Origin of the sequence: Sphingobium sp. HDIP04, from assembly GCF_000445085.1 — a bacterium.
GTDB classification, from domain to species: Bacteria; Pseudomonadota; Alphaproteobacteria; order Sphingomonadales; family Sphingomonadaceae; genus Sphingobium; species Sphingobium indicum.
The window spans coordinates 1-57,327 of record NZ_ATDO01000113.1; the positions used below are offsets into that span (position 1 = coordinate 1).

Annotated in this window: 43 protein-coding genes and 2 pseudogenes; 18 read left to right on the forward strand and 27 right to left on the reverse strand. The window is 62.0% G+C overall.

Going from position 1 to position 57,327, the window contains the following annotated elements:
- Positions 1-56: 56 nt before the first annotated feature.
- From L286_RS40405 to L286_RS40430, 6 genes and pseudogenes are all read right to left on the reverse strand, one after another.
- Positions 57-959, reverse strand: a complete 903-nt coding sequence (locus L286_RS40405) for an ArdC family protein (RefSeq protein ID WP_013039035.1) — start codon at positions 957-959, stop codon at positions 57-59.
- Positions 960-1,003: 44 nt separating this feature from the next.
- Positions 1,004-3,229: an integrase gene (locus tag L286_RS40410; protein WP_013039034.1), complete on the reverse strand. Its 2,226-nt coding sequence runs from the start codon at positions 3,227-3,229 to the stop codon at positions 1,004-1,006.
- A complete protein-coding gene (locus tag L286_RS40415; RefSeq protein WP_013039033.1) occupies positions 3,226-5,013 on the reverse strand; it encodes a hypothetical protein in 1,788 nt (595 codons plus the stop codon). The genes L286_RS40410 and L286_RS40415 overlap by 4 nt, the downstream gene beginning before the upstream one ends.
- Positions 5,010-6,401: a tyrosine-type recombinase/integrase gene (locus L286_RS40420; RefSeq protein WP_013039032.1), complete on the reverse strand. Its 1,392-nt coding sequence runs from the start codon at positions 6,399-6,401 to the stop codon at positions 5,010-5,012. Before L286_RS40420 ends, L286_RS40415 begins: the two co-directional genes overlap by 4 nt.
- 168 nt (positions 6,402-6,569) lie before the next feature.
- Positions 6,570-7,348 (reverse strand): annotated as a pseudogene (locus L286_RS40425) (ArdC family protein); the annotation flags it as partial.
- Positions 7,349-7,729: 381 nt separating this feature from the next.
- A complete protein-coding gene (locus L286_RS40430; protein WP_020817639.1) occupies positions 7,730-8,002 on the reverse strand; it encodes a hypothetical protein in 273 nt (90 codons plus the stop codon).
- Between the two features lie 100 nt (positions 8,003-8,102).
- Between L286_RS40430 and L286_RS40435 the strand changes: the two genes are divergently transcribed.
- On the forward strand, positions 8,103-8,309 hold the full coding sequence (locus tag L286_RS40435) for a helix-turn-helix domain-containing protein (RefSeq protein WP_025161197.1): 207 nt from the start codon (positions 8,103-8,105) through the stop codon (positions 8,307-8,309).
- Between the two features lie 19 nt (positions 8,310-8,328).
- Here L286_RS40435 and L286_RS0124880 read toward each other — a convergent pair whose 3' ends face one another.
- The 14 genes from L286_RS0124880 to L286_RS40490 all read right to left on the reverse strand — a co-directional run bounded on the left by L286_RS0124880 (position 8,329) and on the right by L286_RS40490 (position 25,710).
- Positions 8,329-9,132: a DNA -binding domain-containing protein gene (locus tag L286_RS0124880; protein WP_020817637.1), complete on the reverse strand. Its 804-nt coding sequence runs from the start codon at positions 9,130-9,132 to the stop codon at positions 8,329-8,331.
- Positions 9,133-9,156: 24 nt separating this feature from the next.
- The gene (locus L286_RS40440) at positions 9,157-10,023 is read right to left on the reverse strand and encodes a phytanoyl-CoA dioxygenase family protein (RefSeq protein ID WP_020817636.1); all 867 of its coding nucleotides are present in this window, start codon (positions 10,021-10,023) and stop codon (positions 9,157-9,159) included.
- Complete coding sequence (locus L286_RS40445) at positions 10,020-10,625, reverse strand: acyl-homoserine-lactone synthase (protein WP_020817635.1); 606 nt, start codon at positions 10,623-10,625, stop codon at positions 10,020-10,022. Before L286_RS40445 ends, L286_RS40440 begins: the two co-directional genes overlap by 4 nt.
- A 71-nt stretch (positions 10,626-10,696) precedes the next feature.
- Positions 10,697-11,467 carry a LuxR family transcriptional regulator gene (locus tag L286_RS0124885; protein ID WP_268745328.1) on the reverse strand — a complete coding sequence of 257 codons (771 nt, stop codon included), beginning with the start codon at positions 11,465-11,467 and terminating at the stop codon, positions 10,697-10,699.
- Between the two features lie 176 nt (positions 11,468-11,643).
- Positions 11,644-14,187 carry a TonB-dependent receptor gene (locus tag L286_RS40450; RefSeq protein WP_235181747.1) on the reverse strand — a complete coding sequence of 848 codons (2,544 nt, stop codon included), beginning with the start codon at positions 14,185-14,187 and terminating at the stop codon, positions 11,644-11,646.
- Positions 14,188-14,502: 315 nt separating this feature from the next.
- Entirely contained in the window at positions 14,503-15,114 is a 612-nt protein-coding gene (eda, locus tag L286_RS40455; RefSeq protein ID WP_007682991.1) for a bifunctional 4-hydroxy-2-oxoglutarate aldolase/2-dehydro-3-deoxy-phosphogluconate aldolase, read from the reverse strand.
- Entirely contained in the window at positions 15,114-16,121 is a 1,008-nt protein-coding gene (locus L286_RS40460; RefSeq protein ID WP_007682993.1) for a glucokinase, read from the reverse strand. The genes eda and L286_RS40460 overlap by 1 nt, the downstream gene beginning before the upstream one ends.
- Entirely contained in the window at positions 16,118-17,938 is a 1,821-nt protein-coding gene (gene edd, locus L286_RS40465) for a phosphogluconate dehydratase (RefSeq protein WP_025161198.1), read from the reverse strand. The genes L286_RS40460 and edd overlap by 4 nt, the downstream gene beginning before the upstream one ends.
- Complete coding sequence (locus L286_RS40470; RefSeq protein WP_007682996.1) at positions 17,935-18,606, reverse strand: 6-phosphogluconolactonase; 672 nt, start codon at positions 18,604-18,606, stop codon at positions 17,935-17,937. Before L286_RS40470 ends, edd begins: the two co-directional genes overlap by 4 nt.
- On the reverse strand, positions 18,599-20,044 hold the full coding sequence (gene zwf, locus L286_RS40475; RefSeq protein ID WP_007682998.1) for a glucose-6-phosphate dehydrogenase: 1,446 nt from the start codon (positions 20,042-20,044) through the stop codon (positions 18,599-18,601). The genes L286_RS40470 and zwf overlap by 8 nt, the downstream gene beginning before the upstream one ends.
- 69 nt (positions 20,045-20,113) lie before the next feature.
- Entirely contained in the window at positions 20,114-21,409 is a 1,296-nt protein-coding gene (locus L286_RS40480) for a sugar MFS transporter (protein ID WP_007682999.1), read from the reverse strand.
- Between the two features lie 22 nt (positions 21,410-21,431).
- Positions 21,432-22,307 (reverse strand): acid phosphatase, encoded by an 876-nt coding sequence (locus tag L286_RS48035; protein ID WP_235181746.1) that lies wholly within the window; start codon positions 22,305-22,307, stop codon positions 21,432-21,434.
- Positions 22,308-22,311: 4 nt separating this feature from the next.
- A complete protein-coding gene (locus L286_RS40485; RefSeq protein ID WP_007683002.1) occupies positions 22,312-23,145 on the reverse strand; it encodes a DUF1868 domain-containing protein in 834 nt (277 codons plus the stop codon).
- A gap of 306 nt (positions 23,146-23,451) precedes the next feature.
- Complete coding sequence (locus L286_RS40490) at positions 23,452-25,710, reverse strand: TonB-dependent receptor (RefSeq protein WP_007683004.1); 2,259 nt, start codon at positions 25,708-25,710, stop codon at positions 23,452-23,454.
- Positions 25,711-25,904: 194 nt separating this feature from the next.
- Between L286_RS40490 and L286_RS40495 the strand changes: the two genes are divergently transcribed.
- Positions 25,905-27,074, forward strand: a complete 1,170-nt coding sequence (locus L286_RS40495; protein WP_020817628.1) for an ROK family transcriptional regulator — start codon at positions 25,905-25,907, stop codon at positions 27,072-27,074.
- Here L286_RS40495 and L286_RS40500 read toward each other — a convergent pair.
- From L286_RS40500 to L286_RS40530, 7 genes are all read right to left on the reverse strand, one after another.
- On the reverse strand, positions 27,013-28,329 hold the full coding sequence (locus tag L286_RS40500; RefSeq protein WP_020817627.1) for an MFS transporter: 1,317 nt from the start codon (positions 28,327-28,329) through the stop codon (positions 27,013-27,015). The two genes, L286_RS40495 and L286_RS40500, sit on opposite strands and share 62 nt — an antisense overlap.
- A 137-nt stretch (positions 28,330-28,466) precedes the next feature.
- Positions 28,467-29,822, reverse strand: coding sequence for a hypothetical protein (locus L286_RS40505; protein WP_007686881.1), 1,356 nt, complete (start codon positions 29,820-29,822; stop codon positions 28,467-28,469).
- Between the two features lie 31 nt (positions 29,823-29,853).
- Entirely contained in the window at positions 29,854-31,551 is a 1,698-nt protein-coding gene (gene treF / locus L286_RS40510; RefSeq protein WP_007686882.1) for an alpha,alpha-trehalase TreF, read from the reverse strand.
- A 113-nt stretch (positions 31,552-31,664) separates the two neighbouring features.
- The gene (locus tag L286_RS40515) at positions 31,665-34,166 is read right to left on the reverse strand and encodes a TonB-dependent receptor (RefSeq protein WP_020817625.1); all 2,502 of its coding nucleotides are present in this window, start codon (positions 34,164-34,166) and stop codon (positions 31,665-31,667) included.
- Positions 34,167-34,357: 191 nt separating this feature from the next.
- Positions 34,358-37,030, reverse strand: coding sequence for a TonB-dependent receptor domain-containing protein (locus tag L286_RS40520; RefSeq protein ID WP_235181745.1), 2,673 nt, complete (start codon positions 37,028-37,030; stop codon positions 34,358-34,360).
- 125 nt (positions 37,031-37,155) lie between these two features.
- Complete coding sequence (locus tag L286_RS40525; protein WP_025161200.1) at positions 37,156-38,175, reverse strand: FecR family protein; 1,020 nt, start codon at positions 38,173-38,175, stop codon at positions 37,156-37,158.
- Positions 38,144-38,758, reverse strand: a complete 615-nt coding sequence (locus tag L286_RS40530) for an RNA polymerase sigma factor (protein ID WP_025161201.1) — start codon at positions 38,756-38,758, stop codon at positions 38,144-38,146. The genes L286_RS40525 and L286_RS40530 overlap by 32 nt, the downstream gene beginning before the upstream one ends.
- Positions 38,759-39,046: 288 nt before the next feature.
- On the opposite strand from L286_RS40530, the gene L286_RS40535 reads away from it, so the two are divergent.
- From L286_RS40535 to L286_RS40610, 16 genes and pseudogenes are all read left to right on the forward strand, one after another.
- Positions 39,047-41,080 carry a conjugal transfer protein TraG gene (locus L286_RS40535; protein ID WP_025161202.1) on the forward strand — a complete coding sequence of 678 codons (2,034 nt, stop codon included), beginning with the start codon at positions 39,047-39,049 and terminating at the stop codon, positions 41,078-41,080.
- Positions 41,081-41,083: 3 nt separating this feature from the next.
- Positions 41,084-41,497 (forward strand): hypothetical protein, encoded by a 414-nt coding sequence (locus L286_RS40540; RefSeq protein WP_020817620.1) that lies wholly within the window; start codon positions 41,084-41,086, stop codon positions 41,495-41,497.
- Positions 41,494-42,480 carry a P-type conjugative transfer ATPase TrbB gene (gene trbB, locus L286_RS40545; protein ID WP_020817619.1) on the forward strand — a complete coding sequence of 329 codons (987 nt, stop codon included), beginning with the start codon at positions 41,494-41,496 and terminating at the stop codon, positions 42,478-42,480. Before L286_RS40540 ends, trbB begins: the two co-directional genes overlap by 4 nt.
- Positions 42,481-42,483: 3 nt before the next feature.
- On the forward strand, positions 42,484-42,819 hold the full coding sequence (locus tag L286_RS40550) for a TrbC/VirB2 family protein (RefSeq protein ID WP_020817618.1): 336 nt from the start codon (positions 42,484-42,486) through the stop codon (positions 42,817-42,819).
- A complete protein-coding gene (locus L286_RS40555) occupies positions 42,816-43,088 on the forward strand; it encodes a VirB3 family type IV secretion system protein (RefSeq protein ID WP_020817617.1) in 273 nt (90 codons plus the stop codon). Before L286_RS40550 ends, L286_RS40555 begins: the two co-directional genes overlap by 4 nt.
- Positions 43,082-45,532 carry a conjugal transfer protein TrbE gene (gene trbE / locus L286_RS40560; protein ID WP_020817616.1) on the forward strand — a complete coding sequence of 817 codons (2,451 nt, stop codon included), beginning with the start codon at positions 43,082-43,084 and terminating at the stop codon, positions 45,530-45,532. The genes L286_RS40555 and trbE overlap by 7 nt, the downstream gene beginning before the upstream one ends.
- Positions 45,532-46,284 (forward strand): P-type conjugative transfer protein TrbJ, encoded by a 753-nt coding sequence (gene trbJ, locus L286_RS40565; protein ID WP_025161203.1) that lies wholly within the window; start codon positions 45,532-45,534, stop codon positions 46,282-46,284. The genes trbE and trbJ overlap by 1 nt, the downstream gene beginning before the upstream one ends.
- 140 nt (positions 46,285-46,424) lie before the next feature.
- A complete protein-coding gene (gene trbL, locus L286_RS40570; RefSeq protein WP_020817614.1) occupies positions 46,425-47,738 on the forward strand; it encodes a P-type conjugative transfer protein TrbL in 1,314 nt (437 codons plus the stop codon).
- Positions 47,739-47,741: 3 nt separating this feature from the next.
- Complete coding sequence (gene trbF, locus L286_RS40575) at positions 47,742-48,563, forward strand: conjugal transfer protein TrbF (RefSeq protein WP_020817613.1); 822 nt, start codon at positions 47,742-47,744, stop codon at positions 48,561-48,563.
- Positions 48,560-49,396: a P-type conjugative transfer protein TrbG gene (gene trbG, locus L286_RS40580; protein WP_020817612.1), complete on the forward strand. Its 837-nt coding sequence runs from the start codon at positions 48,560-48,562 to the stop codon at positions 49,394-49,396. Before trbF ends, trbG begins: the two co-directional genes overlap by 4 nt.
- Complete coding sequence (locus tag L286_RS40585) at positions 49,393-50,592, forward strand: TrbI/VirB10 family protein (RefSeq protein ID WP_020817611.1); 1,200 nt, start codon at positions 49,393-49,395, stop codon at positions 50,590-50,592. The genes trbG and L286_RS40585 overlap by 4 nt, the downstream gene beginning before the upstream one ends.
- A gap of 1 nt (position 50,593) precedes the next feature.
- Positions 50,594-50,734 (forward strand): annotated as a pseudogene (locus tag L286_RS40590) (DUF2274 domain-containing protein); the annotation flags it as partial.
- 192 nt (positions 50,735-50,926) lie between these two features.
- Positions 50,927-52,318, forward strand: coding sequence for a tyrosine-type recombinase/integrase (locus L286_RS40595; protein WP_013039032.1), 1,392 nt, complete (start codon positions 50,927-50,929; stop codon positions 52,316-52,318).
- Positions 52,315-54,102, forward strand: coding sequence for a hypothetical protein (locus L286_RS40600; RefSeq protein WP_013039033.1), 1,788 nt, complete (start codon positions 52,315-52,317; stop codon positions 54,100-54,102). Before L286_RS40595 ends, L286_RS40600 begins: the two co-directional genes overlap by 4 nt.
- On the forward strand, positions 54,099-56,324 hold the full coding sequence (locus tag L286_RS40605) for an integrase (protein WP_013039034.1): 2,226 nt from the start codon (positions 54,099-54,101) through the stop codon (positions 56,322-56,324). Before L286_RS40600 ends, L286_RS40605 begins: the two co-directional genes overlap by 4 nt.
- A 44-nt stretch (positions 56,325-56,368) precedes the next feature.
- Entirely contained in the window at positions 56,369-57,271 is a 903-nt protein-coding gene (locus L286_RS40610; RefSeq protein ID WP_013039035.1) for an ArdC family protein, read from the forward strand.
- Positions 57,272-57,327 lie beyond the last annotated feature (56 nt).

Genomic DNA, 57,327 nt, shown 5'->3' on the forward strand with positions numbered 1-57,327 from the left:
ATATCCTGACAGTCCAGCCCTAATGTGACTTCTACCGCAAATTTTCGGGGCGCTTATCATGCGGCGATCTCCTCAGGCTGGGGCTGCTGGGCGTGCATCCAATCGGCGGCCGCCTGCGCCTTGCTGGCGGCGGTGAAGATGGCGCGAGGGTCGTCTTTGAGTGCGCGCAACCACGATGCTACGTAGGCGGCATGATCGGCCCGCGGATGGTGAGCGATCCTGAGGTCGGCGAGTACGAACGATGCGGTCAGTTCAGCGCAAATTTCCTCGATCGCCAAGCTGTCGCGCTTGAAACGTTCGGCAAAGTTGCGGTCGAGCCGGTGCTTTGCCCCTGTGGCGTGGGCCGCCTCATGCAAAAGCGTGCCCATCTGTGCTGATGCATCCCGAAACGAGGCAAAGGTCGGCATGAAGATGTGATCGAGGTCGATCCGGTAGTGCGCATCGTAGGCGCCCTCGGTGATCGGGATCTTGAGGGCCGCGACGAAAGCTTCGGCGTGCCCGAACCGCTCGCCCTCGGGTAGAACTGCGACAGGTGGGGGTTCATAGCCCTCGACCTGGGCGAGGTTGAACACGGTGAAGGCCCGCGCGAACATGCGGCCGGGTCCGGCTTCGCCATCGTCATGATCATCATCGGCGCGCGATGCGGCCTGTTTCCAGAACACAACCGTCGTTCCGCGTTCACCTTTGCGGACCTGTGCGCCAAGCGATGCCCACTGGCGATAGGTCCCCCAAAGACCGCTGGAATAGGCAGCCGCTTCGGCTGCGATCCAGAGCGCGAGCACGTTGACGCCGCGATAGCGGCGGCGAGAGGTGACGTTCTGCGGCCTGGTGGTGGCAGCGCCATCATGGTGCCAGGGCATGCGCCAATCGCCGGCCCCGGCTTCGATGGCAGATACAATCTCGGTGGTGATGCGCGAATAAACGTCGGCTCGCGGCGTCGCAGGGTAGGATCGGGACATGGCAGGTCTCCACGACGGGCGGAGGGAAACTGTCTTCCGCTCCTTCAATCCGTCACCCGCAAACCCGCCTCCTCTTCCTCTCCCGCCATACCGTTATGCGGTGTGGCGGTACCCGGTGCGATCTGTTCAAGAACACGCTGGATTCTGGCCACCTCGGCCTGAAGCGTCACCCGCTGCGGCTCTGGAAGCCGCTTCTCGCGCAACAACAACCGTGCCTCATCAGCACCGCGCTGCCATGCCGGGCGATGCCGTTCGGCGATGCAGGCATTGGGGCAGCGGACCGGTTCGCACATGGAGATCATTGGCCCGCTTGCGCCTGGCTCCGAACTCCGGTTCAGGCACAGGGCGGTTGCCGGATCAAAGAAGCAATCGGCCAGCGGGCCGACATGCAATGTCCGCGCGAGACTGCCCAGCATGGTGCGCAGACGTGGACGGTCGGCAATCATGGCAGGTAGCGGCGCCAACTCGTGGGCGGCAGTATCAAGCACAACTCCGACCCTGTTCGCGGCAGGTCCGCCAAGGCGTGCGCCACTTTGCCGCTCGTCGAAGTAGACAAGGATATCGTCAATCTGGCCAAGCGCACGCTGGGCTTCGATCTCTCCCCGAAATCCGGACCGGCTGCTGCCAGCATAGCCTTCGAAAGCCGCAACGCTCGCATGCTTGTACTGGATCATGCCGGCAATTGTTCCGAAGGGCCGGTTGGCGATGTGCCAGGCGATTGTGCGGCGAAACTGACGCGTTGTCAGACGCCATGGTCGGCCGTCGGGTCCGGCAGGAATGACGGGTGCCTGCGCGGATCCGAAGTGGTCATTGAGGTGATCGCGGAACCGGTTGAGTTGCCGGACTATCTCTGCAGAGACGTGCGTCTTGGTATTGGCCCGAAGCGTGAGGACTGGCCACAGGGTCGTTGTTCCGCGCGCTTGTCCCGCCCGCGCGGAAAGGCGTTCGAGGACATCGATGGCTTCAGCGACCGGCGCGATGGTAACCCACTCGGTCTCCTCGCCGCCGCCGCGCTTGCCCTTGTAAGCAGTGGACTTGATACGATGCCGCAAGATCGTACCGTCTTCGGCTTTGGTAATAGACAGGCATCCCCGCCTCATGGCTTGGATCTCGCTGTCCCGCATGCCTGAGAGAAAGGCACATACGATATAGGCTGCGGACTGCAGCATGACTTCCTCGAGGGGCAAAACCTTGGCATCGAAGCGGGTGCGCCAAGGCATGCCCGTATCGGGATCGGCAGAATTGGGCGTATCCATGCCGCCAATCTCGGTGCCGAGTTCTGCGATGGCAGCGGCGATGAGGTCTGGTGCACCCGTGGCCAGGCCAAGGTGCATGGCAGGTTCGGCCTGCGCGTTGATACCGGCATGGAGGTGGATCAGGTGGTAGTTGATCGGCGGCGTGACGGCGCCGGTTTGCGGATCTGTTCGCGTTGCGCCGTTATGTGCCGTGGTCCAGATCGGAATGCCGCGCCCATGCTGCCGCAAGGATGCAACATAGTCGAGGAGGCGTTGGCGTTGCCGTAACCGACGAACAGCGGGATCCAGACCTTCCTCAGCGGCAATCAGACGGTTGCGCGTTGCTTCAAGGCAATCGAGTTCTGCCCGTGCGGCAAGGATATCGCCTGCGTAGCAGGTCACGTAGCGCAACGACCAGGAGAGCAGCGGCGTCATGATCGCTTCAGGAATGCGCGGCGTCCGGTTCTCCCCTGCAATATGCTTTGCGCCCGCCACGGAAAACGGACTTCGTCCCGGCCACGGTTCGAAGGACAGGCGCGCAGTCGGCAGATGATGCTGCAACTCGTGCAGGTCAAAGACGATCCGCAGCAGCGCTGCCGCTGCAACTGGGCGCAGCCCGGCTAGGCGCAAGGCTCCGGCGTAGCGATCGACCAGAGCCTGATCGACCCGGGCGAGATCGAAACGCCCCAGCTGAGCCTTGACGAAGTCGAAAAAGCGCAAGGTCCGGTTGGCCTCGCCGCGCACCCCGGCCGGCTCAAGCCGCGAACGGTGACCGGGGAGATCGACATTGAGCCGCGCATGGAGAATCTGGCGCAGGGCATCAGCAATGGATGGGTCTTTGATACCGCCGAAATGTACCGTGACATGGCAGCGCCGCGCGTTGTCGCGAAATACGCCGGGAGCCAGATCCCACACTGGATCGCCGTATCGTGAAATATGCGCGCGATCGCAGCCGGGGCGCAAAGGCGCGGACATAAGCACAGGGAGGGCATCGCGCTCATCGTCGCTCTCCGCCAGAAGCTGGACAACGGTCATGCCCGTGCCTCTGGCGGCAGATAGACCGTGGGAGGGTCGTTCGCGACTTGCGCACGGGCCCTTGTCACGACGTCTTCGGCGAAGGCAGGCAGAATCTGCTGAACGATGCGATCATGGGCATGACCAAACTTGGCGGTCCAATCAGCAGCACTCAGGCCGATCCGCTGAGCGTCGACGAAGGAGAGAAAGGTGAGAATGGCAGGCAGCTTGCGCGCGGTAATGACCGCGTTGCGGCAATCGAGGCAGGCCCAGAACGGTGTAGGGCATGGCGTGCCGGCGGATGCGAAGGGACTGGAATAGAAGTTGCCACAGCTTGCAAGCCAGACGTCTTGTTCGCCATTGAGCAGTGCGGTTGAAATGCCCCCATCATCGGGATCAGGGCTTGCCAACTCGCCGCGCAGCCGGTCCTCGTCTTGAGGAGGCAGGATCATTGGACCAGCGAGCACCTCTTCGAGGGCATCTGCCACGGTTTGCTCGTGCAGCGGTCTGAGGGAGGGAATATCGGCGTAGTGCCGTGCCGCGATATCGACGGTATGACCTACGGCGAAGCGGGCCATGTGGCCTTCGGTCTTGAGATACCACAAGGCCTTGTGCGTCTTGCGCAGATACGAAAGACACAGGTGGAGCGGTTTACCCTGATCATCGGTAATACAATGGCGCTGCGTCCAGGCACTGACCTTCAAGCGCAGTTGACGAATACCTGCGGTGATCTCGCCCGGCTGAAAATAGACCCAAAGGTTATCGCTGGAGTTATGGACCCTGGCCTTGGACGATAGGGCGATGATGCGTCGGATCAGACCGCCAGCGGTGGATGAGCCGCGATCACGCACCCGGATTGTCTTGTGCTCGGCACCGTGTGCCCGCAGCTTGGTGTAGGCGATATCGACGGTACCCCCTGCGGCATTGCGCAGACAATCGAGGGTGAGCGACTTGCAGCACTCCAGCTCAAGCCCTGTCTCGATTAAGAGCAGAACAAGAAGCGGGACGATATCGTCGGCAGTAAGATAGTGGGCTGCGTGGAGGCTCAGGTTAAGCCTGTCACTGGTGAGATCGCGCTTTTTGCGCAGCTTGTACAGGCTCTGAAACGTGGGATCACGGTAGCCCAGAACACCGTATGTCTCGATGGCAGCATGGGCTTTGCAATATGCGCCATCGATCTGCGGCACCTCATCGAACTGCGGCCCCGACCGCAAGCGCGCCTCGATCGCAGCGATATCCGCGCGTGCCGCATCGCGCAGCTGGCGGGCTACATACGGACTGTAGGCATCGCGTGGACGGGAACGAACGTGTGCGTGTGAGCTGACGTAGCGCAGTCGTTCCCGCAAGCCGCAATCGACAAGCTCGGGGCTGTCGTCCGCGATGCGACGAAGGACGGAAACGACCTTGGCGACATAGGTTGGTCCATGCACGCAAGACTTGCCCTGCGCGCTGAGCCATGTCTCAAATCCATCAATGTGATGGGCACGAAGGTCAGCAGGGCCGTTGATCCCGTCGCCTGTCCCGGCCAGGTAGGAAAAGAAGCTTGGCAGCTGGTTGGCGTATGTCTTGAGCGACGAACGTACCATGATGGGGCCGCGCGGAGCAGCCAGCATGAACAGGCTCCGGGCAAATGCGAGCGCCAGGCCGCGTGGCCGCAAGCCCGTGAAATCGACGAGCAGCTCGCCGCCATATAAGGGATGAATCATGAAGCGCAGCGTGCTGATCTGCGACCATGGATCGGCTTGGGGCGCAGCCGTATCTGCCGCGAAGCTGACCTTGCGTCCTTTGCGTGGAGCAGCGGTCATGATCGAAGATAGCCTGGTACGAGTGCCAGCAGTTCTTCGACTGCCGCATCAACGGTATCGGCACGCGTGGCGAGGTGATCGAGATAAATAGAGGTCGTCGCGAGGCTCGAATGGCCAAGCAATCGCTGGACCTGTTGAAGCGGATCGCCGACCAGCTGGCGATAACCTTCCATGGCGCCCACTGGTGCCGCTGCGTCGGCGAGGCGGCGCTGGATCAGCATGGCAAGCATGTGGACTGCAAAGGAATGCCGGAGTTGATGGGGGCTAAGCCGGACCGGGATGCCGGCGTCCGTGCAGCGGCGGCTCGCCCGTGCGAAGATCGCTTCCCACGAGTTGGGCAACACAGGATGGCCCACCTCGGTCAGCCAGAGGACCGCGGCTTCGCGCGGCGTTCCATCGTCAGCGCAAATAACAAGCCTTGCGCGTTCATCCGGTGTGACGACCTCTATGTCCATCGTGCCACCGCCAACGAGATGCAATGCACGCTGCCCGAATGAGGGGCTGTGGATGAAGATCGGGCGGTCGATGGCTTCCCAGCCACGGCGCTGTGCGAACTTGGCGACGGCTGCGGCTCGCTCAACGGCGATGTAGGCGTCAAACACCGGCAACAAGCGGCGCGGCAGCAGCATGCTTCGCCCCCTGTCACCCTTGGTGAGTGCCGCCGGAAGCTCGACCCGCCGCTGACGTTCCGAGCGGGCGTCGCAAACCGGAATCTCAGCTGCGAGCAAGTGGGATGCCTCTTCCAGGCGCAGGCCGGTGGTGACCAGCAGATCGGCGAACAGCGCGTTGCGCGCGCCATTGCGGTCACGCGCTCCAGGACGCTCGGTCCCTTCAACGGTCAGGCCGCGCAAACCAACTTCCCGGAAGGCGCGGTAATCGGTGAGATCGATGAAACGGACGTCGGAACGACGGGCTGCGCGCTCATAGGCGTTATTGCGGCCCGTGACCGCCGCACGGCGCCCATCGTGCGATCGTCGCCAGACCTGACGATGCGTAAAAGGTGTACGCTCGATCAGCCCCTCCCGTTCGGCCCATCGATAAAGCTTGTCGAGCGAGGCAATCGCCCGGTTCCACGTCGATGCAGAAATCCGGAACTCAGCATCGCTGCGCCGCCGGGCACGATGATAGGCACCGACATCATCGGCATCGGCTTGCCAGACAGACTTGCCGCGGGCCGAAGCGAGAAAGCGAACCCAGACCAGAACATCATAACCATGGGCGCGCAACGAGTGTCGCGAACGCGAACCGTTCAGCGGCAAATCGAGGAAGTAGCGCTCAAGGTGGAGATCATAGATCGCACCATCACGCAGAATTACCGGGATGTAGGAGTCCAGGCCATCCGCCGTCCGGCGCTCCTGAATGACGATCGACGCACCTGAATTATCCACAGCTTGTCAGTCCCTCCCCCGGACCCCCTCCCGACTCCAGATCGCACACGTTGCGCGCCTGCGGGACGGTGGTCATCAGGCCGGATTACGCCAGCTTATGGATAGCGCTTCATCCGGCCTGATGCCCCCCTGCGTCGCGCCAAAGCATACCGTTCAATGGTGCGTCAGGCACGGTGCAGACTGTCCAGATAAGGCGACCAGTTCCTCCCGCGCATAATCCTTGCTGCCGAAGGCGTTCTTGAGGTCACGGCCCAGCCGCTTGGGGTGGCCGGTGGCGTGGGTCAGCTCGTGAAGACAGGTCCGATAATAATTGATCTGCTCGAAGAAGGCGGGCTGCGGCGGCACCTGCACGAAGTCGGGGTCCGGCGCGTAGAAGGCACGGTCGCCGCCGATGCGGAAATCCACGCCCGACGCGGCAATGACATCCTCGGCGACCGGCACGATCTCGCGGTCGGGCAGCGGCGCGGGATCGCTCGCGAGGCCAGCGCGCAGCCCTTCGCACTGCGCGACATTGAAGACGGTAAAGCGTTTGAGGAACGGCACGGCGCGCGCCTCGTCACCGTCGCGGCGGGCGCGTTCCTTCTCGGTTTCGGGGTGAAGCGGTCGGCATAGACGACAGTCACGCCGTGCTCGCCCTTCATCACGCAACCGCCCGCCTCCTGCGCCTGCCGGAAGGTAAGCCACGATTGTGTCGGGAAACCCTGTTCGATGACCGCGCCCCATAGGATCAGGACATTTACACCGGAGTAGTTGCGCCCTGTCAGGGCATTGCGCGGCAGGCCGGGGCCGGTGGTGTCGACGCGGCCCCACGGCTGAACCCAAGGCAGGCGGCCCGCCACCAGTTCGGTGATGATCCGGGCGGTCACCTCGTCATAAAGGTTAGCGCGATCCTGCGGCTTCTCTTCGCTACCCTTGCGGCGGGCGCTACGGCTGGGATGTTTCGGCACGGCTCGTCTCCATGCCACCCCAAAAAGGCACAAAGCCTCCCCGCGAAGGCGGGGGTGGGCGGCGAGACGCGACCAAGAGGCCCGGCTCGAGCGGGCGACGACACCGCCAGGGCGGAACGATAGTGGAGCACCCCGAAGGGGTTGGCGTCGGCCGCGACGGGCCTAGCCGGGAGCGCCGCCCACTCCCGCCGCAACGGGAGAGGCTACAAACCAACGCCGCCGCGCGGTCACGCGCGGCGACCGTCAGGTCGGGCGCAGCCCGGCCCCAAGCCAGCGATCGTTACCGGATGGCCGAGACCCGGCACGGGGCTCGGGGACGCACGCCGGCGCAGCGGCGGGCGGCGTAGAGCGCGATCGAGCCATCGGCGCAAGGCACATGCCCTAATGGTTCTCGGGCAGCTTCCGCTTACCAAACGCGACCAATGCGGCCGCCATGCCGTCGCCTACGATCCACTGCGCCCGCTCCAGATGCGAGCGCCAACAATTTTCCGCCTCGGGATTCGACGGATCGAGACCCATCAGGTCTGCGGCAGCGATCCGCCAGTCGATGCCTGCATCGTGCGCATCGATCAGGGCCGCATACAGCGCGAGATTGCGCTGATCGTAATCGACCACGGCCTCGCCCGCCGGCGCGAGTTCGTCCACCACAGCCATCTCGTCCTTTGCCCCCAAATGACGCCAATCCGGAGCCACTCTAACGAATAGGAACTATCGTTCCTAGAACTTTCGTTCCTGCTCCGTGATCCGTTTTTTCATGGATCTAAAGCATGTTCTTGCCACGAATCTGCGGCGGCTTCGGCACGACCGCGATTTGACGCAAGAAGATGTGGCCGAACTGACGGGGCTCAGCAGTCGCTATATCGGATCGATCGAGCGAGCCAGAGTGTCGGCGACCGTCACGACATTGGGCAAACTGGCGACAGCGCTCAAAGTCCACCCGACAAAGCTGATCGAGAGCTGATCCGGTCTTTCCCCAGCGTTCAGGATCGATCGCAGGCCCGATCGAGAAGTAATTTGTATCCGCCATCACTCATACGCCGGGCCAATGCAATCAGTCGCCGACATGCCGATTTCATCGCCTCGCTGGGATCGAGCCATTCCGCCCGGACGCGAGACTCGCCGAACAGGGTGATCGCGACATCCCGGATGCTGGCCCCATCGATCAGGGCGTCGAAAGTACGCAGCGCCGCGACCTGACGAAAATGCGCGCGACTGCGCCTTGGTGGGGTGCGGTCTGCGGGATCATGCGACAGTGCTTTCCGAAAGCAAGTGAGACGAGCCGCCGACATGGCTGCGGTATCGTCGATGGTCGCATCGACGAAGAGCCGCACCGGTCCCTGCAATATCGTCCCACTGCACACGTCGAACCGCAATTGACCCCGGCCCGGCCGAAGGAGGACATGCTCGGCGAACGAACCTTGGACGATCGTCAGGCGGTCGCCCCAGTCAGCCAGGTCGAGGGTTGTCCCGGCGGGTGTGGTGGCGGGAAGTGCTGCCACGGCTAGCACCGAAGGATCCACCGCTGCAGACCACAGCAAATGGTTGGCATCGATGTCGCGATCGGCCGTAGCCACATTGAGGCATCCCCAGCGCCGTTGCACGTCCGTCGTCGCAAGCGGGAACAGTTGGCAACCGAACGGACCGCCGCGCGGTGATGAAGGAACGAGCTGGCGGTAGCCAGCATCGCGGCGAAGCCATTCCCACGCCAGGTCGGCGGAGTCGGCACGATCAAGATAGGCGTAATCGAACCCTTCGCGGGAGCCCCGATGCCGGACATCCGGCATCGGGGTTCCCCGGCTCAGTTGCCCTCAGCCCAGTTCGCCGAGCTGAGAGCGCACGAATAGATCGGCCGCCTCGGTCTGGTCGGGTCGGAGGGCGTCGATCGCCGGCAGGAAGTCCGGCACCGTGTCGCCGAGCAGGATCGACGGACATTGGCCTTCGACATTTCCGAGGTTGGGGCGGTGCTGAACGTAACCCACCAAAGCGGCCAGCTCCGGCGAGAAATGCTTGGCGACCTGGGGCGGATAGACCAGCCATTGCAGCTCGAATGGCTTGAGCCAACCGAGGCAATAGCTGATCACGATGCCGCGACGCGGCGACGGGCTCACATTCCCGCCGCCGCCGTGCAGCGTCGATCCCAGAAAGATAAGGGCGTCACCCGGCAAAACCAGCGGAGAGACCGCATCCTCTTCGGGCAGGAGCTGAACATCCTGATCGAGATGGCTGCCGGTCCATAGGCGCGTGCCGCCGTTCTCGGGCCGGAACGGCGTCAGCGGCCACATGACGTTGACCAGATACTCCATGCCGCCCTTGGGACCGCCCCACATATCCTGATCGCGGTGGGGAAGCTGGGGAAGCGCGCCGGGATGGATCTCGATGGCCTGCGTAAGGTTGAGCGCGATCCGTTCGCACCACGGTAGCAGCATCTGCTCGACGATCCCCAGGACCAGCGGATGCATGACGAGATGTTGGACGCCCGCCGACCGCGACAGGAGCGAGCCAAAGCGGCGTGTGTTCGCCCCGTAAAAGACGCCTTCGCACAGCGGCGTCTGCGCGAAGCGCGGTTCGAGATCGGCCTCGATGCCAGCGATGATCGCGGGAGCGAGGGCTCGGCCGAGGACGCACCAGCCGTCGCGAGCGAGCGCGGCGCCGGGCCGTTCGATCGCCGCGGTCATGCCACCACCTGCTGGGTGGCCGGCGTATAAACGCCCGTCCATCGCAATCGGTCGGGTGTGTCGGCGCCAACACGCACCAGGAACGCGCCGATCTCGCCGCCGGTGATGCGGATGGCGGGGCCGAGCGGCTCGGCCTGCCAGCCCATGGCCAGCAACTCCTTGCGGAACGGTTCGGGGATCACGCCGGTCAGGCGGTCGATCCCGCGATCGATGGCGAAGTCAATCACGGCGGAGAAGAGCGCATTGCGCAGCTCACGACGCCGGGCGGACCCATGCCGCTGCGGCAGGCAGAGCCGCGTCGTTTCCCATGTCGTCGCGCCGACAGGCACACCGAAGGGGCAGAGATGCGGAAACAGCGTATCGAGCATGTGCGGCATCTCGCTGGGGAACAGCCGGAGCGAGGCCTCGTGTTCGCCGGTATCATCGACCGCGATCGCATAGATGGTGTGGGCGGTATCGAACTGGTCGATCTCATAGGCGCCGTCGATCACCGGCACGTCCCAGCCGAACAGGTCGACGAAGAGGCGCTTGCGGTCGGCGAACATGGATTGCAGCAGCCGCCGATTTTCCGGTGCCAGATGGTGGTCGATGATACGGATCATGTGGGGGTGCTCCCGTTCGTGTTGTGCGCACGAGGGAAGCAGCGGGGCAGCGGACGATATAGACCGAGTGATTACTCGGGTTGACGGCGCCGGAGTTCGTCGAGGCCGACCTCGCCCGCCAGCACGGCGGTGATGACCAGCTCGGTGCGATCATGCAGGCCGAACAGCCGGCGTGCCGCAGTCAGATAGCCGTCGACGGTGCGAGGCGTGAGCGCCAGTGCCCTGGCGATTTCCTTGTTGGAAAGGCCGCGGCCGGCGAGAACGACGCAATCACGTGGGCGCGGGTGCAGTCGCGGTGAACGCGGAATCGGTGTCGCAGCGCCGACCAGCCGCCGCGCGGCCTGAAAGGCGAAGACGCCGATCATTTGAGCGGCGCCAAGATAGATGCCGGAGCGGTCAGGCCGGTTCGTACCTGCAAATGTGCAGGATCCTATGGCATCCCCGAGATGCACAAACGGAACGGTGATCCCCTCGTTCAATCCCTCCCGAGCGCCGAAAGCTAGGCTCTCGCGGTCCCCGCGATCGAGCGTCAACATGTCGGGAAGGTCTGACCAGAGAAATGCGGTGACGGCGTGCAGACATGCGCGCACCACTGGATCGCGACGAAATAGACCTTGTTCGACCAGGCGATCGGTGACCGCGGCGGGATAATCCATCAGCCTAACGCGGCCAGCCTCGCTCTCTACCCTATTGTCATGGTGTGCTAGCGCGAAATGACGAAAGCCCATTTCGCGAGCGATGACCTCCATCATCGTCGCGAGTTCGTCTAGGGAGGCTGCCGATTTGAGCGCGCGAACAACGGCATCTGTCAGCGACAGGCATGTGACGCGCCGCCACCGCACGCGGTCGCTTAGCAGGAACCGAGGTTCTTCCGAGACGTGAAGCGGCGTTGCTAAGTCTCCTTCAACCGATGAAGGGGGAGTGATATCCTCTTAATTCTAAAGAAATGGCGAGAGTCTTAGTCTGAAGTGCGACGACCACAGACCCGGGCCGCCGCACTTCTTCCAATCCCCAACAGCTACCAGCGCTTTGTAAGTGAGAGCGTAAAGTTCCGACCGAAAATCGAACGTCCTACCGATGCATCAGCGACGGAGCCGGCCAATACTGCGGCTGACCGAGCGTTTCCTTCAGTCAAGCCTACGACATTGCCGACATTGCTAATCAAGCCACGTAGTTCGAAGCCATTTGCGGTAGCGATAGATGCGCCCAGATCGAAAGATGAGTAGGCCGGCAGACGACTAAGGTTAGAGGCGTCTTGAAAACGACGACCGATCGTAAAGAACGTGGAGAACACGCGAGCTTTCATTGAGCCGACCTCGAAGCTGTAAGCCGGCTCGACGCTGAGTTGGAACCTTGGCACGCGGGCAACATCGCCTCCCTTCGTGCTGCTAGCATCAAGTCCTGTCAATGTTTCGACGCGAGTATAAATTGGCCTTTGGATCTGACCATTTGCGACGATTTCGACACCATCGAAGGGGGTCGCCACGGCCTCCAGCTCCAAGCCGTAGGTTCGCGTATCGAAAATGATGTTCGAGTTGGTGATCAGTCCATTTGCGTCCGCGATCTGCGTGCCGCCATTCAGCACATTGAACTTTGACCAGAAAGCTGTTGCCGCCAAGCGTAAGCCCGGAAAGGCATATTTCACCCCGGCTTCGGCCTGCTTGATATCCGATACCGGAATTGGAGTGGTCGAATTGGGCAAAACCGACCCGCCCAGGATATTGTCAAAGCGCGGATAGCTGAAGGTACTCGTGTACCTCGCGAACACGTTGGCCCGAGGTGAAAAGACGTAGCCGGTCCCAACTGTCCAGCTTGTGCCCGATGGCTTCTCGGCGCGGGCGACTTCGCGCACGACACCCGTCACGGTACGGGCCGGGATCGGGCCATTGGGATTCGCTACAGCAGTTCCAAGTACGCCTTGCACACCGCTCTGGTCGCGTGTCACCCTACGGACGCCAGCGTCGATCGACCATGCGCTTGTAATTTGCCACGTATCGGCGACGTAAAAGGCAAACGAGTGTCCGCGAACGCGGCCGTTCTGGCTACCATTACCGTACGCGATGAAGCCGTTCTCCGTGACACTTCCGACGACCTGACCGCTTGAATTTAATGCCTGCACATCCAGCGCTAAGGGCCGGGTTTGAACGTTGGTCAAGATGGCGTTCAACAGCTGGGTCTGATCGAGACGATAGCTGCTGTAATACACGCCCGCCGTCAGAGTGTGCTTCCCGAGACCCGTCTCCAACGCCTTGGTGATGTGGAAGTCGTTTGCGTCGAAACGAAACTTGGTATTCACGCTTGCCCAAGTGTTCGGCATAACCAGATTTGCCGTGGTCGACGGATCATACACCGTATTCGTACCTGCTATCACGTAGCGCAGCGAGCTAACGGTGTTGCCGAAGGCACTCTGTGCCGCGCCCAGCCGAGTAGCAAGGTAGGCTGCAGCGCCAGTTGGCGCACCGTTGTACAAACCGTTCAAAAGCACCGTGCCATCGGTGTGGCGATATGTGTTATATAGGTGGAAACCACCGCCTAGATCGTAATCACCGCCAAGTGTTGCGGTGAATGTTTTGGGATGGATGCCATCCTGCAAATCCCGATTGACGGTCGTCGCTTGACCATTGGCGCCGATGGTACGGAGGGTGACCCGCCTGAACGCATTCGATGTTAGAGTCCCGTCGCGAGGATCTATGAGCCGTTCCAGCGATTCTCCATTCAGCGGACTCGTGATCGGCACCGCCGTGTAGAAAGCGCTTCGGTCGTTTAGATACTTGATGTCAGCCCAGATCCTTCCTCGATCGAGTTCGTAGTTGATCCCGGCCTTGATCTGGCCGCCGAGGTCGGCGTTCTTGAAACCCGTGTCGCGTAGACCGTCGTCTCGACGGTAAAAGCCGCTAATCGTAGCACTGAGCCGATCGGACAGTGGGCCAGAGACCGCGACATCGCCTCGAATGCGATTGCCTGTTCCGGTTTCGAGTCGAACAGCACCCTCGAAGTTCTTGGATCCATGCCCTGTGATGAAGTTCACCAGCCCGCCGGAGGCATTGTTCGAGTAAACTGGTGCCGTTCCGCCTCGCACGATTTCCGCGCGTTTGGTGTCGAGATCGACGCGATAAATCTCGTCAATATTGAAGTACCGTTCGAAGTTCGACTCAAACAGCGGCATGCCGTCTTGGTTGAGGTCGATCAGGCGCCATCCGCTCCATGGCAGGCCGCGAATGACGATATTTTCGCCACCACCTTCGCCACCCGACGCCTCTATGGTAATACCGGGAATGCTTCCGAGCAAATCGGCGACGCTATGCGGCGCCGTGTCCTCGATGCGTTGCTGATCAACCGTCGAAACGGAATAGGGAGCATCGAATTTCGTCTGCCGAGACGACGTGCCGGTCACTACGATTTCATCTGCACGCGGGGTGCTCGCGTCATCGGTTGCTTGCTGGTCCGCGCCGGGTGCGCTGCTTTTGGACGAACTTTGTGCCCAAGCGGGCGAAATCGATAGCGCCAGTGCCGATGTTCCGATCACCAGCAGCCGCGTGCGCCTGTTTGTTTCTCTTGTCATATCCGCTCCCTGAAGACAGTCACCGTCGGCGGGTCGCCTCGTGGCGCCCATTGATTGATGCATGGGGAGCGAAAAATCCGGACACGCGACCGACAATGAATTCGTCGCCATGCCCTATGGCCGCCACGATGATGTTTCTGGGCCACAGAGGAAATGAATTTCTTCTGCGGGCTACGTCCTCAAAACTTCAATCTTGGTACTTTATCAACGGCAGCTGCACTGGTGCCTCGTGCGGAATCGCTCGAATCTGGCTCAGGTTGAAGGTGCGATCAGTGGCAAGGTCTGGCTGTCGTTTATAAGTGCCACCTGCACGCTCTACATTGTGCTTTTGCGTGTTAGCGAGGCCGCGTCCGCGATTGCACGCACGTCGGCTACACCGTTTTTGACCAGCCAACTCCCACCAATGCAGGCGACATGAGGTTCGGCCAGCCAATCGCTGGCAGATGCTTGAGAGATGCCGCCAGTCGGACAGAAGAGCGCATTGCCGAAGGGGGCCGCAAGCGCCCGCAGCGCAGGGATTCCACCAGATGTTGCCGCAGGGAAAAATTTGTAATGGCGAAGGTCCATATCAAGCCCGCGCATCAGGTCTCCGGCGGAGGATATCCCAGGGAGGAAGGGTACTCTGTTGGAAAGGGCGGCGTGGGCTAAGCGATCTGTTAGGCCCGGCGATACGATGAAGCGCGCGCCGGCACTAAGCGCGGCGTCAAGGCCTTTAGGATTGAGCACAGTCCCGGCCCCGACGATTGCGCCTTCGACCTTCGCCATCTCGGCGATGGCTTCGATAGCACATGGCGTTCGCAATGTCACCTCGAGCACTCGCAGGCCGCCCGCGACGAGGGCTTCGGCAATCGGTATCGCCGTCGCTACATCGTCGACGATGAGCACCGGGATGACCGGCGACACGCGCATAATTTCATCGATAGTCATTATATGTGCGTCCTTGCGAAGGCTGCCGCGGCACCGAATAGCCCCGGCTCTGAGAGCGTGATCAGTTTGACGGGCATGTCGCGCAGCATCGTCTCGAAACGGCCTTTGGCTGCGAAGCGCTCGGCAAATCCGGAATGCGGAAGATGGTTGACGAGGCGTGCGCCCAGACCTCCTGCGATCACCACTGCCGAGGCGCCCTGTATGAGCGCGATGTCTCCGGCGACTGAGCCAAGCGTCATGCAAAAGCGGTCCAGCGCAGCAATTGCCAGCGGGTCGCTACCATCGAGTGCCGCGGTCCAGAGTGCCTTGTCGTCGGGCGCTTCGATGACGTGACCCTCGACGCGGGCGAGGGCTTCATAGAGAGCGCGAATGCCGGGTCCGGATACTATCCGCTCGACAGACACTCGGCGCGTTTGCTGTCGCATCGCTGCGAGTAGGCCATCCTCGAACCCGTCGAGTGGGGCAAAATCGCCGTGTCCGCCTTCGGTTTCGACCACCCGGTAGGCGGCGCCATCGCGCATCAACTGCGCAACGCCGAGGCCGGTGCCCGGCCCGATGATCGAGATTACGCCGTTGACCGGCGTCGCCCGCTTGGGACCGCATAGGTGAACGAAATCGTCAGGCTCGGCTTGCGCGACGGCATGCCCCACTGCCCCGAAGTCGTTCACGACAATGTAGTCGTCCACGTCGAGGCGTTCGGGGATCAGTGCTGGTCGCACGACCCAATGGCTATTCGTCAATTGGAGAACTTCGCCCGACACCGGGCCTGCGAACGCGATAGCCACGGCCCTCGGTAACGGGGTGGTATTGAGCGCTGCAAAGGCTTGCCAAGCAGTCTGGAAGCTCGCGTGCTCCGCGGTTTTCAAGGTAGTCGGCGCGCCGAGCGACTTGACACGACCATCTTCGACCATCGCGATGGCGAAGCGGGCATGGGTTCCGCCGATATCGACGGCTACGACGTCGCACTTTTGCGCATGTGCTGCCGTCACGATGGGACTGGCGCTCATAGATCTGCACCGGCCAGCATCGCCGAGGCACCCTGTTCTGCGTCGTTGGCACCGACCCGCATGAACCCGAACAGTTCCCGCCCTGTGCCGCTTCCGGCAATCGGCGGTGCGGCCGGGGCACGTCCCTCGAAGACGATCGGCGCCAGTCTCACTTCGAGACAGCCTGCGACTGCATCGAGCCGCACAACGTCGCCATCGCGCAAACGCGACAATGGTCCTCCGCCCATTGCTTCCGGGGTGACATGGATCGCTGCAGGAACCTTGCCGCTCGCTCCAGACATGCGTCCATCTGTGACGAGTGCGACCTTGAAGCCCTTGTCCTGCAACACGCCAAGCAAAGGTGTGAGCTTGTGAAGCTCAGGCATTCCATTTGCACGGGGCCCTTGGAACCGCACGACGACAACGACGTCCCGATCTAACTCGCCCACTTTAAAGGCGGCGGCCACTTGATCTTGATCTTCAAAAATTCGAACGGCCGCTTCGATCGTCCAGCGAGCGGGATCGACCGCGCTGGTCTTGAAGGTAGCCCGGCCCAGGTTCCCTGTGACGAGCCGCATCCCACCATCTGGCAGGAAGGGTGCGTCGTAAGACCGAAGCATTGTCTCGTCGAGCGAGTTGGCGGGCGCGTCGGCCCAAGCCAGAGCGTCGCCGTCGAGCATTGGCTCGCGTGCATATTCGGTCAAATCGCCGGTCGATACTGTCATCAGATCGCGGTGAAGCAGGCCGCCATCGAGCAGGGTCGAGATGGTGTAGGCCATGCCGCCCGCCGCCTGAAAATGGTTCACGTCGCCCGACCCGTTGGGATAAACCCGCGCGATCAGCGGCACCGCGGCCGACAGCCGATCGATATCGTCCCAGTCGATCAGGATGCCGGCGGCGCGGGCGATGGCGGGCAGGTGGATGACATGATTGGTCGAGCCGCCGGTGGCGAGCAGGCCGACCGCTGCGTTGACGATCGCCTTCTCGTCGACGCACTGGCCCAGCGGGCGATAGTCGCCGCCGTCCCAGCCGATCTCGGCCAGCCGGTGCACCGCCTTGCGGGTCAGCTCCTGCCGCAATTTCGTGCCCGGGTTGACGAAGGCGGCGCCGGGTATGTGGAGGCCCATCACCTCCATCATCATCTGGTTGGAATTGGCGGTGCCATAGAAGGTGCAGGTGCCCGCGCCATGATAGGAGGCGCTCTCGGCCTCCAGCAGCTCGGCACGGCCGACCTTGCCTTCGGCGTAGAGTTGGCGGACGCGCTGCTTCTCCTTGTTGGCGAGCCCCGAGGGCATCGGCCCGGCCGGCACCAGGATCGTCGGCAGATGGCCGAAGCGCAGCGCCCCGATCAGTAGGCCGGGCACGATCTTGTCGCAGATGCCGAGCAGCGCCGCGCCCTCGAACATGCCATGGCTGAGCGCGACCGCGGTCGACAGCGCGATAGTGTCGCGGCTGAACAGGCTCAGTTCCATGCCGCGCTGGCCTTGGGTGACGCCGTCGCACATCGCGGGGACGCCGCCCGCGACCTGCGCGGTGATCCCCGCCTCGCGCGCCCAGATCTTCATCTGGTCGGGATAGCGGCCATAGGGCTGATGCGCCGAGAGCATGTCGTTATAGGCCGTGACGATGCCGATGTTCATCGCCTTGCCGTCGCGGATCGCCGGCTTGTCCTCGCCACTGGCTGCAAATCCGTGTGCGAGATTGCCGCATGACAGGTTTGGGCGATCGACGCCGCTATCGCGCTCGCGCGCAATCAAATCGAGATAGCGGGTCCGCGAGGACCGAGAGCGTTCGATTACCCTGTCCGTGACGGCTGAAATGGTCGGTTGAAGTGTCATGCGATCTGATCCTCGGCCCAGTGCACCGTGACCATGCCTCGCGCTCGGCGAAGGAAAGCTCCGAGAGGGCTTGGTTCTGACGAAGTGAGCGCGCGCTCCAATGCAGCTCGTTTTGCTTTTCCCGCGCAGACGAGCAGAGTCCGGTTCGTTTGCGTAAGCGCGGTCAAATTCCAGCTGAGTCGGGGAACCGGCGCGTTGATCGGCACCGGGTCCGGCATCGTTTCTATGAGCTGACGAGGATCATCGCCGTCGAGGGTCGAACCGGGAAAGAGTGAAGCGATATGGCCGTCAGCACCCATACCCAGAATCACCAAATCGAATGGGAAGCGAATGGTGCTGGCTGCCCCCGCACGGTCGAGAGCGACAAAGTTGGCAGCAGATCCGCATCTGCCTTCGAAGATCCGCTGTAAGCTGCCGATGTTGGACAAAGGATGGTCGGCGGGCACCTGCCGCTCGTCGGTCGTTGTGATTGTGATCCGATTCCAAGGGAGATGATAGGACGCCAAGTCAGCGAGCATCGCGATTTGCGAGCGCCCACCGGGCAGCACCACCGTGCTCGCCCCCTCCATCGCGCACATAGCGATCCACGTCGCGGCTTCTTCGGCCACGATCCTTGCCGCGGCGGCGGGTGATGCGTGATTGACGATTTCGATCAGGCACTCAGTCATGCCAGCTCACCCCGTCTCGCTCGGTCAAAGCAATTGCGGCGGACGGTCCCCAGGTGCCAGCAGCATAGGGCTTGGGATCAGACGCCGATGCCTGCCAACCGAACCGGATGCGATCGATCCACTCCCACTGCGCCTCGACCTCGTCACGCCGAACGAAGAGCGTCGGGTTGCCTTCGATCAGATCAAGGAGAAGCCGCTCATAGGCGATGCGCCGCCGCTCACCGGAAAAGGCCGTGGTCAGTGAAAGGTCTAGCGGCACTTCACGAAGCTGAATCCCATCTCTATCGAGGCCGGGCTGCTTGGCCATCATCAGTAGGCTGATGCTTTCTTCGGGTTGTAGACGGATGATGAGCCGGTTTGGCTTGAGAGCGGTGCCCCGTGTTTCAAAGATCGAATGGGGTACCCCGCGAAACTGTACGACGATCTTCGATTGCCGGATCGGAAGCCGCTTTCCCGTCCGCAGATAGAACGGGACGTTCTTCCAGCGCCAATTGTCGATGTGGGCTTTAATTGCGACGAAAGTCTCGGTGTCGGAGCCGCATCCAAGCTCGTCGCAATAGGAGGGCACCACCGCGCCTGCGATAGCACCAGATCGATATTGACCGGCGACGGTGTGGCTCTTGACATCTTCCGCCGTGATACGTCGGAGTGCCCGCAACACCTTCACTTTCTCATCCCGGATAGCTTGGGCATTGTAACTGGACGGTGGCTCCATCGCGACGAACGCGAGGAGTTGGAGCATGTGGTTCTGAACCATGTCGCGAAGTGCGCCGGCGCCGTCGTAGAAGCCGACACGCCCCTCTAGGCCGACAGTTTCCGCGACCGATATCTGGACATGCTCGATGCCCTGCGCATTCCACATCGGCTCCAGAAGCGTATTGCCGAAACGCAGCGCGAGGAGATTCTGGACAGTCTCCTTTCCGAGATAATGGTCAAGGCGAAACGTCTGCTCCTCGGAGAAGAACTCGGCGACCGCATCGTTGATCTGCGTTGAGCTGACGAGGTCCTTGCCTAACGGCTTCTCCAGAGCGATCCGCGCACCATCGACAGTTAGGCCGGCGCCCGCCAATCCTTCTATCGTTGGTCTGAAGAGCGATGGTGCTGTTGACAGGAAGATCGAGAGACCTCTTCGATCCGGCCCGATCCTATCGGCAAGCCTGGCAAACCCAGACTCTTCTCGCGCGTCAACATCGACATACTCCAGCCTTCCCGAGAATCGCTGGAGAGTCGCCGGGTCGAGGCGAGTGCTTTCGACCGTTCGTTCAAGCGCGTCGGAGGTCAGCGCACGAAATTCCTCGTCATTCATCGAACTGAGCGCCGTTCCGATGATCCGCATATCAGGTGGCAACAGACCGTCGGCCTCAAGGCCGAACAGCGATGGTAACAACATACGCTGTGACAGGTCTCCGGTTGCTCCGAAGAGCAATAGCGTAGGCATCAGATCTTCCTTTTATCGCTTACGCCGGCGGCCTGCGCCGTGCTCCGCGCGCGCGAGATTTTGTGCTGCTCAGAAATTCGGCTTCCGGGAAATCAATCCGAAAGCGACGATGACGGCGTAACAGATGGCCGGAATCAGCAGCGATGCGCGCAAGCCGGAAATGTCGGCCATCTGCCCGGTAAGGGGCGGAATAATCGCGCCGCCTACGATCGCCATGCAAATGACCCCGGAACCTTCGGCGGCACGCTTGCCCAAACCAGCGCTCGCCAGCGTGAATATCGTCGGGAACATGATCGAGTTCATCAGGCCGATCGCCAGCAATGCCCATCCGGAGATGGTACCGACGGTGTTGGCCGAGATGAGGATAAGAAGGATCGCGGCGGTGGCGACACTCGCCAGCACCTTGCCCGGGTTGATGACGCGCAGAATGCCTGCGCCCACAAAACGGCCCACCATGGCGCCACCCCAGTAAAAAGCGACATGCTGTCCGGCCGCTTCCTGGCCGAGATCGAGAGTGTCCGTTTGCGTAAGGTAGCTGACGATCAGCGAACCGATCGCGACTTCGGCACCCACGTAAAGAAAGATGCACAGAGCGCCGAAAGAGAAGCGCCGCTGGCGGAGCAGATTAAAAGCGCGCAATATCGGGGTGTCGTCCGTGACCGTATTCGCGAGCCGTCCGCGTCGAAGCCAGACCACTCCGGCAACGATCATGAGAGCCGCAGCCAAACCGAGATAGGTTTTCACCACCACCTGAGATTCGGCAGCGCGATATGCGTCAAGCGCGGCCCCCGACAGCGTCGCTACGTTCACTTCGTTCAGCGAGCCGAGGATGAGTATCGAACCCACGATCGGGAAAATGGTCGTGCCGAGCGAATTGAACGCCTGAGCGAAGGTCAGGCGACTGCTGGCCGTGCGTGCCGGGCCGAGAAGCGAAATGAGCGGGTTGGCCACGACCTGAACTGTGGTGATCCCGGCTGCTAATACGAAGAGTGCAAACAGAAATACGTCGAAAGTGGCGGACGCAGCTGCCGGGATGAACAGCAGACAGCCCGCCGTCATTGTCAAAAGGCCGATCGATGCGGTCGTCATATAGCCAAAGCGCCGCACGATTGCCGCTGCCGGCACCGAGATCAGGAAGTAGGCTGCGAAAAAGGCCGATTGCACAAGCATGGCTTGAGCGTAGCTGAGCGTGAACAAGTCCTTCAGCTTCGGAATGATGACGTCGTTCAGACTGGTGATGCCACCGAACACCAGAAAGAGAGCAAAGACGAAGATGCGGAGATCCGGAGCATCGACACCGTTGTCGGGCGATCCGTCTGCGGCCACGGGATCCGTCGATGTAATGGCTTCGACGTTCAACTGCATAGCTCTCTCCTCTCGCAGGACGTCAGGGGCCGACTGGCTCCGGCTGGTGTCGCGGCGTGAATATTGACGGAATGATCTGTTCGTTCGGACCGCAGGCTAGTGCATTCGCACTGCTTCGCCGTTTCAGCAGGTCGAGCTCGCGAAGAGCGGCCCGCATGTCTGCCTGAAAGCGGGGGTTGCGCTGCATCACTGTCAGTGTGACCGACGCGGATAGACGTCCCGCTTCGACCGCACTCGCATTGTGAACGCCGCACACAACACGGCTCTCACCATAGGCGCGACCGCGTGCGAGAATTGGAACCGCACGCTCCGGCAGCAATTGTGCAAGCAATGTAGCCCACGTCCATCCGCGCGTCGTGTGACCCGAGGGATAGTCGTAGCTGTTCGTAACCTCGGCGGCTGGCTGACAGATTGGTCCAGCGTCGATCTTAAAGGGTCTGGCGCGCTGAAAGCGGTTCTTGGCCTCATTGTTGACCCGCGCCGTGTCAGCGGCGGCGGCAACCAGGAGGGCGGTGAGCCGTGGTGCCTTCTCGGGTGTCAGACTCAACCCGGCAGCACAGCTGAAGTCTCGCAGGAGGTCACCCGGCTTTTCGCTCACATCTCGAGTTGCCAAGCGCCAGCGATCGCTATTTTGGAGGGCTCTGGTCTTCAGGAAGATGGCGCGATCGGCCTCGTAACGCGGGTCGCCAACCACAGGAGCTGGCGGTATGACATCGATGATGCTGAACGGCGTCGCCGGTAAGTACGTGGCGGCCGATTTCGGCTCGCGAGCGCCCGACGCTGTATAGATCGCTAGGCTAGCGATACATACGATTGCCGACCGCAAAGCCCATTTTGCCATCGAAGAGTGGCAACCGGGGCGGCCCACAGTTGGCGGCGAATGATCGAGGGATGCCATGTGCCTATCCCAGATAGATGATGCGGTGAAAGGCGAACATGTCGTCGAAGGAGCAGAATTCCGGTGCTCCCAGCGTGATCACCGGCGACTTCGATGCGAGTTGCTGGGCCCAGCGGTTGAAAGTCCTCGCAAATGTGATCTGCTCAGCCGCGGTCAGCCAGGCGACGAAGTAGCCCAGAGAGATGTGGAAGCGGTAAGTGTCTGGCGTCGGGATTGGGACTTTGGTCACATCTGCGATCGCGCGGCGGAGGTCTGCGAGCTTGCCACGTTCTGCCTCATCGACTGGAAGTAGCCGTAGCGTGAGGGGAGCCCCGTTCGTCGGGTCTTGGGAGGGATCGACTTTCATCCTTATGGGCAGGCTACATCCAAGGCGAGCCGCCTTGAGCCGTTCCGCAAGGATTTCGGTGCACCGCTCGATCGGCATGTCGATCGGAAGATCGGCTGGCCAGGATTTGCGCTCGCGGGGCTTGTCATTCGCTCCACCGAATATCGTCATATGGTAGCTCGACGGCGGAAGTAGCGTGATCTTGCGAACGAACGGATGTGCCGGAGCCTCCCGATAGATGTCCAAAAGCGCGTTGAAGCAGCCGGAGTGCTCCCCTTGCTGGGGAACATGGCAAATGACAGTGTTGCCCGGAAATGGGTGGACGCGGCCGTCAGCATAGAATTTCGACCCGACGTCTGGGGGAAATTTCGAACGAACCTGTCTCGCGGAGACGGGCGCGCCTACAACCGCCGTGGCTCCCGCAGCCATGAGTCCGAGAAAATTGCGACGGTCGGTTGAATGCATCTTCATCTGTGCGGTTTCTTCGCTGTTGTCTGTCTGGCTGGGGAGCATGATGCGCGTTCCCAGCGAGAACCGAAAATTGAACTTTGACCAACGGAAATCGCCTGCATCTGATCGTCTGTAATTCGGTAGATGCGTTGACAGTCTCGTTTCCGGGCACGGCAGACAAATTTTCTCGAAGGCTGGCTGCCGTGGCATGAAACCGTCACATTCAAGCATCGGCCCGAAGACCAAACTTGCAGTGTCGGTCCATCGAATCTGAGGGCAGTATGTGCCGGTAACCCGAGGGTTTGACTCCCCCGTCAGGGGGGAGTGTTTATTCGAAGCCTGAGCCCGGCGACCCACCCCCACCTAGCCCTAGTATGCAAGGTGGAAGTTCGCGCCGACATAACGACGATCATCCCGCGGAACGAAGCGGACTACGCCTTGGCCGAACGTGCCCAAGTTGGTGGAATAGGACTTGTCTGTGATGTTCTTCACGACAAAGTTGAACTCCCAATGATCGCCGCCCAGCAGACCGAGTGAAGCGTTCCAGATTCCAAACGCGCTCTGCACAGTCGTTGGCGTCTGGTTGATGCTGTACTGGACCTCGCTTTGCGCATTTGCGTCGGTGGTCAGGCGGATCGAAAGGTCGCCGCTCAGCGGAATTTCGTAACTCGCGCGGACGTTGCCCTTCCATTTCGGCGCATAGGGCAGCGGCTGACCATTGATCTGGCACGACGCGGCTGCACCCACAGGGCAGGTGAAATTGTCGACGCGGGCGTTAGTGTAGGCGCCACCGGCGGACAGCGTGAAAGCTCGCGACGGCTGAAGGGCCACATCGACTTCGACACCTCGCGTCGAGACCCTACCAGCATTGATCAGGCGCGTGACCGGCGATCCGTTGAACGTGTCGAAGAAATTGACCTGATAGTTTTTGAACTTGTCCAGGAAAGCTGCGATGTTGAAACGGAGCATATCGTTGAAGAAGCGCGACTTCAGGCCGACTTCAAATGAATTGGATGTCTCCGGGCTCAGTGCCGACGTGTCCTGGGGCAACATGCTGAAGGCGACGTTGTAGGCGGGGCCTTTGTAGCCGCGACCATAGGTGAAATAGGCCATCGCCTTAGGCGTAAGGTCGTACTGCACGCCCGCACGACCCGAGAATCCGGTGTTGCTCGTATTTCCACCCGCCGTAAACGCAGTCTGGATGCCGGTGACCGGTGTGGGCGAGGTCGAGGTTCGGGCAAAGGAGTAAGTTAGCTCATCCCGCGTAACCCGCCCGCCAAGCGTTCCGCGAAACCGTTCGGTAAAGTGCAGATTCGCTTCGCCGAAGCCAGCATAGCTCTTGTTGGAAACACTATAGTTGGCGACACCAACAAAGCTCGCGCCGGTGCCTAGCGTGGTCGTCCGCTGATAGCGTTCCGTATCGTCTCCCTGAAAGTAGAAGAGACCCACCTGATAGTCGATGAACTGGCCCTTCGGAGATGCGAGCCTCAACTCCTGAGAATACTGATCGAAGTGCAGATTGCCGATGTCGTGTTGCTGGGCAAAGGCGGTCGTCGCACGCGGCAGACGATCCTGATCCTGCGCTTGGTCATTCTTCCACCCTCTCCATGCGGTGATGGAGGTGAGCGTGTAGTCTCCAATGTTCCAATCGATCTGGGCAGACAGGCCGTAATTTTTGTCCTCGGCGTTGGTGAAGTAATTGGAGTTAATTGAACGGTTTTCCGCGCTTGGTACAACCGGCGCAACCGCCGTCGCGAACGCAGGGAAACTGGTCACGGCGTTCGTCGGATATGCGATCAGTGTCGTCGATGAGACAACGCCCTGGGGCGTGGTGTTCCGTGCATCGGCATAATCGCCGATGAGCGTTATGGTGAGGTCTTCGGTAGGTTTGAACTGGAGCTTGCCCCTCACACCGGCGTTGCGGAAGCCGTTGACCGTGCTGTTGTCGAACACGTTCGTCACATTGCCATCGTAGTGAGAATAGGCGCCGGTAAGGCTGAATGCGACCTTTTCGCCCAGCGGACCGGAAACACCCGCGCGAGCCCTCCACTCGTCGCCGCCCGTGTAATATCCAAGGTCGAAAAACCCGTGGAATTCATCGCCGGGCGCGCGCGTGACAATGTTTACCGCACCGACCGAAGCGTTCTTTCCGAAGAGGGTTCCCTGCGGGCCGCGCAGGACTTCGATATGATCGATATCCATCAGGTCCATGCTGGCCTGACCTTGACGCGCGAGAACCACGCCGTCGATCACGGTTGAAACCGTGGGCTCAACGCCGGGCGAGGTCGATACCGTACCAAGACCTCGGATGAAGAGCGCCTGATCCTTGGCCGATGCCGTGTTACGGAAATTCAGAGATGGGACGATCGTCGAAATCCCCTGCAGGCCGGCGCGATTTTCGGAACGCAAGATGTCCCCACCAACGACCGAGATTGCGATCGGGACCTTCTGGAGAGGCTCCGCGCGACGCGTAGCCGTGACGACGATGTCGCTTGTTTCGGTCGCGCCTTCGGCGACAGGCGGTGCAGCGGCCTGGGCATGAGCTTGCGAGCCGAACGCCATAGCGATCATCGCTGCAGTGCAGGCTGTGCTCGTCAAACGCACGAAGTTTGAGCGATTTCCAGACATTTGATCCTCCTTTAGCACGGTATGGATGCGTCGAAATCACTCGCCGCAAGTCCGCTTGGCAGCCTCTATGCCACCAATGCGGCACAAATACACTCATAAAGTGTAAGTCTTATGACATTATTTTTGTGAAGGCGCTGTTGTTTCCACGCGCGACAGGTGCAATCACCTAGGGTGACAGGAGAATTGCTGGCAAAATGTCCGAGAACGATCCCTCTTTTGCGAAGCTGATGAACAGCGAGCGAGCTGTGCTTGACGCGCTATTCCGCGCTGGCAGCACCACGCAGGGCGACTTGGTCAATGCATTCGATCTGACTCAGCAGTCAATCTCACGCATCGTGGGTGGATTAACGGACCGGCAGATGGTCGCTGCCGGCGAAAAGGTGAGCGGCGCAAAGGGATATCGAACCTCGGCGCTCAAGCTCGTCGGAGACTTCGCCCATTCAATTGGCGTGTCGATCACCGCTGGAACGGCATCGCTCGTGGTGATGAACTTTGCCGGTGAGGTGGTAGCCCGGCGCAAGGCTCATCCCCGTACCATGGGCGTGGAAAATGTTGCCGAGTGGATCGAGGGTGAGATGCGAGGCGACCTCGGGGAAGACGTTCGGCGCGGTGGCTTTGTCGGCCTTGGTATCAGCATCGCTGGCTCGTTCATCGATGCGCGATCTTTCAACACGCCGAGCTATCTTGAAGAGTGGGCCGGAATTGACGTGGAGAACATCCTTCGGACAAGGCTCGCCTGCTCCGTATTTGCGGAGAACGACGGTAACGCCGCAACGCTTGCCGAAGGCATGCTGGGCGTTGGTCGCTGGGCGCCGAGCTTTGCGTATCTTTACCTCAGTTCCGGCGTCGGCGGTGGTCTCATGCTGAACGGCGACCTGTGGCGCGGGCGCTATGGCAACGCCGGCGAATTCGCAGGTGGCTTGCCCCCCAATATTTACCCGTTCCCGAATCTGGAGCTTCTACGTGTGTTAGCTGCCCGTGACGGAATCAGCTTCGAGACTGTTGACGAGCTCGTGTCCAATTACGATCCGTCTTGGCAGGCGATCGATGAGTGGATCTCTCGTGTGCATGATTCTGTTTCCATCATCATCTCGAACGCAACGGCCATCCTAGACCTCGACGCCATCGTTCTGGGAGGCCTCATTCCCACCGATTTGGCCCAGCGCTTGGCGGCCAAGGTTGAAATGTTTGACCAGCGGCGTCGCTCGGTCGCCCGTCCGATCGCAAGGCTAGTGCCAGCGGAAGTGCTATCGGACGCGGCGGCCATTGGTGCAGCGATGCTACCGCTACGCGCGACCTTTTTTACGCCGCAGGGCGCGCGTACTCCCATCGCCGCCGCCAGAGGAGCAGGAGCAGAACAGTAAGCACCCCGGCGATCATCGCCGGTAGCGTCATTCCGAACAGCAGGCGGCTGCTTGTCACCTCGCGGAACGAGGTATCCTCAAGGAGCAAGCCGATTCCTGCCGCGCTAATCGCTAGCGAGAGTTTCGCGGAGGCTGTGAACAGGCCGTAGGCCACGCCCTCATTTCCGGCACCGGTGTCGGCGATGACGTCGCCATATGCCGACCATAGGGCCGTCCCAACACCGCCGCTGCTGACGCCAAATAATAAGGCGGTGGGCAGGATGGACCATGCGGCGCCCGTGCCCGCCGCTGCGAAGAGGGCAGCGGTCGCAGAAATGCTGAGGCAAGTGACCATGATCTTCATGGTACCGGATCGATCTTTCAGAGCGCGAAGCCAAAATGGCTGCCCCAGCACCATGCCGACCGAGATGAGTGAGATCGTGATCGTGCCAAGAACCGGATCGAGAAGATGCGATGCGGCGTAGTAAGGAAGGAGCTTGGTGAACACCGGGCTCGCGAAGGATGTGATGAACATTGCCGCGATCAGCAGCCAGGCCATCGAGTCGATTTTTCGGCCGAGGGACATGACTGAAGTTTCGGCTGGGACAGGCAAGGCCGGGTCACGGCCGTCATCCCGGACCGTGAAATAAAGCATCGCACAGGCACCGACGGTGATGATCGCCATGAAAATGCCAAGCCCGAGCAGCAGCGGCGCGCGCATCGTCTCGATCGAATAGACAAGAGAGGCCACCGTGCCGGCAACCGTGAGGGCAGCAAGACCGCTCCCGGCGAGCCGTGCAGCAGCGAGATAGGCTCTGTCTGAGACCGTGCCGACCACTGAACTCAGCATGGAATTCTGTGGAATATCGATGAAGGCATAAGCGATCCTGAACAGCAAGATCGCGATTGCAGACAAAGTCAAAGGAGCTTCGGGTCTCATTGCTGGGACTGCAAATAGGAACATGAGGGCTGCCGATGTGGCTAGCGCCCCCATGAACTGTAGGTGGGCGGCTGATACGGCGCTCGAGAGGCGGCGTTTAAGGAGCACACCCACCACTACGTCCAGTAGGGCACTCAGCAGAAAGCTTCCGCACAGCACCCAACCCACCGAGGAGGGGCCGAGCTGGGCAACTTCGGTCAGCAAAAACGCAAACAGAGACTCGCTACCATACCAGAAGATGCTCTTGCCGAAGTGAGCAGACGCATAAGCGAGCGCTACCGAGCGAAGCGTCTGCCCGTCGGAATGGGGAACTTCCTTGTTGGACACGGCGTCCATAACTCTTCCGTAAGGGCTTCCTGGCGATTCTCCTGATCGATAACCCTAGCGCTCAATCTTCATTCGGGTAAAGCCCAGCAGCTTCGGAAGCCGGCAGCGATCCTTTGATGGCCCTCAACGTTGCAACCGCGCTAAACTCATTTCGATCGGTATGGACCGAACCTTTTCAGGACGTTGCGCCGGCTCGTCTCATCATTGAGAACAAAGACCTCGTAGCGTTCACCGCCTGGAGCGACACGGATGACGACGTGACCGTTGTAGCTCTTGTAAATGCTGTCCATGATTGGGCCGATTGCAAATCGGGTTTCGGGTGCCATACCGGTGGCAAAAACGTCCCTGGGTCCTGAGTACAGCCCCTTCGAGGCCATCCTGTTAACTACTTCTTCGCCCGGCTGAGGTGACAGCCAATTCTCTTGGATCAGAACACGCGGAGCTAGGTTTCGCAGAATATTTTCATTTACGGTGTCACGATTGCCATGATGATCGAGCAACATGACGTCTACCGGTCCCACCACGGCTGAAACAGGGGTTTCTATATCCCGCCACCATGGCTGATTGTAACTTGGAACTCCTGGAATGTCACCACCCGTGTAATACTTGAAGCGTCCATAGGAAAACGTTAGCACGTTACTAAACGGATTTTCATCGAATTTGCAGTCTTTTACTGCACCTTCTGGAATGTAATGCTGTGTTTCATCACGAGCACCAGTCCAGATGATTCCGTTCGAAGAGATGTTGCGGATATGAAAGCTTGGAAATGCCGACGGCTGGGATACTTTAACCTGATCTAGGGCGCCAGGCGTGAGACCGACGACCGCTTGCCCATGCCGCAAACGATAATCAACGAAGCTGAGGTAATTGGCGAGCGAAATCCCATTGTTGCCCGACAGTTCGCCCGCGCACCGACGAAGATCGACGGGATAATCATAGTTGGGCGCGGCACGGTCTATCAGGGTGCTGATGGGGATCAGGTCTCCCACCTCAGTTATGCCGGCAAGGCGGTAAGCGCCGGTCTTCGACAGCGGTTTGTCGGCGGTGATCGTACCCATGTGGTCGGTGTGAAAATGGGTAATGAGCGCGTAATCGAGCTTCACAGGACGCCCCGCCGGGGCGAACTGCTTGATATAGTCGGCTATCCAGTAACCGGCCGAATGCTGACCGTCGGGCTTTGGCGGAAACGCCTTCAGGGGCTGTACCATTTCGACAAATGATGGGTCAGCTTCGCCTGCATCAATCAGCATCGTCGACCCGTCGGGAAACACAAAATAGGTGGCGTTGCCACGACCTGTGCTGATGTGATGGATATCGAAATAACCCTTGGTCCAGGCCGGAAGTTGATCTTCGGACGGTGTCGCCATGACCGGCGCGGAAGCAGATGCCGCGAGCACGACCGCGATGGCCAGCAGTGCGCGCTCTCTCCGCGTGCGCCAGCGACTGAGTCCGCTCGTTGCGCGCTCAAGAAAGGTGGTTCTCAACCCGGCGCGCTCCGACATGTCTCTACTCCGAACAATTGATTTCATGAGATCACTTCGCTGGGCATGACGCGACGATCGATCTCTCGATCCCCGGTCGATCGAGGAGCGCTCGTGTCACACCGTTCGTCCAGCCGAAGCCGTCCTGAACGGGGTACTCCCCGCCACCGCCTGCCAGTCCGCTCTCGATGTCGTATTTCTCGACCATGCGACCTGTGCAGTCGTAGAAGCCGGAAACGGTCCGTACCCACCGGCTTGCGAGCTGGTCAGCGAGCGCCGTGTGGTTGTAACGATCGAGACCCTGGACGGCGATCCATTGCAATGGCGCCCAGCCGTTGGGTTCGTCCCATTGCTCGCTGGTCCCGACCGTCGTCGTGCGCAGGCCACCTGGCGCGAGGAGTCTCGCTTCGGTCAGCTTCGCCGTTTCGTTGGCCTGAAGGGTCGTCGCTAAACCAACAAACAGCGGGTACAAGGCCGCCGAACTGACCGAAGCCGTCAATCTACCCGCAGACCTATCCCAATCGCCGAAGCGCTTCTCGGTCGCGTTCCATAAATACTTGTCGATTGCGGTGCGGCGGGCATCGGCAAGGCGCCTAAACTTCGCTGCACAGGTTGAGTCTTCCGCCGAGGCGCAACGACGCGCGATCGAGCGCTCGAGATTGAACAAGAGGCTGTTGAGGTCGATCGGGACGATCTCGGTCGTGTGGATCGTCGAGAGACGTTTGCTGTCGCGTAACCAGCGCGAGCTGAAATCCCATCCGCTCTCGGCACCCGCGCGGAGATCTCGATAGACCATGGCTGCGGGTCGCGGTGCAGCCTCGGCAGCAGTCGCGACGTCGATCGTATAACTCTCGTCGCGGGGCGTGTCGCGCGCATCCCAGTAGCGATTGAGCAGGCTGCCGTCGGGCATTCGCACGACGTGCTGGCAGGTTCCGTCCTTCCCCAGGCAATCGCTCCCCGCCATCCAATATGCGTGCTCGGTCTTGAGAACCTCTAGGCGCTGCGCGTTGATGACGGGATCGGTGTTGTCCGATAGATCCATCATGAAGGACAGAAATGGCGGCTGTGATCGCGTCAGATAGTAGCTTCGCGTGCCGTTAGGAACGTGCCCATATCGTTCTACGAGCGACATAAAGTTACCGAGCATCGCCTCGATCAGGGGCTTCTCGCCATCGGCCTTGAGACCGAGCATCGTGAAATAGCTGTCCCAATAATACATCTCGTTGAAGCGGCCGCCCGCCACGACAAATGTGTTGGGTAGTTGTAACGAGGAAGAGCCTGGCACGACCGCTAGCGGTGGCTTGGCGAGGATCGTCCACAGAGCCTTAATATGTTCGCGCAGTCTGGGCTTGGCGCCCACCTCGTTTTGCGATCGAAAGTGTCGGCCGACGAAGGCCATGAGCTGATCGCGCGTCTGCGGGCTCTCGGCGCGAAAAGCTGCCATGATCGTGTCGGGCGTCTCTCTCGGGATGAGGTCGACAAACGTCTTGTTGTCTGGAAAAACCTTGGCGCGCTGGACGGCGTCGTAAAGCGGGCCAAACGTGTCCGCGGGCGTCTTGGCCGAGCGGGAAACCTCTAATGCGCGCTCGGACGCCGATCGCGCAGATCCTTCGGAAGGCCTTCTGCGGATCGTGGCGTCGGATTGCGCGGGCGTCGATACCGCTATGGGCCGACTTCCTGCCGGCAACCTGCTCAAGATCGAGGAGCGAGGCGCAGCCATTGCCAGAGTGATGCCACTGACTGACGCCATGATTGCCAGGGCGCGACCAGAAGAAATCAGAATTGAAGAAGTGGATCGACGCACTTGGAGACTACCTAAGCAGGAAGGTATGGCCAGAGCCGAAGCTCGGGCCATCGCCAGTTTTAGAACTTCATCCGCAAGCTGGCCTGGTAGTTCGGCCCAAAAAGCGGGCGGCCCAGGAACACACCGCCACCGTCGACACCACTGCCGACGACGCGACTGTTCCCTTCAGTGATCCCCAACGTGTTCGTTACGTTGGTGCCCGTAAACGCCAGTGTCATTCCATTCTCGAATTCGAATGATGCGCCAATGTCGAGCGTCTCGTAGCCCGGAAGGGGTTGAAGGTTCTGGAGATCGGCGTAGCGCTTTGTCACAAAGGTTCCGGTGGCGTAAAGTGTCAGTCCGCCAATCGGTGTGTCGATTGTGTAGCTCGGCGTCACGCGGGCTTGAAAATCGGGCTGGCGCAGCACCTGATTGCCGGTGATGCCGGGGCCGCCTGCAGTATATTTGCCGTGCTGATACGCACCCGAAGCGGAGACCGAGAAGCCTTCGAACGGACGGATGACGCCATCGAACTCAAGACCATAAGTGTCTGAACTGGTAAGGTAGCGAAGCAGAGTGCCGTCGGCGAGAAGCTGCGACGACGGTTGGCCCTGGAACTTGTTGTAGAAGCCTGTGAGGTTCAGAGCAAACCAAGAGCCGCGTGATTTGATACCACCCTGGATCTGATCGACATTGGTAATCTGCGTCACACCGGCGCGCAAATCGTCGAACGTCGGCAAGGAGTAGCCCTTGTTATAGCCGATAAACGCGTTGAAATCAGGAGCGATTTCGTAGTTCGCGTCAACGTTGAACGCGCCGCGAGAGCCGCTGTAGTCCACAGGTCGCGTGCTCGGCAGGAGGACCGAAACGTTGTAGTCGTAAAGCGCGAGCGGATCGGTCGAGATCATTGTCTTGGTTGAGTTCTGGAAAGTCGCGTCGATAGTTTCCCACTCGTAGCGGCCACCGATATCGACCTTTAGACGATCGGTGATGTCCCACTGATCCGTCACGAAGACCGCAGTGTTGCGACCATTGTAGATGTTGTGCAGCGCGAGAGCCGTCGGTCCATAGACACCGCTTCCGTTGGTGACGCGAACACCGTTGTTCAGCACCAAATTGATGGGCTGGGCATTGTTCTGCACCGTCATCAGCTGCTGATGGCCGGTGTACCAGGTGTCGTCGGAACTATAGTCCGCGAAATAGGCACCAGCGGTCAGCCGGTTGCCCGAGAAGAGCTCCGTGGACAGGCGTGCCTCATCTTGAAACGATCGGATCTTCTTGTTGACGTAGAACACCCCGATACCGATCACGCGGGTGTTCAGGTCGGTGAGCGCTGCTCCCGAACTGATGAGTGTTGCGGTGCCAGCGGTTGCAGGGCGACCCGCCGCCGCGAGAGCTGCCGCGTTGCTGTTGGCCGTAGTGATCTGGCTGTTGATGAAGGAACCAAGGGTTACCGGAGTCGCGCCAGTAAATTGGGCTATTGTCGGTGCATTGCCAGCGGAATAGGCAAGCTTGTTCGAGAAGGAGAACGCACCGAATTGCTTGTCGAAATCGAGCCCGACAAGCTTCAGATCTATGCCGCGCCCGCGCGAAAGATCGACCGTTTTCGAAACGGGCGTGTTCGTCCCGTTCGAGGCGATATCGAACGTGACGATACGGTTCGCGTTACCTAAGAAAGTGTCTCGGGTCGGGTCGAAGCCAGGATAGGGTTGCAGCGAGATCTGGTCGCCGGTGCCCTCGCGGATGAGCGGGACCGCCGTGAAGAAGGCGTTCCGATCATATGTGTTCCTTGCGTAAAGCGTGAAGGATCCACCATCCTCAAACTCCTTCATCAGCGTTCCACTGATCTGATGACCGTCGTCTGCGGGGAATTGGGTGTTCCGGACGCCCTTCGCGTTACGATAAAAGCCGCCGACGCTTGCGTACCAGCCGTTTCCGACGTCTGCCCCATAGTAGCCGTCAATCCGATAAAATGACCCGGTGCCCACTGTCGCCATGAGCACGCCGCCCGGATCGGATTTTCCGTTCTTCTGGACGAAGTTCACAGTGGCACCGGGCTGGCCGTTGCCGAGGAGCACAGCTTGCCCGCCAATGGTCGTTTCGACCCGCTTGACCGTCTCGTCGAGACGGAACTGGGTGGAATTGTCCAGGAAGGAGAGACTGGATGCCGGGTAGATCGGAAGTGAATCGATTTGCATCGTAACGAACTTGGCGTCGCCACCGGTAGGAAATCCGCGCACCATGACGTTGGGGCCGGATACGCCGCTGGTGGTTTCTGCCCAGACGCCGGGCACGAGCTTAAGAACGTCTGCAGCACTGATCGGAGCGGCCGTCCGGATCGCGTCGCTGGAAATCGAGGTCACCGCATATCCCGCCTCCAGCTTACGCTGGCCATTTGGGTCGGCCGATCCCACTACAACGATCTCGTTTTCGTCCGTAGTCCGGGCGGCGCTGGTCTGCGGTGCGGCCGAAGTCGCAGCGGCGGGCGCTACTGCCCCCGAGCTTGACTGGGCGTAAGCCACGGTCGGCAAGGCGACCGCTGCGGCGGTGGCGAGAAGGCAATTTCGAAAATCGAGGCGCATTTTGGTCCCCCCAGCAGGTTTGTGGGAGGACGCGCTTCCGTCTCCCAAATTGGACGCGGTTGATCCGCTTCCGCTGAGGAGATGCTTTTGGCTAAAAAATTCCGGCTATCGGCCTGCGAATTTTTCTGAGGAAGTTGGGTCCGCCGCGCAAAGCAAAGGCCCTACCTCACACCTGAGTGGCGCGCTTCGCCTCAAAATCGATAGCCGAAGGACACAGTCAAATTCCGGCCGAACAACGGGCGGGCGATGACAGGTCCCGACGTTAGAACGGCGCCTAGTACGCGAGTGTTTCCTTCGGTTAGGCCGAAGGTGTCGAGCAGATTCTGACCGATCAAATTAATGTAAACGCCGTTGTCGAGTCTGAAGTGAAGCCCCGCATCGACTGTCGCGTATGGCGGAAGCCGTTGAAGGTTCTCGACATCTGAATAGCGCACCCCCACATATGTGTAGGTTCCAGTGACTTTCAGGTCGGCGCTGCCAACTTTTGCTGTGTATGAGGGCGAGACGGCGAATTGTAGATTTGGTTGACGGACTATGCGGTGCCCCGCGTTACCGCCAAATCCCTTGTACCGACCATCTTCATATGTGCCGCGGAACTCGATCGACCATCCCTCGCTAGGTTGAACCTCAGTCTCGATTTCGATACCTGCCGCTCGCGCTCCCCCCGTAAGTACGATCGACCCGATCGTGCCGTCGGGCTGTGCGAGCAATCGCGTGAACTGGAGGCCCGAAAACAGATTAAGGAAGGTGTTGATCGAAGCCCGGACCGGCCCGTCGGCGTAGTCGACGCCTGCTTCGAATACGTTGGCTGACTGCGTTCGCTGATCTCCGATTCGCAGCTTGTCAAAGCTTTGCAGATTGGAGCCGCGATTCATGCGCGCGTGAAGCGTCAGACGGTCGGGGACAAGTCTTTGCACGATGCCAGCGGCCCAGGACACTCGGTAGGCATCATCGACGAGCGGTCTGGACGTCGTCAGCAGTCGGGCTCCGTTGTTATTGTAAATCGTCAGTGGATTGCCGTCGAAATCGTTGCCGGTTAGGACATTTTGCACGCCCCCCCGTAGGGACTGATGTTCAATCCGAATACCGGCGTCGATGGTGGTAGAGTCAGAGGCCGACCATTTGTCGCTCAGGAACAGCGCTACATTTGTGCTGTCGCTGCCGCCCACGACCTGGCCGGTGGTGGCGCTCACGAATCCATCTCGGCTGGCCTGCACCCCATTGTTCAATCGGAGGTCGATGCGTCGTGCATTCGGCTCTGCTAGAAGTAGCAGATTGTTCCCCAAGAGGCGTAGGTCTTCGGATTTCGATTTCGCGATGAAGAATCCCGCAGTGAGCTTGTGCTCCGTGCCAATCGTCCGGGTCACGCGAAACTCATCCGTGATCGAGGAGATTCTTTCGCTAATCGACCAAAGCCCTGCCGTAAGGACATAGCGATCTGGCGTGATTGGCAGCCCGTTGGACACGAGAGAACCTTGTCCCGACGACGCGAGACCCGCAGCGGCAACAATACGTGGATCGCCATTGGCTCGCGCGATGGTTTTGGAGAGATATTGGCCGAGGGTCTCGGGGACTGGTCCTGTAAACAGTCCAATCGTATTCGCGTCGCCAGCGGTCACATTGAGTCGATTTGTGATCTTGATGCTCTCGTCCGGAGACCACTCGAAGCTCATACCTGCGAGAAAGAGAGCAACGCCACGTCCCTCGCTCAAGTCGACTGAGCGCGATTGCCCGGGGCCATTTTCGATCGCTAGCCGCCGCGTATCGTTTCCTATCAGCGTATCACGAAGAGGGTCGAAGCCGGGCAAGGCGTTGAAGTTGCCTTTACCGTCAGCAAGCAAGGGAACTCCGGTGTAAAAGGCGTTTCGATCCCGCGTGTAGCGAGCGTAGGCGGTGACCCTGCCGCCCTCGAACTCATGCGTGATGTTGGCCGTGATTTGGCCACCCAAGTCAGCGGGAAATTGCGTATGTCGGAGGCCGTCGGAGGCGCGGTAAAATCCGCCGATTGCGAAAACGGTTTTCGGTGTGATCGGTCCAGTGAGGTAGGCATCGGCGCGCCGGGTGCCGTAGTCCGTGGTCGATAGGCGGAGACCACCTTCCAACTCGAGCGTTCCGGTGCGCTGTATGAAGTTCATGACCGCGCCGGGCTGACCGTTGGCGTAGATCGGACTCGTGCCGCCTCGTAATATCTCGACGCGATCGATCATGTCGTCGACCCGGAACAGGGTCGTATTCTCGCTGAACGCCAGTTCAGTCGGAGGGTAAATCGGCGCGCCGTCCAACTGCACGGTGAGAAAAGGAGCATCCCCGGTCGTTGGGAAACCGCGCACGAAGACGTTGGCTCCAGTCGCTCCTCCTGTGGTTTCTGCCCAAATGCCGGGAGCCAACTTTAAGATGTCGGCGGTGTTGTTCGGCGCTAGCTCACGGATTCGGTCGAGGGTCACGGTCGTGATCGCTAGCCCGGCATCCAATTTTCGCTCGGGCTGGATTGTGCCGGTCACGACGATATCAGGATCGGGATTTTGCTCACGCGGTAACTCGGCCTTTGGTTGAACTGGAGCCCGAGGTTGCCGTGGCGACGGCATTCTAGTTACCCGCTTCACGACGCGGGGTCTTGCGGCCAGGCTGATTGCATTGCCGTTACGCGCGATCACGAATAACGCCGTCCCGCGAAGCAGTCGCCTGAGTCCTTCGTCAACTGACAGACGCCCCCGTACCGCGCGCGTCCTCAGTCCGTCGATATTCGCCGGAGCAACGATTTGTATTTTCGCCTGCCGGGCAAATTCCGGGATACCGGTGACCGCCCGTTGCTCGGGAACATCAAAGTCGACCTTCTGTGCGAGCGCAGGGGCTGGGGCGAGCAAGAACGCTGGCGCGAGGAGGGCGCACAACTCCCTTCCGGGAAATGAAAACCGCGTACTAACCAAGGAAAATTGTCCGCGCCCGAACGTGCTCCGTTCGGTAGATGCTTGAGCACATCAATTTCCGGCTATGCCGATTGCAGTTTTTTCCCCGAAATTCGTATGACATCGCCCTGGCTCGTGACGCTACCGCCGAAGCTGGCTGCAACAGCCACCGCAAACCCGCGTGGGTCGTTGGCTTTGAAGAGCCCGGTAATACGTTGTTTAGCCAAGTCGGGGTCTGCCACGACGATCCGCGCCGAGCCGTAGCGGTCAAACGCGCGGACCGCATCTGCGAGCAATTCCCCGCCGAAGGAGAGCATGCCTTCGCGCCACGCCAGAAACTGCTCTTGCTGTGGGGGCGCAACTGATCGCACTTCACTGGCCTGTAAATTAGCGTCGGATGCGAGGGTAAGCGCATGATCCTTTTCCAGCGTGAGCTTTCGCTCCCGACCGAAAAAGCTCGGCGACTGTGAGATCAGCAACCGTCCCTCGGTAACGAGCGCAACAACGGGCATGTCCACGAGATTCTGAAGTCCAAACGCACCCTTCGCCATCTGCAGCAAAAGGCTCCCTGCTTGAATAATGACAGGGTTTTTCTGCCATCGCGTGACATCCAAAAAAGCTTTTCCTCGGACGAGCGACAACTTCCGCTCGTTGGATGACAGCGCGACATCAACGCGGGAATCGGTATCGAGCGTGAGCATCGTTCCATCTTTGAGAGCGATATGCCGTATTTCGCCAACGCCACTTTCTAATGTGCGGTAACGCTCCAACCCGATCAAATAGGCTGCAGCAACCGATGCGGCGAGAGCGCCGCCCCCTCCAAGAACCATCCGCCGATTAAATCGAGGGACGGGGACCGCGTCTTCCATCGGCGCGTCGACCGTCGGTGCGAGATCGGCAGCCGGCATCTCGCCAAGCGCATTGGCCCGCTCCGCATGGATCCATGCAGCTTGCGCACGAACAAATGCGCCCAGCCGTCGGCTATCCCCTTCGAGCCATTGATCGAGTGCTACTCGCTCCGGCTCTGTAAGTCCACGCTCCGCCTTCGCTGCCCAAACGGTGGCCGCGTCTTCAATCTCGCTGGCGTGTTCGCGATTGGGCATTCTGCAGATCAAACTCTACGAGCGTCGGGTCCTGCCTCTTAGATGACTCTTCGGTGACATTTCCGCCATGTCCAAAGTGCCGAAGCAAAAATTTTATGCCTCTGGCGCTGTATTTCTCGACGGTGTGCTCAGCTAGTCCGAGGTGGCTGGCTGTTTCCCGCTGCGACAAGCCTTCCACACGACGAAGCCAGAAGACTTTGCGAACCTGCGGAGGCATTTCTCCAATCGCGGCCTCAACGCGGCGCAACTCTCTCTGTCCGTGCGCATGTTGTTCAGGACCAGGGGCATCGTCGACGTCACCGAGGGCCGCCAAGTCCACAATCGAACCAATTGAGATGACCTTATTCTTCCGCAGCGTCTGCAGGAATACCGACTTTGCGACCTGCATAGCGTAGCTTCGAGGGTCGCGAATCGAGTCGACGCTCTCGATACGGGCCAGAACCGCGTAGGTCTCCTGAACAATATCATCGATGTCAGAGTCGGAGATTTGTGTCGTGCGCCTGAGCCAAGCGCGCACAGCGGGTTCGTGAGGCAACACATGTGCTGCCAACCATCGACTACGCGCTAGGTAAGGTGCCTCCATAAAATCCGCTTCGCACGTGTTTATGACAGTCGCGCGTAAGGAGCCGACGATAGCCTTCGTTTGGCCTCTGGCGGCAGCATACACTCTCCAAAGCGTTGGGTAGGTCTACTCACTCGGGAGGTCAACGAGAATCACCCCGGCGCTCAACAGCGACACAAAGGGGAAAGTGCTGAGTGGCACCAGAGAGGTGCGTGCAGACACTAGCCCGCATCTCCACACATCGGCGCCTTTCCGCGATTTTTGACCTCGCCCTAACCGACACTCCGTCGAGCGCGGGCGGAGGCCGACATGACCCCAACGAAGCTACTCATTGGACAGATCCTCGTCGTGCTTGCGATCATCCTCGCGAGCATCTGGGTCGCGACTCAATGGGCGGCAGCTGAGCTGGCCTACCAAACCGAACTTGGTTCTCCATGGTTCGTCGCATTTGGCCGACCGATTTATCATCCCTGGTCAATCTTCCCGTGGTGGTTCTCCTTCGACGCCTACGCCCCGATCATCTTCGATGAGGCTGGCGCAATCGCGGCGGCCGGCGGTTTCATTGGGTGCGGCGCCGCGATCTTCGGATCCCTTTGGCGCGCTCGCCAGCCGAATAACCTCACCACATACGGTTCGGCCCGCTGGGCGGTGCACAAGGATATCAAGGCTGCCAGGCTATTCGACGATCGCGGCGTCGCGCTCGGTCGGATCGGTGCCAGCGATCTCCGCCATGACGGCCCCGAACATGTCATGGCCTTCGCGCCGACGCGCTCCGGAAAAGGCGTCGGCCTCGTCGTGCCCACCCTCCTGTCCTGGACCGGTTCGACCGTCGTTCACGACATCAAGGGCGAGAACTGGCAACTGACCGCCGGCTGGCGCGCGCGCTTCTCGCACTGCCTGCTGTTCAACCCGACCGACGCCCGCTCAGCCCGCTACAATCCGCTGCTCGAAGTTCGCCGCGGCGTAAACGAAGTGCGCGACGTCCAGAACATCGCCGACATTCTGGTCGATCCCGAAGGGGCGCTTGAGCGTCGCAACCACTGGGAAAAGACCAGCCATTCGTTGCTGGTCGGCGCCATCCTCCATGTCCTCTACGCCGAGGAAGAGAAGACGCTGGCCCGCGTCGCGACCTTCCTCTCCGATCCGCAGCGCAGCTTTGCCGCGACGCTGTGCCGGATGATGGCGACCAATCATCTCGGCACCGAAGAAGCACCGCTTGTGCATCCGGTCGTCGCCTCAGCCGCTCGCGAACTTCTCAACAAGAGCGAGAATGAACGCTCAGGCGTGCTGTCGACGGCGATGTCGTTCCTCGGTCTCTACCGCGATCCCACCATCGCGGCCGTGACCGCCGCGTCCGACTGGCGCATCGTCGATCTCGTCGAAGCGGCGCATCCGGTCTCGCTCTATCTCGTCGTGCCGCCGTCCGATATCAGCCGCACCAAGCCACTGGTCCGCCTGATCCTCAACCAAATCGGCCGCCGATTGACCGAGGAACTGCACGGCACCGGCAAGGACGGCGAAGTCGCGCATGGCCGTCACCGCCTGCTGATGATGCTCGACGAGTTCCCGGCCCTTGGGCGGCTGGACTTCTTCGAGACGAGCCTTGCGTTCCTCGCCGGCTATGGCGTGCGCGCCTTCCTAATCGCGCAGAGCCTCAACCAGATCGAGAAAGCTTACGGCGAACACAACGCCATCCTCGACAACTGCCATGTCCGGATCGCGTTCGCGACCAACGACGAACGCACCGCCAAGCGAATCTCGGACGCGCTCGGCACCGCGACCGAACAGCGCGCGATGCGCAACTATGCCGGTCACCGGCTCGCACCCTGGCTCGCGCATGTCATGGTCAGCCGGCAGGAGACCGCGCGGGCGCTGCTGACCCCGGGCGAGGTCATGCAGCTCGCGCCGACCGACGAGCTGGTCTTGATCTCGGGGCATCCGCCGATCCGCGCCAAAAAGCTGCGCTACTATGAGGATCGACGCTATACCGCGCGTGTCCTCCCCGCACCGGTGCTGGATGCCGCAGGCTATCGCGATCTCCCCGCTGCTCGCCCCGACGATTGGGCCGGACAGGTGCGCGGAGCGGACATGCGCCTCGTCGGCAGCGCTGATGGCGGCGACGCCGGCGGCCTCGAACAGGCCCGCCATCCCGCGCACGAGATCGAACCCGCGGCGGTGGTCGAATCCGAAATCGCCGATCCGCTTGGCCTCGGCGAGGATGATGGCGACCAGTCGGCCGAGCGCCGCGCGATGGATCGCGTCCAGCGGCTCGGCACCGCGCGCACGGTCTATGGCCTCGACGCCGCCTCGGGCCGCCCCGACGACCTGCAGCTGGGGTTCTGACCGATGGAGAAGGTCCGCCACCAGTTGTTCCTGCCCAAGCCGCTCTCCGATCGGCTCGAAGCGCTCGCCGCCAAGCCCGGCGCCAGCAAGTCGGCAATCCTCGTCGATGCCGTCACCGCGTGGCTCAACCGGCGCGGTGCGTCGGAGTTGGAGGATCGGTTTGCGATCCGGCTCGACCGGCTGACCCAGGCGATCGGCCGGGTCGACCGCGACACCTATGTCGTGCTCGAGACGCTGGCGCTGTTCATCCGGTTCGAACTCGCGATCCAGACGCCGCTTTCCGAAAACGACCAGGCTGGCCGCGCGCTCGGCGCCAAACGGTTCGAAGCCTTCGTCACGCAGGTCGGACGGCAGGTATCGACCGGACGCCGTTCGCTTGGGGGAACGCCAGCAGCCTCGACGAGGGAGGGCGAATGACCGCGACCCTCTCCGCCGAACGTCGCCGCCGCATGCTGATCACGGCACTCGGGCCCGACATCGCCGCCGCCATGCGCAACCCGCTGGTGATCGAGATCATGGTCAACCCCGACGGGGCGCTACGGCTCGACCGGCTCGGCGAAGGCCGCACCGACACCGAGGTCCGGATGGAGCCCGATCAGGTCGAACGGATCATCCGTCTGGTCGCGAGCCACGCGCGTGCCGAGGTCCATGCCGAACATCCGATCATCTCTGCGGAGCTGCCCCCGCATATCGAAGGCCGGGCCGGCGAACGGTTCGAAGGCGTGCTGCCGCCAGTCTCGTCGGCGCCCTGCTTCTCGATCCGCAAGCCAGCGCAGAAGCTGCATACGCTCGACGACTATATTGCCGATGGATTGATGTCGCAGGCCCAGGCCGACGCGCTGCGCGCCGCGGTCACGCAGCGATACAACATCCTCGTTGCCGGCGGCACCAGCTCGGGCAAGACGACGCTCGCCAACGCGCTGCTCGCCGAGATGGCGTGGGTCGATGCCCGCGTTATCCTGATCGAGGATACGCGCGAGCTGCAATGCCCGCTGCCGGACACGGTAGCGCTGCGCACGCGCCCGCCGCATGTCTCGATGACCGAGCTGGTGCGCTCGACCATGCGCCTGCGCCCCGATCGCATCGTGGTCGGAGAGGTCCGCGGTCCCGAAGCGCTCGACATGCTCAAGGCATGGAACACCGGGCACCCCGGCGGGATCGCGACTGTGCACGCCAACAGCGCGATCGCCGCGCTCTACCGGATCGAACAGCTGGTGCAGGAGGCGGTGGTCACCGTGCCCCGCCAGCTGATCGCGGAAGCCATCGACATCGTCGTCTTCATCTCCGGGCGCGGCATCGACCGCCGCGTCTCGATCATCGCGCGCGTGGCCGGGCTCGATCCCGACAGCGGCGCCTACGCACTCGCCGACCTCCCCAAGCTCAACACCAAGGAGACCTGAACCATGACCCTCACTTCACGCCTCTCCAACAACCGGCATCTGCTGATCGGTGCCGCGATCGGTCTCGCGCTTACCTTTGCGACCCAGGTCCAGGCGGCCGGCTCCGGCATGCCGTGGGAGGAACCGCTGCAACAGGTGCTGGAGTCCGTGCAGGGGCCGGTCGCCAAGATCGTGGCCGTCATCATCATCATCGTGACCGGGCTGACCCTCGCGTTTGGCGAGACCGCGGGCGGGTTCCGGCGGCTGATCCAGATCGTGTTCGGCCTGTCGATTGCGTTCGCCGCGTCGAGCTTCTTCCTGTCCTTCTTCAGCTTCGGCGGCGGGGCGCTGATCGCATGATCGGTGGCGGCCAGCATATCGACGGCTTCGAAGTGCCGATCCACGGCTCGCTCGGATCGCCGCTGCTGCTCGGCGGCGCACCGCGTGGGCTGGCGATCGTCAACGGGACGCTGGCCGCCGCTGTCAGCCTCGGCCTCCAGCAATGGGTCGCGGGGGTGCTGCTTTGGGCGGTCGGTCACAGCATCGCCGTGATGGCCGCCCGCCGCGACCCGAGCTTCGCCCCGGTCCTCCTCCGCCATATTCGCCAGAAGGGATATTTCGCATGCTGAGCCTGCGTGAGTATCGCGACCGCGCCGAACGCCTCGCCGATCATCTGCCCTGGGCAGCCCTGGTCGCGCCGGGCGTAGTGCTGAACAAGGACGGCAGCTTCCTCCGGGTGCTCGCCTTCCGCGGTCCGGATCTCGAGTCCGCGACCGAGGCAGAGCTGGTCGGGGCCTGCGCGCGGGCGAATAATGCGCTCAAGCGGTTCGGCAGCGGCTGGGCATTGTTCTTTGACGCCGAGCGGCGCGAGGCACTGGCCTATCCCGACAGTGCCTTTCCCGACGCGGCGAGCTGGCTGGTCGATGGCGAGCGGCAGGCGGCGTTCGAGGCCGAAAGCACGCATTTCGAGAGCCGATACCACCTGACGCTGACCTGGCTGCCGCCGGCGGACACGACCGACCGCGCCGGGCGCAGCCTCGTCGAGCGCCCTGACGGCGACCGGACACGCGACTGGCGCGGCGCGCTGGAGAGCTTCGTCTCTGAGACCGACCGCGTGCTCGACTTGCTGTCCGGCTTCATGGCCGATGTCCGGCCCCTAGACGATGGCGAGACGCTGACCTTCCTGCACGGCACGATCTCTGATCGCCGCCATCCCGTCGCCGCGCCTGACACGCCGATGTATCTTGACGGCATTCTCGCCGACACATCGCTGGTCGGCGGGCTGGAGCCGAAACTCGGCGAGCTGCATGTCCGCACACTGACAGTGCTCGGCTTCCCGAGCCTCAGCCGGCCCGGCATCCTCGACGCGCTCAACCACCAGGATTTTAGCTACCGCTGGGTCACGCGTTTCATCGCGCTCGACAAGACGCTGGCGACCAAGACGCTGACCTCGCTTCGGCGCCAGTGGTTCAATAAGCGCAAGTCGGTGACCGCGCTGCTGCGCGAGGTGCTCTACAATTCGCCGGCGCAGCTGCTCGACAGCGATGCCGACAACAAGGTCGTCGATGCCGACCAGGCCCTTCAGGCGCTCGGCGGCGATCATGTCGCCTTCGGCTATCTGACGACGACGATCACCGTCACCGATCGCAGCCGGGCCGCGGTCGAGGACAAGGTTCGCGCGGTCGAGCGCATCGTCAACGGTGTTGGCTTCACCTGCGTGCGCGAGACGGTCAACGCGGTCGAGGCCTGGCTCTCGTCGCTGCCGGGGCATGTCTATGCCAATGTCCGGCAGCCGCTGGTCCACACACTCAACCTCGCTCATCTGATGCCGCTGTCGTCGGTCTGGGCCGGGCCAGTGCGCAACAGCCACTTCGGCGGCCCGCCACTGCTGGTCGCGAAGACGGCCGGCTCGACGCCGTTCCGGCTTTCTACCCATGTCGGCGATGTCGGGCACATGATGGTCGTCGGACCGACCGGCGCCGGCAAGTCGGTGCTGCTGAGCCTGATCGCGCTCCAGTTCCGCCGCTACCCGGGCGCGCAGGTCTATATTTTCGACAAGGGCAACAGCGCACGCGCCGCGGTGCTGGCGATGGGCGGCGCACACCATGCGCTCGGATCGGCGGAAGCTGACGGCGAGACGCTCGCCTTCCAGCCGCTCGCCAATATCGACGACGCCAATGAGCGTAGCTGGGCCGCCGAGTGGATCGCAGCGCTGCTGTCGCACGAGAATGTGCCTGTCACACCGGAGATAAAGGACGCGATCTGGACGGCGTTCGGCAGCCTCGCGTCCGCGCCGCGCGAGGAGCGGACCATGACCGGCCTCGCGCTGCTACTCCAGTCGAACGCGCTGCGCATCGCGCTTCAGCCCTATACGCTCGAAGGGCCGCACGGCCGGCTGCTCGATGCGGCCGAACAGCATCTTGAGCTAGCCGATGTCCAGTGCTTCGAGACCGAGGCGCTGATGGGCCAGACCGGCGCGGTCGCGCCGGTGCTGACCTATCTGTTCCACCGGTTGGAGGAGCGGTTCGACGGACGGCCGACCCTGCTGATCCTGGACGAAGCCTGGATCTTCCTCGATCACCCGCTGTTCGCCGCACGCATCCGCGAATGGCTCAAGGTGTTGCGCAAGAAGAACGTCGCGGTGCTGTTCGCTACGCAGAGCCTCGCCGACATCGCCGGATCACCGATCGCGCCAGCCATCATCGAAAGCTGCCCGCAGCGCATTCTGCTGCCCAACGATCGCGCGATCGAGCCGCAGGGCCATGACATCTATGCGCGGTTCGGCCTCAACGACCGGCAGATCGAGTTGATCGCCCGCGCCACGCCCAAGCGACATTATTATCTGCAATCCGCACGCGGCAGCCGGCTGTTCGAGCTGGGGCTCGGCCCCGTCGCACTGGCGTTGTGCGGATCGTCCGATCCGGCCGCGCAGGCGAGCATCGACGCCATTCTCGCCGAACACGGCCACGACGCCTTCGCGCAGGCTTTCCTGCGCTCCGCCGATCTCGGCTGGGCGGCCGACCTCGCCGCCGACTTCTCGATCCCTACCGCCCCCCAAGAAGGAGAAGAATGATGCGTATCCCCAACCGCAAGCACCTCATCGCCGCCGTCCTCGGCCTCGGCGCCGTCGGATCGCTCGGTATCGGCCTCGGCCTGACCAGCACGCCCGCCCAAGCCCAGTTCGGCGGCGTGGTGTTCGACCCGAGCAACTATGCGCAGAACATTTTGACGGCCGCGCGCACGCTCCAGAGCGTCAACCAGCAGATCCAACAACTCCAGAACGAGGCGCAGATGCTGGTCAACATGGGCAAGAACCTGACGAAGATCGACTTCCCGCAGCTCAATGCGCTCAAGCAGAAGCTCGCCGAAATCGACCGGCTGATGGGCCGCGCGCAGGCGATCGACTTCAAGGTCGACCAGCTCGACGACAAGTTCCAGTCGCTGTTCCCGAAGGACTTCTCGTCTGCGCTGCGGACCGATGCCCGCGTGCGCGATGCCCGCGCGCGGCTCGACGCCAGCATGGGCGCGTTCCGCCAGACGATGACGGTGCAGGCGCAGGTGGTCGAGAACATCCAGTCCGACACACAGGCGCTCGCCGACATCGTCGCGCGCAGCCAGGTCGCTGAAGGCTCGCTCCAGGCGCAGCAGGCAACCAACCAGCTTCTCGCGCTTACCGCCAAGCAGCAGTTCCAGCTCCAGCACATGATGGCGGCGCAGTTCCGCAGCGAAGCGGTCGAGCAGGCGCGCCGTGCGACACAGGCCGCCGAGGCACGCGCGGCGACGAAGAAGTTCCTCGGTACCGGATCGGCCTACACGCCCCGATAGCCCCCCAAAGGGCCGCAAGGCTCGATCCGGCCAGCGGCCGGTGATGCCCCTCTCATCATCGGTCGCCGTCGCGGGGCGCGGTCCCGCTCCCCCAACTGCGCCCCGCGACACCCTCGCAACACCGACAGGAAGGCAGTCACTTGAACGACCTCAATGTCATCGACCGCTTCCTGCAAGCGTTCATCACCTACATCGACAGCGGGTTCGGGCTGCTTGGACCCGACGTCGGGTTCCTGACCGCGACGCTGATCGGCATCGACATCACGCTGGCGGGCCTGTTCTGGGCGCTGGGTGGCGAGGACAATGTCATCGGCCGGTTCCTGCGGAAGATCCTCTACGTCGGAGCGTTCGCCTTCATCCTGAACAGCTTCTCGACGCTCGCCGACATCATCTTTCGGTCATTCGCGCAGGCCGGCCTGACCGCCGGCGGCGGCACGCTGTCCGCCGATGACCTGCTCAAGCCGGGGCGGCTCGCCGGCACCGGCTTCTCGGCCGCGTGGCCGCTGCTCGAACAGGCGAGCGAGATGGTCGGGTTCACGACCTTCTTCGACAATTTCCTGACGATCATGGTCCTGCTGTTCGCCTGGGCACTGGTGATCGTCGCCTTCTTCATCCTCGCCGTGCAGATGTTCGTCTGCATCCTCGAGTTCAAGCTGACCACGCTCGCCGGCTTCATCCTCGTGCCGTTCGCGCTGTGGAACCGGACCAGTTTCCTCGCCGAGCGCGTGCTCGGGAACGTGGTCTCCTCCGGCATCAAGGTGATGGTGCTCGCGGTCATCGTCGGCATCGGCTCGAACTTCTTCACCGAATTCACCGAAGCGCTGCAGGGCCAGGAGCCGGACATCGGCCAGGCCATGAGCCTGGTGCTCGCCAGCCTGTCGCTGTTCGGCCTGGGCATCTTCGGTCCGTCGATCGCTTCCGGGCTGGTATCTGGAGCGCCCCAGCTCGGCGCCGGCGCGGCACTCGGAACGACGCTCGGTGCGGCAGGTGTCACCATGCTCGCCGGAGGCGCCGCGGTCGGTGGCGCGCGATTGGCCGGCGGTGCCGCGCTCGGTGCGGTCCGCTCGGGCACCTCGATGGAGTCGGCCGCCTCGACCGCCTACGGACTCGGCAAGGAGACCGCCGCCCAGCCGTCGGTCGGTGCAGGTTTGGCCGGCGTCGCCCGGGCGGCCGGCAGTGCCGCCAAGGCGCGGGCCGGCGGCGCGCTCGGTCTCGGGGAAGCCGCGTCCAGTGGTCGCCAAGCGGCGTGGAACGCCCTCAACCAGAACTCTCCGTCGCCGGCACCGTGTGGACCGGGCGGCGGCGGGGAGACGGGCGGTGCGCCTGCCTGGGCACGCGCGATGCGCGCCGAACAGACCATGCGGCATCGCCGCCAGCTCGCCGTCCACGCGATCAGCCAGGGCGACCGCGGCGGCGCCTCCGCCACTCCCGATATCAAGGAAAGGAACGACTGAGCCATGTTCTTCAAGCGAAGTGCGCAGCGCTACGGGCGCACGCCATCCCCGGAAACCCCATACCAGCGCGCCGGGCAACTCTGGGATGAGCGGATCGGCTCGGCACGGGTGCAGGCGCGCAACTGGCGGCTGATGGCGTTCGGATGCCTCGCACTGACCGCAGGCACTTCTGCGGGGCTCGCATGGCAATCGCTGCAAAGCCGGGTGACCCCCTATGTCGTGGAGGTCGACCGGCTCGGCGAAGCGCGCGCGGTGCAAGCGGCGGATGTCGCCTATCAGCCGACCGACAGCCAAGTCGCGTGGCACCTCTCGCACTTCATCACCAACATCCGATCGGTGTCGCTCGATCCGGTGCTGATGCGCCGCGATTGGCTCGAAGCCTATGATTTCGCGACCAAGCGCGGCGCGCAGTTCCTCGGAGAATATGCCCGATCGGCATCCCCGTTCGCCAATGTCGGCGAGCGCACCGTGTCGGTGCAGGTCACCAGCGTCGTGCGCGCGTCCGACAAGTCGTTCCAGGTGAAGTGGACGGAGACGGCGTTCGAACGCGGATCGCAGGCTGGGACCAGCCGCTGGACCGCCATCCTCACGACCGTCACGCGCCCACCGGCCTCGGCCGATGTGCTGCGCAAGAACCCGCTCGGCATCTACGTCGACGCGATCGACTGGAGCCGCGAACTCGACACCGCTTCGCCTCCGTCCCCGACGCCCAAGCCGGCACCGCAACCAGAGCCGAACCTTCCGCTCGGAACGCCGCTCGATTCCACGCTGGGCAGCCAGTCGGACGCACCAAGCCCGTCCAATTCGCAGGAGAAGAACTCATGAAGGCCATCATTCTGCCGGCGGTCGCCGGAATGCTACTCGCGTGCCCTGCGCTCGCGCAGGAGCGCTATGTATCACCGCTCAAGACCGTCCGTTCGGCAACACGCAACGCCACGATCGAGCCGGCACGAACCGGGTTCGTCAGCGGGGCGCAGGTCTATCCGTTCAGCGAGGGCACGATCTTCCAGGTCTATGCCGCGCCCGGGCTGGTCACCGACATCATGCTCCAGCCCGGCGAGAACCTCGTCGCGGTCGCCAGCGGCGATACCGCTCGCTGGGTGATCGGCGATACGACGAGCGGCACCGGTGACGGAAAGCAGACGCATGTGCTGGTGAAGCCGTTCTCGGCCGGATTGCTCACCAACCTCGTCATCACGACCGACAGGCGCGCATACCATGTCCGGCTGGTCAGCACCTCGGCGACGGCCCTGTCTTCGATGCGGTGGACGTATCCGCAAGACGAGTTGTTGGCACTACGGCGGAAGACGGAAGCCGCCCAGGCCGTCGCGCCGGTGGCGACAGGTCTCGCGATCGAGCAGCTGCATTTCAACTATACGATAAGCGGCGATCGCCCGGCGTGGCGTCCGCTGCGTGTGTTCGACGACGGGTCGAAAACCTATGTCGAGTTCCCCGCCTCGCTCACCAATGGCGAGGCACCTCCGCTGTTCCTAGTCGGTGCGGACGGCAAGGCGGAGCTGGTCAACTATCGGCTGCGCGATCGCTTCTACATCGTGGACCGCATCTTCGACGCCGCCGAATTGCGGCTTGGTCTCAAGAAGCAGCAAATCGTCCGTATCGACCGCGTTTCGCGGGCCGGGAAGCGGAGGGGTGCATGACCGACACGCTCGTCACCGACCCACCGATCGCGACGCCCCCGACCGGTCCGGCAAAGCTCGATCCCGAAACACTGAGCATCCGTTCGCGACCGGCACGGGCGATCCGCTTCCGGCGCGGCGCCATCATCGGCGCGGCGGCGCTCGGCTCGGCCAGCTTGATGGGCATCGCCTGGATGGCGTTGAAGCCCCAGGTGTTCCGGCAGGTCGCCCAGGAAAGCGAGCTGTCTCAGCCGATGGCGAAGCCGGCTTCGGATGCGCTGTCGGAATTGCCGACCAGCTACGGTGATGCGCCAAAGCTCGGACCGCTATTGCCAGGTGATCTCGGTCGACCGATCCTCCGTGCGCAGGAGCGGGCCGGAGCGACCACTGCGCCTGCGTCGGTCGATACCGCCGCAGCGGCACGGCAGCAGCGGCTTGCCGATCTCAAGGCCGCGCGGGAATCCGGTCTGATGGCGCAGACCATGACCAGCCGTGGTGCAGTGGCCCCGATCGCGTCAGAGGGCGCCACCGCGTTGGCCGATGCGCCGGCCGCGAGTTCGGCGCCGACGGGCACCCGGAAGGAACAGTTCGCCTCTGCTCGCGACACAGGCGGAGACATCAACTCAGGTGAACTGGTCGCACCCGTGTCGCCCAACAGCCTGCTTGCCGGGAGCGTGATCGCGGCAAGCCTCATCACCGGGCTCAATTCCGACCTGCCGGGCATGGTCACTGCGCAGGTGACGCAGAATGTGTTCGATACGGTCACAGGCAATATCTTGCTCGTGCCACAAGGTGCCCGGCTGATCGGCAAATATGATAGCGTCGTCGCGTTCGGGCAGCGTCGGGCTCTGGTCATCTGGCAGCGGCTGATTCTGCCCGATGGCAGAGCGGTGCGGCTCGACAACATGCCAGCGACCGACGCGGGCGGCTATGCCGGCCTCGCCGACAAGGTGGATTTCCACACTTGGACGCTGCTCAAGGGCGTTGCGATCGCCACCTTGCTCGGGGTCGGTTCGGAGCTGTCGATCTCCGGTGAAAGCGATCTCGTGCAGGCGATCCGAGAGTCCGCCCAATCGAACACCGCGCGCGCCGGCGACCAGATCACCCAGCGCAACCTCGACATTCAGCCAACGATCACGATCCGCCCCGGTGCCCCGGTTCGCGTCCTCGTGACGCGCGATCTCGTGCTGGCACCCTGGCGCGAAAGGACAAGCTGACATGGCCGATCTCAAGCTGGGCAAACTACCCGACCGGACGCCGGTCAAGCTGACCATCACGATCACACCCGACCTTCAGGCCGCGCTGCAAGCCTATGCGGCCGTCTATGCCTCGACCTATGGCGTGGAAGAGCCGGTCGCCTTATCTGGACAGTCTGCACCGTGCCTGACGCACCATTGAACGGTATGCTTTGGCGCGACGCAGGGGGGCATCAGGCCGGATGAAGCGCTATCCATAAGCTGGCGTAATCCGGCCTGATGACCACCGTCCCGCAGGCGCGCAACGTGTGCGATCTGGAGTCGGGAGGGGGTCCGGGGGAGGGACTGACAAGCTGTGGATAATTCAGGTGCGTCGATCGTCATTCAGGAGCGCCGGACGGCGGATGGCCTGGACTCCTACATCCCGGTAATTCTGCGTGATGGTGCGATCTATGATCTCCACCTTGAGCGCTACTTCCTCGATTTGCCGCTGAACGGTTCGCGTTCGCGACACTCGTTGCGCGCCCATGGTTATGATGTTCTGGTCTGGGTTCGCTTTCTCGCTTCGGCCCGCGGCAAGTCTGTCTGGCAAGCCGATGCCGATGATGTCGGTGCCTATCATCGTGCCCGGCGGCGCAGCGATGCTGAGTTCCGGATTTCTGCATCGACGTGGAACCGGGCGATTGCCTCGCTCGACAAGCTTTATCGATGGGCCGAACGGGAGGGGCTGATCGAGCGTACACCTTTTACGCATCGTCAGGTCTGGCGACGATCGCACGATGGGCGCCGTGCGGCGGTCACGGGCCGCAATAACGCCTATGAGCGCGCAGCCCGTCGTTCCGACGTCCGTTTCATCGATCTCACCGATTACCGCGCCTTCCGGGAAGTTGGTTTGCGCGGCCTGACCGTTGAAGGGACCGAGCGTCCTGGAGCGCGTGACCGCAATGGCGCGCGCAACGCGCTGTTCGCCGATCTGCTGGTCACCACCGGCCTGCGCCTGGAAGAGGCATCCCACTTGCTCGCAGCTGAGATTCCGGTTTGCGACGCCCGCTCGGAACGTCAGCGGCGGGTCGAGCTTCCGGCGGCACTCACCAAGGGTGACAGGGGGCGAAGCATGCTGCTGCCGCGCCGCTTGTTGCCGGTGTTTGACGCCTACATCGCCGTTGAGCGAGCCGCAGCCGTCGCCAAGTTCGCACAGCGCCGTGGCTGGGAAGCCATCGACCGCCCGATCTTCATCCACAGCCCCTCATTCGGGCAGCGTGCATTGCATCTCGTTGGCGGTGGCACGATGGACATAGAGGTCGTCACACCGGATGAACGCGCAAGGCTTGTTATTTGCGCTGACGATGGAACGCCGCGCGAAGCCGCGGTCCTCTGGCTGACCGAGGTGGGCCATCCTGTGTTGCCCAACTCGTGGGAAGCGATCTTCGCACGGGCGAGCCGCCGCTGCACGGACGCCGGCATCCCGGTCCGGCTTAGCCCCCATCAACTCCGGCATTCCTTTGCAGTCCACATGCTTGCCATGCTGATCCAGCGCCGCCTCGCCGACGCAGCGGCACCAGTGGGCGCCATGGAAGGTTATCGCCAGCTGGTCGGCGATCCGCTTCAACAGGTCCAGCGATTGCTTGGCCATTCGAGCCTCGCGACGACCTCTATTTATCTCGATCACCTCGCCACGCGTGCCGATACCGTTGATGCGGCAGTCGAAGAACTGCTGGCACTCGTACCAGGCTATCTTCGATCATGACCGCTGCTCCACGCAAAGGACGCAAGGTCAGCTTCGCGGCAGATACGGCTGCGCCCCAAGCCGATCCATGGTCGCAGATCAGCACGCTGCGCTTCATGATTCATCCCTTATATGGCGGCGAGCTGCTCGTCGATTTCACGGGCTTGCGGCCACGCGGCCTGGCGCTCGCATTTGCCCGGAGCCTGTTCATGCTGGCTGCTCCGCGCGGCCCCATCATGGTACGTTCGTCGCTCAAGACATACGCCAACCAGCTGCCAAGCTTCTTTTCCTACCTGGCCGGGACAGGCGACGGGATCAACGGCCCTGCTGACCTTCGTGCCCATCACATTGATGGATTTGAGACATGGCTCAGCGCGCAGGGCAAGTCTTGCGTGCATGGACCAACCTATGTCGCCAAGGTCGTTTCCGTCCTTCGTCGCATCGCGGACGACAGCCCCGAGCTTGTCGATTGCGGCTTGCGGGAACGACTGCGCTACGTCAGCTCACACGCACACGTTCGTTCCCGTCCACGCGATGCCTACAGTCCGTATGTAGCCCGCCAGCTGCGCGATGCGGCACGCGCGGATATCGCTGCGATCGAGGCGCGCTTGCGGTCGGGGCCGCAGTTCGATGAGGTGCCGCAGATCGATGGCGCATATTGCAAAGCCCATGCTGCCATCGAGACATACGGTGTTCTGGGCTACCGTGATCCCACGTTTCAGAGCCTGTACAAGCTGCGCAAAAAGCGCGATCTCACCAGTGACAGGCTTAACCTGAGCCTCCACGCAGCCCACTATCTTACTGCCGACGATATCGTCCCGCTTCTTGTTCTGCTCTTAATCGAGACAGGGCTTGAGCTGGAGTGCTGCAAGTCGCTCACCCTCGATTGTCTGCGCAATGCCGCAGGGGGTACCGTCGATATCGCCTACACCAAGCTGCGGGCACACGGTGCCGAGCACAAGACAATCCGGGTGCGTGATCGCGGCTCATCCACCGCTGGCGGTCTGATCCGACGCATCATCGCCCTATCGTCCAAGGCCAGGGTCCATAACTCCAGCGATAACCTTTGGGTCTATTTTCAGCCGGGCGAGATCACCGCAGGTATTCGTCAACTGCGCTTGAAGGTCAGTGCCTGGACGCAGCGCCATTGTATTACCGATGATCAGGGTAAACCGCTCCACCTGTGTCTTTCGTATCTGCGCAAGACGCACAAGGCCTTGTGGTATCTCAAGACCGAAGGCCACATGGCCCGCTTCGCCGTAGGTCATACCGTCGATATCGCGGCACGGCACTACGCCGATATTCCCTCCCTCAGACCGCTGCACGAGCAAACCGTGGCAGATGCCCTCGAAGAGGTGCTCGCTGGTCCAATGATCCTGCCTCCTCAAGACGAGGACCGGCTGCGCGGCGAGTTGGCAAGCCCTGATCCCGATGATGGGGGCATTTCAACCGCACTGCTCAATGGCGAACAAGACGTCTGGCTTGCAAGCTGTGGCAACTTCTATTCCAGTCCCTTCGCATCCGCCGGCACGCCATGCCCTACACCGTTCTGGGCCTGCCTCGATTGCCGCAACGCGGTCATTACCGCGCGCAAGCTGCCTGCCATTCTCACCTTTCTCTCCTTCGTCGACGCTCAGCGGATCGGCCTGAGTGCTGCTGATTGGACCGCCAAGTTTGGTCATGCCCATGATCGCATCGTTCAGCAGATTCTGCCTGCCTTCGCCGAAGACGTCGTGACAAGGGCCCGTGCGCAAGTCGCGAACGACCCTCCCACGGTCTATCTGCCGCCAGAGGCACGGGCATGACCGTTGTCCAGCTTCTGGCGGAGAGCGACGATGAGCGCGATGCCCTCCCTGTGCTTATGTCCGCGCCTTTGCGCCCCGGCTGCGATCGCGCGCATATTTCACGATACGGCGATCCAGTGTGGGATCTGGCTCCCGGCGTATTTCGCGACAACGCGCGGCGCTGCCATGTCACGGTACATTTCGGCGGTATCAAAGACCCATCCATTGCTGATGCCCTGCGCCAGATTCTCCATGCGCGGCTCAATGTCGATCTCCCCGGTCACCGTTCGCGGCTTGAGCCGGCCGGGGTGCGCGGCGAGGCCAACCGGACCTTGCGCTTTTTCGACTTCGTCAAGGCTCAGCTGGGGCGTTTCGATCTCGCCCGGGTCGATCAGGCTCTGGTCGATCGCTACGCCGGAGCCTTGCGCCTAGCCGGGCTGCGCCCAGTTGCAGCGGCAGCGCTGCTGCGGATCGTCTTTGACCTGCACGAGTTGCAGCATCATCTGCCGACTGCGCGCCTGTCCTTCGAACCGTGGCCGGGACGAAGTCCGTTTTCCGTGGCGGGCGCAAAGCATATTGCAGGGGAGAACCGGACGCCGCGCATTCCTGAAGCGATCATGACGCCGCTGCTCTCCTGGTCGTTGCGCTACGTGACCTGCTACGCAGGCGATATCCTTGCCGCACGGGCAGAACTCGATTGCCTTGAAGCAACGCGCAACCGTCTGATTGCCGCTGAGGAAGGTCTGGATCCCGCTGTTCGTCGGTTACGGCAACGCCAACGCCTCCTCGACTATGTTGCATCCTTGCGGCAGCATGGGCGCGGCATTCCGATCTGGACCACGGCACATAACGGCGCAACGCGAACAGATCCGCAAACCGGCGCCGTCACGCCGCCGATCAACTACCACCTGATCCACCTCCATGCCGGTATCAACGCGCAGGCCGAACCTGCCATGCACCTTGGCCTGGCCACGGGTGCACCAGACCTCATCGCCGCTGCCATCGCAGAACTCGGCACCGAGATTGGCGGCATGGATACGCCCAATTCTGCCGATCCCGATACGGGCATGCCTTGGCGCACCCGCTTCGATGCCAAGGTTTTGCCCCTCGAGGAAGTCATGCTGCAGTCCGCAGCCTATATCGTATGTGCCTTTCTCTCAGGCATGCGGGACAGCGAGATCCAAGCCATGAGGCGGGGATGCCTGTCTATTACCAAAGCCGAAGACGGTACGATCTTGCGGCATCGTATCAAGTCCACTGCTTACAAGGGCAAGCGCGGCGGCGGCGAGGAGACCGAGTGGGTTACCATCGCGCCGGTCGCTGAAGCCATCGATGTCCTCGAACGCCTTTCCGCGCGGGCGGGACAAGCGCGCGGAACAACGACCCTGTGGCCAGTCCTCACGCTTCGGGCCAATACCAAGACGCACGTCTCTGCAGAGATAGTCCGGCAACTCAACCGGTTCCGCGATCACCTCAATGACCACTTCGGATCCGCGCAGGCACCCGTCATTCCTGCCGGACCCGACGGCCGACCATGGCGTCTGACAACGCGTCAGTTTCGCCGCACAATCGCCTGGCACATCGCCAACCGGCCCTTCGGAACAATTGCCGGCATGATCCAGTACAAGCATGCGAGCGTTGCGGCTTTCGAAGGCTATGCTGGCAGCAGCCGGTCCGGATTTCGGGGAGAGATCGAAGCCCAGCGTGCGCTTGGCCAGATTGACGATATCCTTGTCTACTTCGACGAGCGGCAAAGTGGCGCACGCCTTGGCGGACCTGCCGCGAACAGGGTCGGAGTTGTGCTTGATACTGCCGCCCACGAGTTGGCGCCGCTACCTGCCATGATTGCCGACCGTCCACGTCTGCGCACCATGCTGGGCAGTCTCGCGCGGACATTGCATGTCGGCCCGCTGGCCGATTGCTTCTTTGATCCGGCAACCGCCCTGTGCCTGAACCGGAGTTCGGAGCCAGGCGCAAGCGGGCCAATGATCTCCATGTGCGAACCGGTCCGCTGCCCCAATGCCTGCATCGCCGAACGGCATCGCCCGGCATGGCAGCGCGGTGCTGATGAGGCACGGTTGTTGTTGCGCGAGAAGCGGCTTCCAGAGCCGCAGCGGGTGACGCTTCAGGCCGAGGTGGCCAGAATCCAGCGTGTTCTTGAACAGATCGCACCGGGTACCGCCACACCGCATAACGGTATGGCGGGAGAGGAAGAGGAGGCGGGTTTGCGGGTGACGGATTGAAGGAGCGGAAGACAGTTTCCCTCCGCCCGTCGTGGAGACCTGCCATGTCCCGATCCTACCCTGCGACGCCGCGAGCCGACGTTTATTCGCGCATCACCACCGAGATTGTATCTGCCATCGAAGCCGGGGCCGGCGATTGGCGCATGCCCTGGCACCATGATGGCGCTGCCACCACCAGGCCGCAGAACGTCACCTCTCGCCGCCGCTATCGCGGCGTCAACGTGCTCGCGCTCTGGATCGCAGCCGAAGCGGCTGCCTATTCCAGCGGTCTTTGGGGGACCTATCGCCAGTGGGCATCGCTTGGCGCACAGGTCCGCAAAGGTGAACGCGGAACGACGGTTGTGTTCTGGAAACAGGCCGCATCGCGCGCCGATGATGATCATGACGATGGCGAAGCCGGACCCGGCCGCATGTTCGCGCGGGCCTTCACCGTGTTCAACCTCGCCCAGGTCGAGGGCTATGAACCCCCACCTGTCGCAGTTCTACCCGAGGGCGAGCGGTTCGGGCACGCCGAAGCTTTCGTCGCGGCCCTCAAGATCCCGATCACCGAGGGCGCCTACGATGCGCACTACCGGATCGACCTCGATCACATCTTCATGCCGACCTTTGCCTCGTTTCGGGATGCATCAGCACAGATGGGCACGCTTTTGCATGAGGCGGCCCACGCCACAGGGGCAAAGCACCGGCTCGACCGCAACTTTGCCGAACGTTTCAAGCGCGACAGCTTGGCGATCGAGGAAATTTGCGCTGAACTGACCGCATCGTTCGTACTCGCCGACCTCAGGATCGCTCACCATCCGCGGGCCGATCATGCCGCCTACGTAGCATCGTGGTTGCGCGCACTCAAAGACGACCCTCGCGCCATCTTCACCGCCGCCAGCAAGGCGCAGGCGGCCGCCGATTGGATGCACGCCCAGCAGCCCCAGCCTGAGGAGATCGCCGCATGATAAGCGCCCCGAAAATTTGCGGTAGAAGTCACATTAGGGCTGGACTGTCAGGATAT

Coding starts and splice junctions, on each gene's coding strand:
- L286_RS40405 (WP_013039035.1), bottom strand. CDS start 959: ATGTCCCGATCCTACCCTGCGACGCCGCGAGCCGACGTTTATTCGCGC.
- L286_RS40410 (WP_013039034.1), bottom strand. CDS start 3,229: ATGACCGTTGTCCAGCTTCTGGCGGAGAGCGACGATGAGCGCGATGCC.
- L286_RS40415 (WP_013039033.1), bottom strand. CDS start 5,013: ATGACCGCTGCTCCACGCAAAGGACGCAAGGTCAGCTTCGCGGCAGAT.
- L286_RS40430 (WP_020817639.1), bottom strand. CDS start 8,002: ATGGCTGTGGTGGACGAACTCGCGCCGGCGGGCGAGGCCGTGGTCGAT.
- L286_RS40435 (WP_025161197.1), top strand. CDS start 8,103: ATGGATCTAAAGCATGTTCTTGCCACGAATCTGCGGCGGCTTCGGCAC.
- L286_RS0124880 (WP_020817637.1), bottom strand. CDS start 9,132: ATGCCGGATGTCCGGCATCGGGGCTCCCGCGAAGGGTTCGATTACGCC.
- L286_RS40440 (WP_020817636.1), bottom strand. CDS start 10,023: ATGACCGCGGCGATCGAACGGCCCGGCGCCGCGCTCGCTCGCGACGGC.
- L286_RS40445 (WP_020817635.1), bottom strand. CDS start 10,625: ATGATCCGTATCATCGACCACCATCTGGCACCGGAAAATCGGCGGCTG.
- L286_RS40450 (WP_235181747.1), bottom strand. CDS start 14,187: ATGACAAGAGAAACAAACAGGCGCACGCGGCTGCTGGTGATCGGAACA.
- eda (WP_007682991.1), bottom strand. CDS start 15,114: ATGACTATCGATGAAATTATGCGCGTGTCGCCGGTCATCCCGGTGCTC.
- L286_RS40460 (WP_007682993.1), bottom strand. CDS start 16,121: ATGAGCGCCAGTCCCATCGTGACGGCAGCACATGCGCAAAAGTGCGAC.
- edd (WP_025161198.1), bottom strand. CDS start 17,938: ATGACACTTCAACCGACCATTTCAGCCGTCACGGACAGGGTAATCGAA.
- L286_RS40470 (WP_007682996.1), bottom strand. CDS start 18,606: ATGACTGAGTGCCTGATCGAAATCGTCAATCACGCATCACCCGCCGCC.
- zwf (WP_007682998.1), bottom strand. CDS start 20,044: ATGCCTACGCTATTGCTCTTCGGAGCAACCGGAGACCTGTCACAGCGT.
- L286_RS40480 (WP_007682999.1), bottom strand. CDS start 21,409: ATGCAGTTGAACGTCGAAGCCATTACATCGACGGATCCCGTGGCCGCA.
- L286_RS48035 (WP_235181746.1), bottom strand. CDS start 22,307: ATGGCATCCCTCGATCATTCGCCGCCAACTGTGGGCCGCCCCGGTTGC.
- L286_RS40485 (WP_007683002.1), bottom strand. CDS start 23,145: ATGCTCCCCAGCCAGACAGACAACAGCGAAGAAACCGCACAGATGAAG.
- L286_RS40490 (WP_007683004.1), bottom strand. CDS start 25,710: ATGTCTGGAAATCGCTCAAACTTCGTGCGTTTGACGAGCACAGCCTGC.
- L286_RS40495 (WP_020817628.1), top strand. CDS start 25,905: ATGTCCGAGAACGATCCCTCTTTTGCGAAGCTGATGAACAGCGAGCGA.
- L286_RS40500 (WP_020817627.1), bottom strand. CDS start 28,329: ATGGACGCCGTGTCCAACAAGGAAGTTCCCCATTCCGACGGGCAGACG.
- L286_RS40505 (WP_007686881.1), bottom strand. CDS start 29,822: ATGTCGGAGCGCGCCGGGTTGAGAACCACCTTTCTTGAGCGCGCAACG.
- treF (WP_007686882.1), bottom strand. CDS start 31,551: ATGGCGTCAGTCAGTGGCATCACTCTGGCAATGGCTGCGCCTCGCTCC.
- L286_RS40515 (WP_020817625.1), bottom strand. CDS start 34,166: ATGCGCCTCGATTTTCGAAATTGCCTTCTCGCCACCGCCGCAGCGGTC.
- L286_RS40525 (WP_025161200.1), bottom strand. CDS start 38,175: ATGCCCAATCGCGAACACGCCAGCGAGATTGAAGACGCGGCCACCGTT.
- L286_RS40530 (WP_025161201.1), bottom strand. CDS start 38,758: ATGGAGGCACCTTACCTAGCGCGTAGTCGATGGTTGGCAGCACATGTG.
- L286_RS40535 (WP_025161202.1), top strand. CDS start 39,047: ATGACCCCAACGAAGCTACTCATTGGACAGATCCTCGTCGTGCTTGCG.
- L286_RS40540 (WP_020817620.1), top strand. CDS start 41,084: ATGGAGAAGGTCCGCCACCAGTTGTTCCTGCCCAAGCCGCTCTCCGAT.
- trbB (WP_020817619.1), top strand. CDS start 41,494: ATGACCGCGACCCTCTCCGCCGAACGTCGCCGCCGCATGCTGATCACG.
- L286_RS40550 (WP_020817618.1), top strand. CDS start 42,484: ATGACCCTCACTTCACGCCTCTCCAACAACCGGCATCTGCTGATCGGT.
- L286_RS40555 (WP_020817617.1), top strand. CDS start 42,816: ATGATCGGTGGCGGCCAGCATATCGACGGCTTCGAAGTGCCGATCCAC.
- trbE (WP_020817616.1), top strand. CDS start 43,082: ATGCTGAGCCTGCGTGAGTATCGCGACCGCGCCGAACGCCTCGCCGAT.
- trbJ (WP_025161203.1), top strand. CDS start 45,532: ATGCGTATCCCCAACCGCAAGCACCTCATCGCCGCCGTCCTCGGCCTC.
- trbF (WP_020817613.1), top strand. CDS start 47,742: ATGTTCTTCAAGCGAAGTGCGCAGCGCTACGGGCGCACGCCATCCCCG.
- trbG (WP_020817612.1), top strand. CDS start 48,560: ATGAAGGCCATCATTCTGCCGGCGGTCGCCGGAATGCTACTCGCGTGC.
- L286_RS40585 (WP_020817611.1), top strand. CDS start 49,393: ATGACCGACACGCTCGTCACCGACCCACCGATCGCGACGCCCCCGACC.
- L286_RS40600 (WP_013039033.1), top strand. CDS start 52,315: ATGACCGCTGCTCCACGCAAAGGACGCAAGGTCAGCTTCGCGGCAGAT.
- L286_RS40605 (WP_013039034.1), top strand. CDS start 54,099: ATGACCGTTGTCCAGCTTCTGGCGGAGAGCGACGATGAGCGCGATGCC.
- L286_RS40610 (WP_013039035.1), top strand. CDS start 56,369: ATGTCCCGATCCTACCCTGCGACGCCGCGAGCCGACGTTTATTCGCGC.